The sequence below is a fragment of the Caballeronia arvi genome (assembly GCF_001544695.2).
GTDB classification, from domain to species: Bacteria; Pseudomonadota; Gammaproteobacteria; order Burkholderiales; family Burkholderiaceae; genus Caballeronia; species Caballeronia arvi.
Genome location: NZ_FCOM02000026.1, coordinates 1 through 55,162, shown reverse-complemented (window position 1 = coordinate 55,162; position 55,162 = coordinate 1). Strand labels below are relative to the sequence as shown.

The 55,162-nt window shown below is 62.7% G+C and carries 58 protein-coding genes and 2 pseudogenes (1 of these 60 cut by a window edge); 25 read left to right on the top strand and 35 right to left on the bottom strand.

Annotated features, from left to right (window positions below; genetic code table 11):
* Positions 1–636: the 3' end of an ATP-binding protein gene (locus tag AWB74_RS25025; protein ID WP_087039185.1), read on the top strand. It extends 678 nt beyond the left edge of the window; only the last 636 of its 1,314 coding nucleotides appear in the window; its start codon lies beyond the left edge, outside the window; it ends in the stop codon at positions 634–636.
* 139 nt (positions 637–775) lie between these two features.
* On the opposite strand, the gene AWB74_RS25020 is transcribed toward AWB74_RS25025, so the two are convergent.
* The 4 genes from AWB74_RS25020 to AWB74_RS25005 all read right to left on the bottom strand — a co-directional run bounded on the left by AWB74_RS25020 (position 776) and on the right by AWB74_RS25005 (position 3,376).
* Complete coding sequence (locus AWB74_RS25020; protein WP_061149394.1) at positions 776–1,306, bottom strand: hypothetical protein; 531 nt, start codon at positions 1,304–1,306, stop codon at positions 776–778.
* Positions 1,307–1,328: 22 nt separating this feature from the next.
* Entirely contained in the window at positions 1,329–1,784 is a 456-nt protein-coding gene (locus tag AWB74_RS25015) for a vWA domain-containing protein (protein WP_087039184.1), read from the bottom strand.
* A 150-nt stretch (positions 1,785–1,934) separates the two neighbouring features.
* On the bottom strand, positions 1,935–2,222 hold the full coding sequence (locus tag AWB74_RS25010) for a hypothetical protein (RefSeq protein ID WP_061149392.1): 288 nt from the start codon (positions 2,220–2,222) through the stop codon (positions 1,935–1,937).
* An 86-nt stretch (positions 2,223–2,308) separates the two neighbouring features.
* Positions 2,309–3,376, bottom strand: a complete 1,068-nt coding sequence (locus AWB74_RS25005; protein ID WP_061149391.1) for a lipopolysaccharide biosynthesis protein — start codon at positions 3,374–3,376, stop codon at positions 2,309–2,311.
* 114 nt (positions 3,377–3,490) lie between these two features.
* On the opposite strand from AWB74_RS25005, the gene AWB74_RS46485 reads away from it, so the two are divergent.
* On the top strand, positions 3,491–3,649 hold the full coding sequence (locus tag AWB74_RS46485) for a hypothetical protein (RefSeq protein ID WP_160110317.1): 159 nt from the start codon (positions 3,491–3,493) through the stop codon (positions 3,647–3,649).
* Positions 3,650–3,739: 90 nt separating this feature from the next.
* Here the strand turns inward: AWB74_RS46485 and AWB74_RS25000 are convergent, their stop codons facing one another.
* The 4 genes from AWB74_RS25000 to AWB74_RS24985 form a co-directional block, all read right to left on the bottom strand.
* Entirely contained in the window at positions 3,740–4,744 is a 1,005-nt protein-coding gene (locus tag AWB74_RS25000) for an alpha/beta fold hydrolase (protein WP_160110316.1), read from the bottom strand.
* A 116-nt stretch (positions 4,745–4,860) separates the two neighbouring features.
* A complete protein-coding gene (locus tag AWB74_RS24995; RefSeq protein ID WP_061149445.1) occupies positions 4,861–6,603 on the bottom strand; it encodes a tannase/feruloyl esterase family alpha/beta hydrolase in 1,743 nt (580 codons plus the stop codon).
* A 98-nt stretch (positions 6,604–6,701) separates the two neighbouring features.
* Positions 6,702–7,949 (bottom strand): porin, encoded by a 1,248-nt coding sequence (locus AWB74_RS24990; RefSeq protein WP_061149389.1) that lies wholly within the window; start codon positions 7,947–7,949, stop codon positions 6,702–6,704.
* Between the two features lie 322 nt (positions 7,950–8,271).
* Positions 8,272–9,207 (bottom strand): LysR family transcriptional regulator, encoded by a 936-nt coding sequence (locus AWB74_RS24985; RefSeq protein ID WP_061149388.1) that lies wholly within the window; start codon positions 9,205–9,207, stop codon positions 8,272–8,274.
* Between the two features lie 100 nt (positions 9,208–9,307).
* Between AWB74_RS24985 and AWB74_RS24980 the strand changes: the two genes are divergently transcribed.
* Complete coding sequence (locus tag AWB74_RS24980) at positions 9,308–10,729, top strand: aldehyde dehydrogenase family protein (protein WP_061149387.1); 1,422 nt, start codon at positions 9,308–9,310, stop codon at positions 10,727–10,729.
* 1 nt (position 10,730) lies between these two features.
* Here AWB74_RS24980 and AWB74_RS24975 read toward each other — a convergent pair whose 3' ends face one another.
* From AWB74_RS24975 to yghU, 6 genes are all read right to left on the bottom strand, one after another.
* Positions 10,731–10,961, bottom strand: coding sequence for a hypothetical protein (locus AWB74_RS24975; protein ID WP_061149386.1), 231 nt, complete (start codon positions 10,959–10,961; stop codon positions 10,731–10,733).
* A 92-nt stretch (positions 10,962–11,053) separates the two neighbouring features.
* Positions 11,054–11,914, bottom strand: coding sequence for an MBL fold metallo-hydrolase (locus AWB74_RS24970; RefSeq protein WP_061149385.1), 861 nt, complete (start codon positions 11,912–11,914; stop codon positions 11,054–11,056).
* Between the two features lie 2 nt (positions 11,915–11,916).
* Complete coding sequence (locus AWB74_RS24965; protein WP_061149384.1) at positions 11,917–13,239, bottom strand: MFS transporter; 1,323 nt, start codon at positions 13,237–13,239, stop codon at positions 11,917–11,919.
* 18 nt (positions 13,240–13,257) lie between these two features.
* Entirely contained in the window at positions 13,258–14,274 is a 1,017-nt protein-coding gene (locus AWB74_RS24960) for a succinylglutamate desuccinylase/aspartoacylase family protein (protein ID WP_061149383.1), read from the bottom strand.
* A gap of 97 nt (positions 14,275–14,371) precedes the next feature.
* Entirely contained in the window at positions 14,372–15,268 is an 897-nt protein-coding gene (locus tag AWB74_RS24955) for a LysR family transcriptional regulator (RefSeq protein ID WP_061149382.1), read from the bottom strand.
* Between the two features lie 6 nt (positions 15,269–15,274).
* Positions 15,275–16,150, bottom strand: a complete 876-nt coding sequence (gene yghU, locus AWB74_RS24950) for a glutathione-dependent disulfide-bond oxidoreductase (protein WP_061149381.1) — start codon at positions 16,148–16,150, stop codon at positions 15,275–15,277.
* Positions 16,151–16,752: 602 nt separating this feature from the next.
* On the opposite strand from yghU, the gene AWB74_RS24945 reads away from it, so the two are divergent.
* Both AWB74_RS24945 and AWB74_RS48665 read left to right on the top strand, forming a co-directional pair.
* Positions 16,753–19,161 carry a glycoside hydrolase family protein gene (locus AWB74_RS24945; protein ID WP_061149379.1) on the top strand — a complete coding sequence of 803 codons (2,409 nt, stop codon included), beginning with the start codon at positions 16,753–16,755 and terminating at the stop codon, positions 19,159–19,161.
* Positions 19,118–20,002, top strand: coding sequence for a lysozyme inhibitor LprI family protein (locus AWB74_RS48665; protein WP_143749307.1), 885 nt, complete (start codon positions 19,118–19,120; stop codon positions 20,000–20,002). Before AWB74_RS24945 ends, AWB74_RS48665 begins: the two co-directional genes overlap by 44 nt.
* 151 nt (positions 20,003–20,153) lie before the next feature.
* Here AWB74_RS48665 and AWB74_RS24935 read toward each other — a convergent pair whose 3' ends face one another.
* From AWB74_RS24935 to AWB74_RS24925, 3 genes are read right to left on the bottom strand one after another with little or no spacing between them, the layout of a single operon-like run.
* A complete protein-coding gene (locus AWB74_RS24935) occupies positions 20,154–20,534 on the bottom strand; it encodes a TraR/DksA family transcriptional regulator (RefSeq protein WP_061149377.1) in 381 nt (126 codons plus the stop codon).
* Between the two features lie 37 nt (positions 20,535–20,571).
* On the bottom strand, positions 20,572–21,375 hold the full coding sequence (locus AWB74_RS24930; RefSeq protein ID WP_061149376.1) for a family 1 encapsulin nanocompartment shell protein: 804 nt from the start codon (positions 21,373–21,375) through the stop codon (positions 20,572–20,574).
* Positions 21,368–22,411, bottom strand: coding sequence for a Dyp-type peroxidase (locus tag AWB74_RS24925; RefSeq protein WP_061149375.1), 1,044 nt, complete (start codon positions 22,409–22,411; stop codon positions 21,368–21,370). Before AWB74_RS24925 ends, AWB74_RS24930 begins: the two co-directional genes overlap by 8 nt.
* Before the next feature lie 150 nt (positions 22,412–22,561).
* Between AWB74_RS24925 and AWB74_RS24920 the strand changes: the two genes are divergently transcribed.
* On the top strand, positions 22,562–23,287 hold the full coding sequence (locus tag AWB74_RS24920; RefSeq protein WP_061149374.1) for a haloacid dehalogenase type II: 726 nt from the start codon (positions 22,562–22,564) through the stop codon (positions 23,285–23,287).
* 128 nt (positions 23,288–23,415) lie between these two features.
* On the opposite strand, the gene AWB74_RS24915 is transcribed toward AWB74_RS24920, so the two are convergent.
* Both AWB74_RS24915 and AWB74_RS24910 read right to left on the bottom strand, forming a co-directional pair.
* Positions 23,416–23,718 (bottom strand): DUF4148 domain-containing protein, encoded by a 303-nt coding sequence (locus tag AWB74_RS24915; protein WP_061149373.1) that lies wholly within the window; start codon positions 23,716–23,718, stop codon positions 23,416–23,418.
* Positions 23,719–23,764: 46 nt separating this feature from the next.
* Positions 23,765–26,260: a glycogen/starch/alpha-glucan phosphorylase gene (locus tag AWB74_RS24910; RefSeq protein ID WP_061149372.1), complete on the bottom strand. Its 2,496-nt coding sequence runs from the start codon at positions 26,258–26,260 to the stop codon at positions 23,765–23,767.
* Positions 26,261–26,599: 339 nt separating this feature from the next.
* Between AWB74_RS24910 and AWB74_RS24905 the strand changes: the two genes are divergently transcribed.
* Positions 26,600–27,004 (top strand): hypothetical protein, encoded by a 405-nt coding sequence (locus AWB74_RS24905; RefSeq protein WP_061149371.1) that lies wholly within the window; start codon positions 26,600–26,602, stop codon positions 27,002–27,004.
* A gap of 9 nt (positions 27,005–27,013) precedes the next feature.
* Here the strand turns inward: AWB74_RS24905 and AWB74_RS24900 are convergent, their stop codons facing one another.
* Positions 27,014–27,274 (bottom strand): DUF1272 domain-containing protein, encoded by a 261-nt coding sequence (locus AWB74_RS24900; protein WP_061149370.1) that lies wholly within the window; start codon positions 27,272–27,274, stop codon positions 27,014–27,016.
* 57 nt (positions 27,275–27,331) lie between these two features.
* Positions 27,332–28,513 (bottom strand): MFS transporter, encoded by a 1,182-nt coding sequence (locus AWB74_RS24895; RefSeq protein WP_061149369.1) that lies wholly within the window; start codon positions 28,511–28,513, stop codon positions 27,332–27,334.
* A gap of 193 nt (positions 28,514–28,706) precedes the next feature.
* Between AWB74_RS24895 and AWB74_RS24890 the strand changes: the two genes are divergently transcribed.
* Positions 28,707–29,213 (top strand): winged helix-turn-helix transcriptional regulator, encoded by a 507-nt coding sequence (locus tag AWB74_RS24890; RefSeq protein WP_061149368.1) that lies wholly within the window; start codon positions 28,707–28,709, stop codon positions 29,211–29,213.
* Between the two features lie 15 nt (positions 29,214–29,228).
* On the opposite strand, the gene AWB74_RS24885 is transcribed toward AWB74_RS24890, so the two are convergent.
* Positions 29,229–29,846, bottom strand: coding sequence for a dihydrofolate reductase family protein (locus AWB74_RS24885; RefSeq protein ID WP_061149367.1), 618 nt, complete (start codon positions 29,844–29,846; stop codon positions 29,229–29,231).
* 123 nt (positions 29,847–29,969) lie between these two features.
* On the opposite strand from AWB74_RS24885, the gene AWB74_RS24880 reads away from it, so the two are divergent.
* Positions 29,970–30,614 carry a DsbA family oxidoreductase gene (locus AWB74_RS24880; protein WP_061149366.1) on the top strand — a complete coding sequence of 215 codons (645 nt, stop codon included), beginning with the start codon at positions 29,970–29,972 and terminating at the stop codon, positions 30,612–30,614.
* 27 nt (positions 30,615–30,641) lie between these two features.
* Here the strand turns inward: AWB74_RS24880 and AWB74_RS24875 are convergent, their stop codons facing one another.
* Positions 30,642–31,382, bottom strand: a complete 741-nt coding sequence (locus AWB74_RS24875) for a bestrophin-like domain (RefSeq protein ID WP_235024676.1) — start codon at positions 31,380–31,382, stop codon at positions 30,642–30,644.
* A gap of 231 nt (positions 31,383–31,613) precedes the next feature.
* On the opposite strand from AWB74_RS24875, the gene AWB74_RS24870 reads away from it, so the two are divergent.
* The 3 genes from AWB74_RS24870 to AWB74_RS24860 all read left to right on the top strand — a co-directional run bounded on the left by AWB74_RS24870 (position 31,614) and on the right by AWB74_RS24860 (position 33,422).
* Complete coding sequence (locus AWB74_RS24870) at positions 31,614–32,183, top strand: hypothetical protein (RefSeq protein ID WP_061149444.1); 570 nt, start codon at positions 31,614–31,616, stop codon at positions 32,181–32,183.
* 106 nt (positions 32,184–32,289) lie between these two features.
* Positions 32,290–32,847 (top strand): hypothetical protein, encoded by a 558-nt coding sequence (locus AWB74_RS24865; RefSeq protein WP_061149364.1) that lies wholly within the window; start codon positions 32,290–32,292, stop codon positions 32,845–32,847.
* A gap of 38 nt (positions 32,848–32,885) precedes the next feature.
* Positions 32,886–33,422 carry a hypothetical protein gene (locus AWB74_RS24860; protein WP_061149363.1) on the top strand — a complete coding sequence of 179 codons (537 nt, stop codon included), beginning with the start codon at positions 32,886–32,888 and terminating at the stop codon, positions 33,420–33,422.
* A 7-nt stretch (positions 33,423–33,429) separates the two neighbouring features.
* Here AWB74_RS24860 and AWB74_RS24855 read toward each other — a convergent pair whose 3' ends face one another.
* The 9 genes from AWB74_RS24855 to AWB74_RS24815 form a co-directional block, all read right to left on the bottom strand.
* Entirely contained in the window at positions 33,430–34,470 is a 1,041-nt protein-coding gene (locus tag AWB74_RS24855; RefSeq protein WP_061149362.1) for a LacI family DNA-binding transcriptional regulator, read from the bottom strand.
* Positions 34,467–35,579 carry a glycerol dehydrogenase gene (locus tag AWB74_RS24850; RefSeq protein ID WP_061149361.1) on the bottom strand — a complete coding sequence of 371 codons (1,113 nt, stop codon included), beginning with the start codon at positions 35,577–35,579 and terminating at the stop codon, positions 34,467–34,469. The genes AWB74_RS24855 and AWB74_RS24850 overlap by 4 nt, the downstream gene beginning before the upstream one ends.
* Complete coding sequence (locus tag AWB74_RS24845) at positions 35,576–36,337, bottom strand: SDR family oxidoreductase (protein WP_061149360.1); 762 nt, start codon at positions 36,335–36,337, stop codon at positions 35,576–35,578. Before AWB74_RS24845 ends, AWB74_RS24850 begins: the two co-directional genes overlap by 4 nt.
* 1 nt (position 36,338) lies before the next feature.
* Complete coding sequence (locus tag AWB74_RS24840) at positions 36,339–37,349, bottom strand: NAD(P)H-quinone oxidoreductase (RefSeq protein ID WP_407642466.1); 1,011 nt, start codon at positions 37,347–37,349, stop codon at positions 36,339–36,341.
* Between the two features lie 5 nt (positions 37,350–37,354).
* Positions 37,355–37,891, bottom strand: a complete 537-nt coding sequence (locus tag AWB74_RS24835; RefSeq protein WP_061149358.1) for a 2,4'-dihydroxyacetophenone dioxygenase family protein — start codon at positions 37,889–37,891, stop codon at positions 37,355–37,357.
* Positions 37,892–37,945: 54 nt separating this feature from the next.
* Positions 37,946–38,650, bottom strand: coding sequence for an ABC transporter ATP-binding protein (locus AWB74_RS24830; RefSeq protein WP_061149357.1), 705 nt, complete (start codon positions 38,648–38,650; stop codon positions 37,946–37,948).
* Positions 38,634–40,418, bottom strand: coding sequence for a branched-chain amino acid ABC transporter ATP-binding protein/permease (locus AWB74_RS24825; protein ID WP_061149356.1), 1,785 nt, complete (start codon positions 40,416–40,418; stop codon positions 38,634–38,636). Before AWB74_RS24825 ends, AWB74_RS24830 begins: the two co-directional genes overlap by 17 nt.
* Before the next feature lie 18 nt (positions 40,419–40,436).
* Positions 40,437–41,309 (bottom strand): branched-chain amino acid ABC transporter permease, encoded by an 873-nt coding sequence (locus AWB74_RS24820; protein ID WP_061149443.1) that lies wholly within the window; start codon positions 41,307–41,309, stop codon positions 40,437–40,439.
* 79 nt (positions 41,310–41,388) lie between these two features.
* Entirely contained in the window at positions 41,389–42,612 is a 1,224-nt protein-coding gene (locus AWB74_RS24815; protein ID WP_061149355.1) for an ABC transporter substrate-binding protein, read from the bottom strand.
* A 299-nt stretch (positions 42,613–42,911) separates the two neighbouring features.
* On the opposite strand from AWB74_RS24815, the gene AWB74_RS24810 reads away from it, so the two are divergent.
* Together AWB74_RS24810 and AWB74_RS24805 are read left to right on the top strand one after the other, a co-directional pair.
* On the top strand, positions 42,912–43,379 hold the full coding sequence (locus AWB74_RS24810) for a YaiI/YqxD family protein (protein WP_061149354.1): 468 nt from the start codon (positions 42,912–42,914) through the stop codon (positions 43,377–43,379).
* A 76-nt stretch (positions 43,380–43,455) separates the two neighbouring features.
* Positions 43,456–44,370: a LysR family transcriptional regulator gene (locus tag AWB74_RS24805; RefSeq protein ID WP_061149353.1), complete on the top strand. Its 915-nt coding sequence runs from the start codon at positions 43,456–43,458 to the stop codon at positions 44,368–44,370.
* 9 nt (positions 44,371–44,379) lie between these two features.
* On the opposite strand, the gene madM is transcribed toward AWB74_RS24805, so the two are convergent.
* Together madM and madL are read right to left on the bottom strand one after the other, a co-directional pair.
* Positions 44,380–45,147: a malonate transporter subunit MadM gene (madM, locus tag AWB74_RS24800; RefSeq protein ID WP_061149352.1), complete on the bottom strand. Its 768-nt coding sequence runs from the start codon at positions 45,145–45,147 to the stop codon at positions 44,380–44,382.
* A gap of 17 nt (positions 45,148–45,164) precedes the next feature.
* On the bottom strand, positions 45,165–45,560 hold the full coding sequence (gene madL / locus AWB74_RS24795) for a malonate transporter subunit MadL (protein WP_061149351.1): 396 nt from the start codon (positions 45,558–45,560) through the stop codon (positions 45,165–45,167).
* A 422-nt stretch (positions 45,561–45,982) separates the two neighbouring features.
* Here madL and AWB74_RS24790 point away from each other — a divergent pair, with 422 nt between their 5' ends.
* The 4 genes from AWB74_RS24790 to AWB74_RS24775 all read left to right on the top strand — a co-directional run bounded on the left by AWB74_RS24790 (position 45,983) and on the right by AWB74_RS24775 (position 49,235).
* Positions 45,983–47,032 (top strand): proline racemase family protein, encoded by a 1,050-nt coding sequence (locus tag AWB74_RS24790; protein WP_061149350.1) that lies wholly within the window; start codon positions 45,983–45,985, stop codon positions 47,030–47,032.
* Positions 47,033–47,085: 53 nt separating this feature from the next.
* On the top strand, positions 47,086–48,102 hold the full coding sequence (locus tag AWB74_RS24785) for an aldo/keto reductase (protein WP_061149349.1): 1,017 nt from the start codon (positions 47,086–47,088) through the stop codon (positions 48,100–48,102).
* A 110-nt stretch (positions 48,103–48,212) separates the two neighbouring features.
* Positions 48,213–48,518, top strand: a complete 306-nt coding sequence (locus AWB74_RS24780; RefSeq protein ID WP_407642468.1) for a hypothetical protein — start codon at positions 48,213–48,215, stop codon at positions 48,516–48,518.
* 354 nt (positions 48,519–48,872) lie between these two features.
* Positions 48,873–49,235, top strand: coding sequence for an H-NS histone family protein (locus AWB74_RS24775; protein WP_061149442.1), 363 nt, complete (start codon positions 48,873–48,875; stop codon positions 49,233–49,235).
* A gap of 22 nt (positions 49,236–49,257) precedes the next feature.
* Here AWB74_RS24775 and AWB74_RS24770 read toward each other — a convergent pair.
* Positions 49,258–49,639: pseudogene (locus AWB74_RS24770) on the bottom strand (ABC transporter substrate-binding protein); the annotation flags it as partial.
* 274 nt (positions 49,640–49,913) lie between these two features.
* Here AWB74_RS24770 and AWB74_RS24765 point away from each other — a divergent pair.
* From AWB74_RS24765 to AWB74_RS24735, 7 genes and pseudogenes are all read left to right on the top strand, one after another.
* Complete coding sequence (locus AWB74_RS24765; protein WP_061149346.1) at positions 49,914–50,591, top strand: GntR family transcriptional regulator; 678 nt, start codon at positions 49,914–49,916, stop codon at positions 50,589–50,591.
* A 200-nt stretch (positions 50,592–50,791) separates the two neighbouring features.
* Complete coding sequence (locus AWB74_RS24760; RefSeq protein WP_061149345.1) at positions 50,792–51,664, top strand: alpha/beta fold hydrolase; 873 nt, start codon at positions 50,792–50,794, stop codon at positions 51,662–51,664.
* On the top strand, positions 51,657–52,613 hold the full coding sequence (locus AWB74_RS24755) for a flavin reductase (protein ID WP_061149344.1): 957 nt from the start codon (positions 51,657–51,659) through the stop codon (positions 52,611–52,613). The genes AWB74_RS24760 and AWB74_RS24755 overlap by 8 nt, the downstream gene beginning before the upstream one ends.
* 27 nt (positions 52,614–52,640) lie before the next feature.
* Positions 52,641–52,955, top strand: coding sequence for an NIPSNAP family protein (locus tag AWB74_RS24750; protein WP_061149343.1), 315 nt, complete (start codon positions 52,641–52,643; stop codon positions 52,953–52,955).
* A gap of 48 nt (positions 52,956–53,003) precedes the next feature.
* Positions 53,004–54,026, top strand: a complete 1,023-nt coding sequence (locus AWB74_RS24745; protein ID WP_061149342.1) for an ABC transporter substrate-binding protein — start codon at positions 53,004–53,006, stop codon at positions 54,024–54,026.
* Between the two features lie 38 nt (positions 54,027–54,064).
* Positions 54,065–54,946 (top strand): ABC transporter permease, encoded by an 882-nt coding sequence (locus AWB74_RS24740; RefSeq protein WP_061149441.1) that lies wholly within the window; start codon positions 54,065–54,067, stop codon positions 54,944–54,946.
* 1 nt (position 54,947) lies between these two features.
* A pseudogene (locus AWB74_RS24735) lies at positions 54,948–55,162 on the top strand (ABC transporter permease); the annotation flags it as partial.

Here is a 55,162-nt window from a genome sequence, read left to right as displayed (position 1 = left end):
CGCTCGCCGCTGGCGGCGCTGTCCTTGCAGGCGGAGCATTTGGGCGCCGCGGACAACGCGCTCGTCGCGCGCGAGCGGCTCGTCTCCTTTCTCGGCGCGATACGGCGAACGGCGCGGCTCGTCGAGCAATTGCTCGCGCTTGCACGTTCCCAGCATGGCTCGTCGATGAATCCATCCGCCGTGTCGCTTCGGGAGCTGGCGAGCGATGTCGTGATCCAGACCGTGAACATGGCCGAGGACAAGCGCGTCGATCTCGGGCTGCAACACGTCGATGATGTCCAGGTGATCGTCGATGCGCCCGCGCTCGCCGTTGTGTTGCGTAATCTCGTCGACAATGCGGTCCGCTACACGCCGCCGGGCGGCCGCGTGGATGTATCCGTCACGCTGAACGCGGAGGACTTGCTGCTCGAAGTGAAGGATTCCGGTCCGGGCATTCCCGAAGACCAGCTATCGCGCGTACTCGAGCCGTTCTACCGGATTCCGGGCACGGTGTCCTCGGGCAGCGGTCTGGGCCTTTCGATCGTGGCCGAGACGGCGCGGCGCAGCGGCGGCCACTTTCAGCTCGAGAACGTCGAAGGAGGGCTGCTTGCCTGCTACCGTCAGCCGTTGCACGAGCGGCCCGGCGAAATGCGCTGATCCGAACAAAAAAAACGGCTCGCCCGAAGAACGATGGCGAGCCGCAAGAGGGATCGGTCAACAACAACAGCGTGGGCAGATTAGCATCGCTTACATGCGCGTCATGGCATCGGAAAGATGCCGTAAGGGAAAGCGCATCTCACTGTGTGCGCGAGACCACCATCCGGTCCACCAGTGCATCGAGCTTCTGCCGCGCGCTCGCGAATCGGTCGATGCTCAGGCCATTCGTGTCGTAGCGCGCGGTCACGAGAATCTGCCCCTGCCGCACGAGCGTCAGATCGATCGCGGACAGATACGACATCGGTTCGCTGCTGAACGCGTGCTTGTCCCAGCGAGTCGTCGCGCTGTAGACGAGCAGCGCCTCGCAGCCGGGCGGCGACGTGCCGGGGTTATAGACCGTCGAGATCACGCCGCGCCGCTGCAATGCGACTTGCAGCACGGGCACGAAGTCGCCGGTTGCGACGTTGCGGTTCAGTTCGATGCAAACGGACCGCAGCGCGGCGGGCGCGCCCGTCACCGAAGTGGGCGACGAATAACCCGACGCCACGCTGAAACCCGCCTGCACCAGCGAGCCCGCGGCATCGGCGGCCGTGATCAGCGTCCACGTGCAGCCGGACAGCGCGCACGAGACGACGGTCACGAGCGCGCGAGCGATGTGCGATCGGATCATGTCGCCGCCGTCGCCGATGCACTCAGCGCACGATGAGCAGGCGCACGGTGTTCGGCGCTTCGATCGTCGCAGTCATCGTCGTCGCGCGCTTGCCGGCCGCGTTGCGCAGCGCGAAGTGCTGACGTGTCGACGTATTCACGTCGTGGCGCATATCGGGAAAGCATGCGGCGATGTCCGCGCCGAGTTCCTGCAGCGGATCGGCGAGCACGCCGTCCGGGCCCCAATGCGCGCGCCAGCGGCAGTCATAGACATGCGCACCGCCGCGGCACGTGCCCTGGCCCGGCGAACCTGCGGGCATGAGCGCGCGGTCCTTCGCGAGCGTATCGAAAGAGGGCGCGGCGACGATCGTCTTCAGCGCGGCGCAGACGTCGGGGAGATCCTCGGCGGATGCGGACAGCATCGGCATGAACAGCGCGATGCCGGCGAGCGTGCGGCGCAAGGAGCGGGAACGGATATTTCGCGAGAGTTGAGCTTGCATGACCTGGCGTTGTGTCGAGGGAAGAAGCGCGGCCTGTCATTCGAGGACAGACTGCATCGAGATCTTCCCGCGATGCGCCGCGACTCGATATGCGGAGCAAAGCGCCAATCCGGCAAGTTGTTTCCAGCTATTAATTCTCGACGGATTGCATCACACGAACAAGGACACGATGCCGCCGATGGTCGCGGCAGCCGCAACCCATTTGCCTGCGGTGTAGAAGCCGTTCGCATTGGTCGCCTGCAGTTCGGGACGCTCGAGACCGAGCGCGCCATACGCGAAGGATTTCACGGACGACGGTTCATCGGCGGGCAGTGCGACGTCGTCGTCGGCCGATGTGTCTTGCGTAGTGTCGGTGTCTGTGTCGGCAGCGGCGGGGCGACGCGGAAGAGGCGCGTCGGCGCTCGTATAAGCGGTCGTGGCCGCAGGGTTGATCTGCATCGCTTAGCCTCGTCGTTATGCGGTTCTGCAAGCCGCGATAACGGCGATTTCGCGCGCGTGCTTGAACGCGCGCGCCTTTCCGTTTCTTACATCGGGTGGTTCTGCACGAAGTCCTTGTACGCCCAGTAAGCAGGCTTCTTCGTGACGCCGTCGCCTTCGACGAGCCCGTAATTGCCTTCACTGTCGTCGTAGAGCTGGAAGCCCTGAATCGACTGAATGTTGTACTTCGACGCGACGCTCGCGAATTGCGCCATCATCGTGTTGCCCGTCATGTAGCTTGCGATCTGGTTATACGAGCCGTAATCCGGACGCACGCCGAACTCGTTGATCCAGATCGGCTTGCCCATGTCGTGCAGCGTCTGGAGCACGTCATGACAGCCTGTGCCGCCGCATGCGTTCGTGATGTCGCCCTGGCTCGAATACCAGTGCCACGAGGTGATGTCCCAGCTCACCGTGGGATGACCCCAGGTGCCGTCGGGCTGCGAGCCATCGGCGAGCATCTGGAAGAACGCCGTATGGAGCCACGTGCCGCCCAGCACGATTTTCGCGGAACTATCGACCGACTTCACGCCCGCGATCATGCCGCGCATCACGCCGCGCGCGAGCATATAGGTCCAGTTGTTGTACTGATGCCAGACCGTGCCGTCGACATTGCCGTTGAGCGCCTTCGCTTCCAGTTCGTTGCCGACCTCGTAGTACTTGTAGTGATAGCTGTTCGCCGTCAGCTGGCCGAGTTTGAAGCCCGCGTTGTAGGCCTCGTCCTCGCTGTTGTAGTTGAGGGTCAGGAGCATGACGGGATACATCGTTACGCCGCCGTCTTCTATCGTTTTCGCGATGCCCGCGAGCATGTTCGCCGATGCCTGGCTATACACGTCGTTCCGATAGATCGTCGCACCAAGTTCCTGCAACTGCGCGAGCTGTGTCTGCGGACTCGTGGAGTCGTACGCGCCGCCGTTGGTGTTATGGCCGTTCATGCCATAGAAGACGGAGCCGCTGCTCGCGGCCTTCGCGGTCGACTTCGGCGCTGCGGCATCCTTGCCGGTGGCGGCGGTGTCGACGGCGCTGTTGTCGCCGCCGCATGCGGCGAGCATGACGCCCGCGACGATCGCAGCGGTGACGGAACGATAAAGAGAAGAAGTGATTCTAATGTTCATATCAATTAGTATGACTAACGGCGAAGCGCGCTCGGATAACTTTCAATACGGACGCGTGTCCGCTCGTATCCGTCGGGGATCGCAATTTCGTTAGTGATCCAAACGAACTGCTCGATGAAGACCGAAGGACTTTATGCTTCGATCATCGGTAAGATGTGCGGCGAAATGCACGGGGATGTCAAAACTTCTGACTGTCGAGCGATTGCCATCCGCTTCCGACAATGGCTTGCCGGGAACGACTCAGCGGGGAAAGATTACTTTGTTCTGATGTAGAAGTAAACCGGACGGCAGAAAAAACATCTTGTATGTGGCAACATTTCGACTGGTCCCTTCTTCTTTTTCATCATCCGGACGCAATGGATTCTATCTGCGCGTATACGAAACATCGCCGTGTAGGGGCGGCGCTACTTTCCACGTCTTCGGGTCGCGCACCGCATCGACCACCTGACGGATCGCTGCGATCACCACGTCCGGCTGATCCTGATGAATATCGTGCCCGCTCTTCTTCGCGATGACGACTTTCGCATCGGGCGTCATCGTTGCGATGTCATCGCGCAGGTCGCTCATGATCGCTTCCATCTTTTTACTGGGCCATCCGGGAAACGGCGCGGCAAACGGAATGCCGTGATAGAGAATGAAAAGCGGTATGGGGCGCATAGGCGTGCGCGCTCTCGCTTCGCGGACCTGCACGGTGGATGGATCGTCGACGAGCGGCGCGGTCCACCATTGTTCCGCTTCAGGGTACGCGTCGAGCAATTCCTGATTCTTCACCGTGAGCGCTTCGAATGTTTTCCATTGCGCCGGCGGCAGCGCTTCGTGAAAGCGCAGCCATACGTTTTCGGGCGTGCTGTCGATCAATACGATGCCCGCGATATCGTCGGGATAGGTGCTCGCGTACAGGCGTGCGATCAGACCGCCTGCGGAATGCGCGACCAGAACGTACGGAGCGGGAATCTTCGCGGCTTCGAGCAGCGCGTGCAGATCGGCGACTTTGTCGCGTGCGGTTCGCGGTTGAGGAACCGGTGTGCTGCGGCTCGGCAGAAACGGCGGGCCATTCGGATCGAGCCTGGGATCGACCTCGCCGATCGTACCGGGCCGGTCATAGGCGCAGACGCGCGTGAAGGCGGCGACGCCGGGCAACACCATCGTCCGCGCGCCGGCCGGATGCCGGATATCCCGGCTCCAGACGTCGCCACGGCCGAGCGCGCCCGCTTCGAGAATCACGGTGGGACTTCCGTGGCCGCGGCACTCGAGATGGAGCGACCTGCCGCCGATGTCGACGGCCCCTGCAAAGTCTCCTGCAGCAGCGGGGGAGGGCTGCGTGACGACGCTGAACATGAACGCCGCAACCATGTGATGGCGATACATCATGCCTCCTTGCGCTCGAACCGCAGTCAAGACCCCTATCATGACCAGATCGAAACAGGCAGGCAAGCATGCGCCGTCGCTATACATCACGACGGCGCGTTCTTACGGCAACAGACTCAGGGCGCTGCGACCCCTTGCGTCTTCGGGCTATACGACGTATAGAAACTCGCCCCCGCCCAAGCAGGCGCCGCATCGTTATAAAGCGGTGCGCCCTGAGCCCAGTTCGCGCCATCGTGCCAGTCGCCAGAGCCGTTGAACTTCGCGACGGCCGGATACGGATAGACCGGGCGCGACGCCGTCACCTTGTCCGTCGTATCGGTCTGATAGGCCATGACCGCGTTCGGCGCCGAACCTTGTTCGACCCAACCCGTGATCTGCGAAACGAGGTCGATGTTCGGGAAGCCCTCACCGCCGCCGCAGTGGCCCACGCCCGGCACCACGTAGAGACGCGAGAACGCGTTCGCATTCGTTTCGCCCATCGTGTCCTTCACGGCCTGGTAATAGCGGATCGTGAAAAGCGGCGAGATATGCTGATCCGCCCAGCCATGCCACAGGATCAGCTTGCCGCCCGCGTTCTTGAATGCCGACAGATCCGGGCTCGTCGCATCGTTGAGCGTGTGGTTCGTCTGCAGATAGCTCGCGTAGAAGCTCGCGTCGCGATAACCGAAGGTATCGACGTTCGGCATCGTCGGCGATCCCGTGAAGATCAGGTTATACGCGCCGCTCACGATCGTGTAGCTGAAGAGGCTCGTCACGGGCACGGCTGCGTCCGTGGAGTTCGACGTCGGCACTTCCACGCCGATCCAGTTCGCTTCCGATCCATACTGCGGCGAGCCGCCGAGCATGAGCATGCCGCTGTTCGCATCGGTCGGACCGCTGTAGAGCTTCTTGGCCGTCGCGACTTCCGCGGCGGTCAGGCAGTTGCTCGTGCTCGATGCGCTCGCCGCGCACTGGATCGTCGCGGGATCGAAATGACACGTGCGCGGATCGGCGATGAGGCCATCGTCCACGCCCGCTTGCCCGCCGCATGCAGCGACGACCGCCTTGTGCAGCACCTGAGCCTTGTCGGCATAGAGCACGGCCTTGCCGGCGCTCGTGCCCGTCGTGCTGTTCGATTCGACGTTCCAGCCGTGATACAGCGAGTTCTGGATCTGGAAATGCGCGGCCGGTGCACCCGCGACGATGCCGTTGTAATCTGACGGATAACGCTGCGCGGCCATCAACGCTTCACGTCCGCCATCGGAGCAGCCGACGAAGTACGAATACTTCTGCTCCTGACCGTAGTAAGCCTTGATCAGCTTTTTCGCCGCCAGGGTCGTGATGTGCTGGCCGCGATAAGCGAAGTCGGCCTGCTTTTGCGGATCGGTGGTCCATGCGGTGCTTTGCCCCGAATGACCCATGTCGGTGGCCGCCGTCACGAAGCCGCCTTGCTGCACGAGCGGGCACGTATAGCTGAAGCTGAACGAGCTTTGCTTGGTCGGATCGCTCAGATTGCCGCACAGGCCGCCGCAGCCGAGTTCCGCGAAGCGCTGCGTCCACGAATCGACCGGCAATGCGACTTCGAATGTATTCGACGGCGCGAGCGTGCCCTTCACTGCGCAATAGTTGACGGTCGCGCCGTTGACCGTCGCTGCCGTCACCGTGGCGGAAGTGATCGTGCTGCCCGCGCCGCCGATATCGGTGATATCGAGCGATGCGAGCTTCGAGCAATCGACGACCGGCTTCACGACAGCCAAAGGTGTCTTGGCGGCGCTGTCGCTGTCGGTCGTGCTGCTGTTGCCGCCACACGCGCCGATGACGACCGTCACGACGCAGGTGGCGAATACGGCAAGTATTCGCTTGGGGTCCAGAGCTCTCATGGTTATCTCCTTGACTTCATTTTCGATGGCGAACGATTGGGCGTCGCCTGCACGGCACCGCGTGCAGGCGAGAAGAAACATCTAATCAGGATGCCGTATCAAAAGCGGTGAATGATACCCACGCCCGCCGCGAACATGCTGCGCGATGCCGACGGCGCGCTCTGGAAGCCATCACCGATGGTCGCGTTCGCCGCGGTCTGACGATTGCTCGTCGTGCCCGACGGAACGGCCAGCGTGTTGCCGTTCGCGCGCTGGAACGCTTCCAGTGCGTACAGGCCCGTGCGCTTCGAGAGCGAGTAGTACTGGGACAGGTTGAACTGGTGATACGAAGCCGCGTCGTTGATGCCGTTCGCCTTGCTTGCCCACGTGTAGCTGTAGCCCGCTGCGAAGTCCCATGCCGACGTCGCCTTCCAGTGCAGCACCGTGCCGGCCGTGTTGAATACGGCTTCGTCGGTGAACAGCGAGTTCACGCCCGGGATGTACTGAACGTTCGTGTACGTGACCGAGATGTCCCACGCGCTGTTGAATTGATAGCCGCCCGCGACTGCGAAGCGTTGCTGAGCCTGTGCGCGCTGATAACCCGCGGTCACCGCCGATACGCCCGGCTGGCCCGAGCCATCGGTCGCCGACGTGCTGTTGATCGTCGTCGAGCTGCTGCTGTAGATGCCGCCGCCGTTGGCCGCGTTGTTGATGCGCGAGAACGCCACCGCACCGCCGATCGGACCTTGCTGGTACTGCAACGCAGCCGACCACGTCGAGCCTTGGTACACGCTGTCCGGCACGCCTGCGAACGAGTATGAGCCGCTCACCGTAAAGCCGTAGAGCTTCGGCGACGTGTAGACCACCGAGTTGTTCGCGCGATAGATCGTGTCCAGGCCGTCCACATCGCCCGGGTGCGCGCCGAAGTAGCCGGTCAGCCAGTTGGTCGGGCTATACGGCGAGAGCAGCGTGTAGTACGAGGTGTACTGGCGGCCCAACGTCAAGGTACCGTAGCCGGGGTTCGTCAGACCGACCCACGCCTGACGGCCGAACATCGCGTTGGTGAACTGCTGGCTGCCGCTGTTGATGTCGAAGCCCGATTCCAGCTGGAAGATCGCCTTGTTGCCGCCGCCGAGATCCTCAGCGCCCTTCAGGCCGAAGCGGCTGCCCGCCCAGATGCCCGAGGCCATCTTGACGTTCGAGCGGCCCGGATTCGTCTTGGCCAGGTTCGTCTGGCTGCTCTGATAGACGATCGAATCGTCGACGATACCGTACAGCGTCACACTACTTTGCGCGAAGGCCGGCGTCGCGATCGTCGCCGCGTACGCAAGCACCGCCACAGTCAATGGCTTCAGTTGACGTTTCACCCTTGAAAACCCCTCATCGATGGTCGTTGGTTGTTGACGCGATGGCAGGGCGCATAGCGCGCCCATTGCCCGCGCTGCAAACGTACGCCGTGCATGCGAAGGGGAAACAGAAAGGGTTAACCAGTGGGTTAGTCTCGATGGCCCGTGCAAGGGCGCGGGCAGGGCGCTCATGCAGGTCTTGTCGCATCAGGCTTTCGGAGGCGCGCGCATATCGTTTTCAACGCGTTCGTGCGCGTCGACGCGATAAACAAAACTGATGGCTGCGTTAAGCGTTTGAATCAGGCGTTCCAACCGGAGCGTAGCGCGAGCGCCGAATGCAGCGTTACACGTCGCGAGCCTTCTTTTTCCTTGCCACGGGCTTACGCTTCGCATCGGCATAGTCGCGGATCAACTCCGTCAACGCACGCAGCCCCGCGGGCGCATGGCGGCGGCCCGAATAGTAGAGGCAGAGTCCGTCGAGCGGCGGCGTCCAGTCTTCGAGCACGCGCACGAGCGTGCCCGACGCGAGATCGGCGGCAACGTTCCATTCGGTCAGATAGGCGAGGCCGAGCCCCGCGCGCGCCGCCGCGAGCATCAGTCCGGGCTCATCGAGCATCAGCGCGCCGTCGCCGTCGATGCGCACCGCCTCGCCATGTCTTGCGAATTCCCATTGGTAGATCGACCCGCCCGGCATGCGGCTGCGGATACAGCGATGCCTCGCGAGATCCGCAGGCGTGCGCGGCGGCTTGTGACGCGCGAAATACGCGGGGCTGCCGACAACGGCGAATCGCTGCCGGTCGCCGAACGGCACCGCGATCATGTCCTGCGGCACGGTTTCCAGCAGACGAATGCCGGCATCGAAACCCTCGACGACGATATCGATCAGCCGTCCTTCGGTGACGATATCGAGCTTCATGTCGGGATAGCGCTGCAGGAAAGCGATGAACACCGGCATCACCTGATGCGCCGCGCCCACCGACGTGTTGATGCGCAGCGTGCCCGATGGCGTGTCGCGAAAGCTGCCCGCCTGCGTCAGCGCATCGCGGATCGTCGTGAGCGCGGGCGCGACGTTCTGCACGAACTGTGCGCCGGCTTCGGACAGGGACACGCTGCGCGTCGTGCGGTTGAAAAGCCGTACGCCGATGCGCGCTTCGAGCGCGGCGATCGCGTGACTGAGGGCCGACGTCGATACGCTCAACTCGCTCGCCGCCGCGCGAAAGCTGCGATGACGCGCGACGGCGAGAACGGCTTCGAGCTCGGCGAGTCCGGACGTTTTCATTATGCTAAATCACTCAAGAGGCCATGCCGGATTGTACGGCTAGTCGAATCAATGCAAACGCCTTATCGTCGAGTCAGGACATCGGCTCAGCGAATCAAACATGCAAATCATCGACAAAATCTATATCGACGGCGCTTTCGTCACACCGCACGGCAGCGAGCTTTTCGATCTCTTCGATCCGGCCACAGAAGAGGTGATCGGCCGCGTGCGCCTCGCCGATGCCGACGATGCGCGCAATGCCATCGCCGCGGCGAAGCGAGCATTTCCGGCGTTTTCGCGCACGCACAAGCGTGAACGTATCGATATGCTGAGGCGTATGCATGAGGCCGTCGTCGCGAAGGAAGATGCGTTGTTCGAAGCCATCGTCGAGGAATACGGCGCACCGGTCTCGCGCGGCCGCTGGATGGCGCAGCACGCGAGCAACGTCCTGCTTCAGGCGGCGAAGGTGCTCGAAGACTATGCGTTCGTGCGTGAAGCGGGAACGGCGAAAGTGGTGATGCAGCCGCTCGGCGTCGCGGGTCTGATCACGCCGTGGAACAGCAATGCGGGCTTCATCTGCGGCAAGTTCGCGGCGGCGCTCGCGGCTGGTTGCACGGCTGTCATCAAGCCGAGCGAGATGAGCGCGATGCAGACGCGCATCGTCACCGAAGCGCTGCATGAAGCGGGCTTGCCCGCGGGCGTGTTCAACATCGTCACGGGACGCGGTGAAACGGTTGGCGCGGAAATCAGCGCGCATCCGGACGTGGCGAAGCTGTCGTTCACCGGATCGACGGTCGTCGGCAAGACGATCCTGCGCACCGCCGCCGAGACGCTCAAGCGCGTGACGCTGGAGCTCGGCGGCAAGTCGCCGATGATCGTGCTCGACGATGCCCGTTTCGACGAAGCCGTGCCCCTCGCGCTGGACGCGGGCTTCATGAACAGCGGGCAGGCGTGCATCGCCGGCACGCGCATTCTCGTGCCGCGCGCGCGCCTCGCCGAGTTCGAAGAAAAGATCGTGAGCGCGGTCGCGAAGATTCGATCGGGCGATCCGCGCGATCCGCGCACGAGCATCGGCCCGATGGTGAGCCGCAAGCAATGGGAGCGCGTGCAGCGCTACATTCGTACCGGGATCGATGAAGGCGCGCGTCTGATCGCAGGCGGCGAGGGTCGCCCGGATGATCTCCGCGCGGGATGGTTCGTGCGTCCCACCGTATTCAGCGACGTGACGAACGACATGACCATCGCGCGCGAGGAGATTTTCGGGCCAGTGCTGTCGATCATCGCGTATCGCGATGTCGAAGAGGCCATCGCGATCGCCAACGATACGCCCTATGGCTTGCAAGCCTACGTCGCATCGTCGGATGCCGTGCGCGCGAGCGCGGTGGCGTCGCGCATCGAAGCGGGGCGCGTGCTCGTCAACACGCTCGCGCACGAGCCGGCCGCGCCGTTCGGCGGGTTCAAGCAATCAGGCATCGGGCGCGAATATGGCACGTTCGGGCTCGAAGCGTTTCTCGAACCGAAAGCGATGCTCGGTGTGGTTTAGTCTATTGCCCGGACCCGAGACGATCGAGCAATTCCGCGATCTGCTGGGTCTGTCTCGCAAGGAGATTTTCATCGCGCAGCAGCTTCGTCAATCGACGGCGCCAGTAGGCCGGCGGAAGTGCCGGATGATCATCGCGCATGGACGATTCGATCGCCACTCGCAGATGCGCGATGTCGGCGTCTGTGAGCGCGAGTCGTCGAGCGTCGGTCAGTCGGGCTTTTCTGCGGTTCATGCCGCTTTCTTAGGAAATTTATTAAGCCCTTATGGTCACGGAACTCGCAGTCGTCGAATACCCCCCTTTTGGGGGTTGAGCAAGGTGGGGAGTCAATCGCCGGCGGGTAGCCAGGTCCATACGAAGCCATGCGCGGTCTTTTCGATTCTGCCCGCTGATGTATGCGGAAAATGCGCGGTGAAGACGGCGGCCTTTCGATCTGCCGCGTGGTTCAGTAGCCAGTCGCGCGACGCGCGCGCGTCGTCGGGCCGTCGGCAGAACACGGAACTCCACTGCGGCCTGCGGACTTGTATCGCGCTATGCATCACGTCGCCGGAAAAGATTGCCGTCTCGCCATTCGATTCCATCGCGATCGCCATGTGTCCCGCGCTATGCCCGAAGGTCGGCAGGAAGCGAACGCCTTCGACGAGCATCGCGCCTTCATCGGGGACGGTGCGCGTGAGGCCCGCATCGATCAGCGGGACAACACTGTCTTCGTAGACCATGCGCCGCGGCTCGCCTTCGGGTGTATCGAAGAATCCGCGCTCGCGCTCGCCGAACACATGCAGCGCGTTCGGGAACACCGGCGTCCAGCGTCCGTTCTCCCAATGCGTGTTCCAGCCGACATGATCGACATGAAGATGCGTGAGCAGCACATAGTCGATCGCGCGACGATCGAATCCCGCGGCCGCGAAGCGTTCGAGCACGGGATTATCGAGCTTGTCGAAGAGCGCGCTGAACGGCCGCGCCTTGTGATTGCCAATGGCCGTATCGACGACGAATGTAAGCCCGTCGCGTTCGATTACCCAGAAATGCGTGCGCAGTTCGACGAGCCCGGCGTGATTCAAAAAATCGCTCGCATCGGTAGCGTCCCAATCGGGATAAAGCTTTTCCGGCGCGAGCGCGAAACCCGTTTCGTCGATGCGCGTGATCTTCATGTCGCCGATACGGCAACTGAACGCATGATGAGTCATCGTCAAGCCTCCTTGCGCGGTAACGCGATGCGCCGCGTCGCCAGCGCATAGAGCAGTGCGCTGGCGAGTGCCGCGCTTCCGCCGACGATCGCAAGCGCGTGCGCGCCGCCGACGCGCTCATTCAGATAGCCTACCGCGAGCGGTCCGACGCCGCCGCTGATCGCGTTGGTCATGAAGACGAGCAGCGCGATCGAGCGTCCGCGCATGCGGTTCGGCACGGCGATTTGCAGCGGCACGGGCGCGAGCGCCATCGCGATGCTGGCGGCAAGCGCGCATGTGCCGTACAGCACGATCGCGAGCGTGCTGCCGGAGACGAGCGGCATCGCGACCGCGGCGGGCACGAGCGCGGCCACCGCGCATGCGGAGAGCGCCAGCACCTTTTGCAGCGCGCGCTCATCGGTGACACGCGCCGCGAGCAGACCCGCCGCCGCCACGCCGAGCATGCCGCCGATCATGTATGCGGGTGCGGCCATCGTGCCGACCTGCGATGGCGCGAGATGGAAATGCCGCATCAACAGCGTCGGAAACCACGCGGCATGCGAATAGAACAATGTGATCAACGCGACATACGCGGCGAAGTACGGTGCGCAGAAGCGATTGCGCACGAAGAGTTCGACGAGCACTTCACGCAGCGTCGGCAGCGCGTCGTCGACATGCCTCGCTTCATCGACTTCATGTCGCGCCGGTTCGCGCACCGTGAACGCGACGAGCGCCGCAAGCACGAGACCCGGCAGGCCGACGAGCACGAACACCGCCTGCCACGGCGCAAATCCATGAGCCGTGAGCCACGCGCCCGAATCTCCGCCCGTCGCGGAAAGCAGCATGCCGCCGCCGAAGAGCGCGAGCCCGCCGCCGATATATGGTCCGAGCATAAAGACACTGCTCGCGCGCGTGACTTTGCGCGGCGGAAAGATATCGCTGAAGATGGAAAGCGCCGCCGGACTCAAGGCGGCTTCCGCGATCGCGGTGCCCGCGCGCGCGGCGAGCAGTTCGGCGAAGCTCGTTGCGAAGCCGCACATTGCCGTCGATATCGCCCAGATCGCGACGCATGCCGCGATCAGTCTGACGCGGTTCGCACGATCGACGAGACGCGCGACGAATACGCCCGCGGTCGCATAGCACATCGTGAACGAGAAGCCTTGGAGCAGGCCGATTTGCGTATCGGTGAGGCCGAGCGTGAGCTTGATCGGCTGCACGAGAATGCTGACGATTTGCCGGTCGAGATACGAGAACGCGAAGCAGACGAAGAACAGCAGCACGATATACGTCGGATGCCGCGCGTCGATGGACCTGCGCGCGTGCGCGGGCAGAGGATGAGCGCTCATGCGTGTGCTCCTTGAATGTCAGTCGAGGGAAGTTTCGGCGGCGACGAGCGCGATGCAGTCGCCCGCTTCGACGCGAGCGAACGTGCGCGCGCACATCACGCGGCCATCGCCACGGAATGCGATCTCGCGCGGCGCGCGCCACGGCTCGTGCGGATCGAAGAGGCGGCCGGCGAGCTGGCCCGCGCGCACGTCGTCATCGAGCGCGAAGGCGGGTTCGAACACGCCGTCGTGCGGCGCATAGACATAGTGCTGCGCGCCTTCCACACGGAAATAACGCGTCGCCGGTTGCGCGATGACGGCTTCATCGCGCAGCATGCCGAGACGTTGCAGCACGCGTTGCAGGCCACGCTCGACGATCGCGAGGTTGGCTGCATCGCAGCCCGCGTGGCCGCCGAATTCGCCGCAGAGAAACAGCTTGCCGCGACGTTCCGCCGCCGCCGCGAACGTGCGGTCTTCGCCGAGCAGATCCATGACCATCGTGTTCGGTGCGCCGAACGCGCGCACGAGTTCGAGGTAGCGCGCGCGTCGCGCGGCATCGCTCGGGGGCGGCGGCGATGCGAGCAAGGTCGGCGCATGATCGAACGATGCGCCGCCCGCGTGCAGATCGATCACGACATCCGCGCGCGGCAGCAATGCGGTTTCGATGTAATGCGCGATCATCTCCGTCGGCTTGCCGTGGCGCGCGCCAGGAAAGAGCCGGTTGAGATTGCCGCCGTCGATGGGCGATGTGCGCGAGCCGTTGAGAAACGCGGGAAAGTTGAGCGCGGGAATCACGATCAGACGGCCGTGGATCGCGAGCTCCGGCATGCGCTGCATCAGCTTCATCAACGCGACGGGGCCTTCGTATTCGTCGCCGTGATTACCGCCGGAGAGGAGAACGGTGGGACCATCGCCCGCATTCAGGACGGCGAGTGGAATCGGAATGTGACCGTAAGCGGAGCGGTCGTGCGACCACGGCAAACGCAGCGTGCCGGTCTGGAAGCCCGTGCGTTCGTAGTCGATATCGGTGGCGATGAGCGAGGCGATCGTAGACATGGTCGGAGTTCGAATCGAGTGAGTTCGACTCCACTATCGACCGTGAAAAAGCGCATGGCCAATGCCGTTTTCTACGGCGGGCGATGCCTTGCAGGCATCACGGCTTTACATTGCCGTGCGCTGTGAGCAGATCGATGAAGCGTTGCAGCGTCGCATTGCCGTGCTGCGCGAGATAGCAGAATTCCAGCGGCAGGCGCACGGAAAGATCATCGATATCCACGAAGCGCACGCGCGCGGGCGGTCGTTCGCGATTGGCCGCATTGATGAGCGCCGCGCCGACGCCCGCCGCGACGAGCGAAAGAATTGCCGTCTCGGTGGACGCTTCCTGACGGATATCGAGCGTGAGGCCGCGTTCGGCGCAGGCGGAAATGAGGCGGTCGTAATACGCGGCATACACGTGCCGCGGAAACGCGATGAAGGGCAGGCCGGACAACTCGCTCGCGCTGACCGCACCGTTTTTCCCGAGCGCGCATTGCTCGGGCACGGCGAGCACGACGGTCTGCTCGAGAAGAGGCACGCTTGCGAAGCCATCGGGCAACGCGCCGAAGCGATAACAAAAGCCGCCATCGAGACGCTCGGCGGCGATGGCATCGAGTTGCTCGGGCGTGTTCATTGGCTGCAATTCGAGCGCGACATCGCTCGCGGAATGTTGAAACGCGCTCAACGCCGACGATACGAGTCCGCTCCACGATGCGTTCTCGACGAACCCGACACGCAAGCGCCCTTGCACGCCCGACGCGATCCGATGCGCGAGCCGGTTTGCCGCATCGACGCGCGCGAGGATATCGCGCGCTTCGCTCAGATACGCGATGCCCGCAGGCGTCAGCTTCAGGCCGCGCGGCGTGCGTTCGAACAGCGTAGCGCCGATAGCCTCTTCGAGATCCTGAATCTGCCGCGAAATGGCCGGCTGCGTGACGTGCAGATGTTCAGATGCGGCGCGCACGCTGCGCAACTCCGCAACCGCGATGAAGTAGCGAAGATGACGCAGTTCCATGAAGCGCTACTTGTCGGCGGACAGCTTGTCCTGCGTGCGCGTATCGAAGTCGGACGCGTCATGACGCTCGTGCAACTGGTTCGACGGCTCGCCGAAAGTACGATTGACCATGCGGCCGCGCTGCACGGCGGGACGTGCGCCGATGGTCTCGGCCCAGCGCCGCACGTGACGATATTCATGCACGGAGAGAAAGCCGGCCGCGTCGTACAGCCAGCCGTTCACGAGACCGCCGTACCACGGAAAGATCGCCATGTCGGCGATGGTGTATTCGTAGCCGGCGATATAGGCGCTGTCCGCGAGGCGCTTGTCGAGCACGTCGAGCTGACGCTTCACTTCCATCGCGAAGCGGTCGATCGGATATTCCATCTTGCTCGGCGCATACGCGTAGAAGTGGCCGAAGCCGCCACCGAGATAAGGCGCGCTGCCCATTTGCCAGAAGAGCCATGACAGGCATTCCGCGCGTTTCGCGGGGTCCTTCGGGACGAACGCGTCGAACTTCTCCGCGAGATAAAGCAGGATCGCGCCCGATTCGAAAACACGCACGGGTGTCGCGCCACTGCGATCCACCAGCGCGGGAATCTTCGAATTTGGATTGGCCTCGACGAAGCCGCTGCCGAACTGCTCGCCATCGCCGATGCGAATGAGCCACGCATCGTACTCAGCCCCGCGATGGCCGAGCGCGAGGAGTTCTTCGAGCATCACGGTGACTTTCACGCCGTTCGGCGTCGCGAGCGAATAGAGTTGCAGCGGATGACGACCGACCGGCAGCGCTTTCTCGTGCGTCGGTCCGGAGACCGGTCGATTGATGTTGGCGAAGCGCCCGCCGCTTTCCTTGCTCCAGGTCCAGACGGTGGGCGGCACGTATTCGGGTGATGCGCTCATGCGTCACGCTCCTCGTTGCTTGATCGATTCGAGCGAGGGTAGCAGGTCGAGGGGAAACGTGCTTGAAGGGGCTTTGTCCATATCGATGATGTTGACAACGCAGTCAGCGATGTCGGCAGACATGGCTTGGGAACCTAGTGGTCCGAGGACGCTCCCTCGGCAACCTCGCACGCGCACATCATCCCCCAAGCAGCGCTGATGCACCACCCCGAGCGTTCTGCAAGCTGCGTATCAACAATGGCTGGACTCCTCCTGATGAACTTTCAGAGCGCCGCTGCACAGAAAGTTTCCCTGGCCAGTGAGAAAGCCCAGGTCTTAGGACGAATCCCAATTATTCGGACTGCGATTAAGTTGCAATGCCTGGTGGGAAACATTTGGGTCAAAATCAACGCACTTAAGCCGCGAATCGCGGGAGTGGACGCCGTATCAGACAGCGAGTTTGAATGTTTGGGTACGGGGTCAATGGGCATGATCTTTCCGAATAAAAGCAAACAGACATGGCAACATCTCCGACACCTGTACAGCCTGCAGCAGCGCCACAAGGCGCGTCAGGCGCCCGATCTACGTCAAACGCACCGCGATCCACGCCAGCGGACGCGAAGGTGAAGCAGTTGTCGTTCGCTTTTCCGTTTCTCAAGAAAGGACAAGGTAAGTCCAACGCTCCGATCAGATTCACCGACGAGCACCAGATCTATAAGCTTCTCGCGGGACATGAACCCTCAGGCAACTATCTGGTCAGCAACCACGGGATGTGGCATGGCGGAATTCATATCACCGAAGCAGGAATAGGGACTAGGCTCGATCTTGAACAGGGCGTGAGATGCATTGCAGATGGTCATATCATCGCTTATCGCATCAACAGGGCCTATCCGGTCAGCGAACTTCCCGCTACGAATGGCGGCGCCCCAGTGCAACTATCCTACAGTACGGGCTTCGCGCTAGTGCGTCACACGATGGAATTTTCGAAGGGCTCGACACTCACGTTCTATAGCCTGTACATGCATTTGCAGGCTTACGAGGACTACGAACGCGATACGTCCAGACTCAAACCGGCTTATTGGCCGGTGACGCGTAAAGTGACCGAACATGCGCAGGACAAACCCAGGGCTGGGCGCAATGGGCAGGCGCCGGAGGCCGGTCAACGAGGCCTCAATGTCCGTGCCAGCGCACCGAAGGGGCGTAGAGGTCACGTGCTCGCGATATTGCCTCAAGGGACGCAAGTCAGCATCGGTGAGAAGAGAGGCAACTGGGGCAAGGTCAAGGATACACATGGAGCGCGACTATACGCACCACAGGTGGGTGATGTCACGCCGAGCACCGCAGTGGGTGGCTGGATCTTTTTGGGCAACGAACACGGTGGCCCGGTCGTCCAAGAAGTCATGTCGGATGATGTATTCGATCACGTAGCGGTTATCGCGTCTGTGTCGGGGAATGCTGGTGATGCGAACATACAGGGCCTTCCCGTTAAAGCAGGTGAACTCATCGGGCATCTCGGGCGCTATGATCCGTTGAATTCAGGTGCATCACCGACGCGTATGGCACACATCGAGGTGTTTTGCGACGACAGCATCAAGACATTCATTGATAAGGGTCGCGAATGGATTGCCGCCCATGGCAAAGACGATTGGGCGCCACTCGGACTGTCGGCCGAACCAACACTGCTGCGCGTCGACAAGGGCGTGAAACTGTATCAAGCCGCGGAGAGAGAAGGAGCCGACGCGCCTAAGACGGGAGTCGTACGGTGCTGGCCACTTGCCGAGTTGGCGCGGGACAGAAACAATCAGCACGCGGAGACCACCGCCGATCGCAGTGGGCGAAAGGTGAACTGGTGGAAGGTAGCTAGCGCAGATGCGAGGCATCAGCCGATTGGCGGTTGGGTGCGCGAGGAGAATTTCGCGGGCGGGCGGGTGACGCGGGAATTTGCGCAAAAGTGGGTGGATTTTTCGTGCATCGCTGACGAGCATGATCCTACGCACACGATTTTCCCGACGACGAGGGAATGGGTGGACTACTCGCGCCACGCAGACGTTCCCGATATGAAATCGGAAACGAAGTTGAGTCCGCTGATGAAGAAGGTCTATCGCGCATTGTTCCCCGAGGGAGACGGTCACTCGGCGGCGGACCAGATGTGTCGAGGGTCCGAGGCAACCACGGATGGCTATCCGTGGTTGATGCAAACCGGATCGCGCTTGATTGTGAAGCATGAGAGCGAATGGGCGAATCCTCAGAAGTGGAAGAAACTCCTTACCGAGATTGAACAGTTCGAGGGTCCGAAGCCGCAATATGCAGAGGAGCACAAGCGCATTGAGAAACTGGTCTGGTGGGAACAGGTGAGGGAAGCGATAGCGGGGTTTCCATCGGCGGATGTTTTTCATATTCATCCGATCGGGCTGGTAGGGAATTTTGCAGTTCAGGCTGCTAATGCAATTTCGATGGCTGGCCTTTGGTTCATTTTCTCACACGAGGCCATGGCCGGAGTTACGAATCGTCTTCACTGGCCTGGAGGTGCAAGTGGAGTAACACTTGGGGCTGGATATGACATGAAGGCGCGGTCGGCCACCGAAGTCGCGTCAGACATGATGTTCCTTGGGATCGATCAAAACACGGCTAATGAGATATCCAAGGCAGCGGGCTTATCAAGTAGTCAGGCGAGTCGCTTCGCTTCGGACAATCATGATCTGCTGAACTTGACCGACGACCAGCAAGTACAGCTGCTTACGAACACGGTTGGAAGGTATGAGGCCACGGTACGTAATTCGATCAATGTCCCGCTCAGACAGAATGAGTTCGATGCGCTCGTCAGCTTTGCTTATAATCCGGCCGGTCGCTGGGGAAGCGTCTCTAAATTCGTGAACGATGGAAGGATTGATGACGCTATGAACAAGGTCAGGGAAGGAAATACATCCGGCGGTGTAGTAATGAGAGGATTGACAAATCGTCGCACGGACGAAGTCAATTTGTTTCTACATGATAGATATGAGTTCAACGGGCGAACTCTTCCGGCTCGCTAATCATAAGTACAAGAATATGAGAACACGATCTCTTCTGCTTCGGTGGCCACAGAGCATCGCTCTGTCAATGCTCTTCGTCCTTTCGCATACGACCAGTGCATCGGATGACGTCGGTATGGTCAAAGGTGTATGGCAAGTCAGCGAAGCTCATACGAATTCTGCTGCGACATCTATCGGACACTATATCTGGAATGATCCTCGTCTTGTAGGACGAATCTTTTCATTCGATGATGCAGTTATTCGAAATAACACACCCGAGTTCGACGTTTGCGCTGTTCCAACCTTCCATCCAATTAACTTCGACTTGGGCGGGACGATTCAAACAAGTATGGGTGGTTATGGTTATCCTCCCGTACAACCGACAGCAAGTGACTATCGGATTGCCCCAGGCGACGGGAAGTCACGTTCAATTTTCGAAGTTCGTTGTGGCACAACTCCTTGGCACAATGAATTGGGAGTCGATCCAATCCGCGGCGTTTGGATTGCGAAGCTCGGAACCGATCAAATAGCGCTTCGATGGTTCGGGGAAACCGTGCTCACGTTGCACAGAGTGGTAGAGGGAGCTAAGCCAAATCCATCGTTCTCGTGTGTAAAGGCGTCGAGTGCTGCGGAGCGAACGATATGTTCGTCATATGAACTTTCTGCATTCGATCAAAGCGTTTCAACAGCCTATGTACAGCTACTGAAGCAAGCTAAGGTCACGGATCATGAGACTGCCGGGGTAGTCGCTGATCAAGGAGCATGGCTCAAACTAAGGAATAGATGTCTGACCAGTCGAGAATGCTTGATCAAATCTATGAGAAATCGTCTGGAAGTCATTGTCAGCAAAATCCAGACATAACGCCCGCGGCGATCTCCCTTGGATGGCCGCGGGCGTTGCACCTAGGGTTCGAACTGCTGACTCTTAACGATTCCAGGGGCGTGACGGTGGAGATGGACACGTCGATTCGACCGGGTGTCGAAGTGTCACGGAGCGGACAACCGACGCCACATCACCCCCGCGCTTCACGCCTGCTCTGCTCTTCCACCGTAAAAACCGCTTCCGGCATGGCTTCGAGACGCGCTTTCGGTATGAGTGCACCGCTTTCATCGGAGAGCCCATACGTGCCTTCCGCGATCTTCTGCAACGCCCGGTCGATATCGCCGATGCGATGATCGTTCACGTCGCGCAACGCCTGATTCGCGATGTCCTGCTCCATGCGCTGCGCGTCGTCCTCATACTCGTGCGCTTCGGACCCGCGCTCTTCCTGCAAGCCGCGCTCGCGCGCAATCGTGCCTTCCTCGATGCCGAGCAGTTCGCGCTTCAACGTGAGAAGGCGTTCGCGCTGCTTCGCGATGAACTCGTCGCTCAACCCGCTTTCTGAACTAGCCATGATCGTGCTCCGTGAAAAGTAATGTTCGCCGACTCGTCTATTCCCCCGCTGCGATGGAAACGGAAGCCTCGCTCGTCAGCATCAGGAACGTGAGCGTTTCGCGCAGGTAGAGCTGCACGGCCGTATCGGTATGACTCGTATAACCGATCGATAAATCCTGTCCGATATGCAACTCGTAATCGCCGCCGCGCGTCGAGAGCACGCAGCCGCCTGCGAGCGCGGGCGCCCATACGAGATCGCCGCTCACGATGCGCTTGATGTGCTGAATGACCGGATAACCCTGATCGCTTGCTTCGGCGAGCGCGGTGTAGGCATCCGCCCCGAGCAGCACGGAGTAGGGGCCCTCCACGCCGGCGAGCCTCAGCTTCTCGAGCGCCTGGCTGATGGCGGTGGGATAGTCCGCGACGTCCGCGGGCAGATACGTCGCGTCGTTCGAACTGCCCTCCCTGATACCGACGATGCCGGCCGCCGCGAAGCCATCGAAGATCGCGCTGTCTTCGGCGAGAGCGAGCTCGTTCGCGGCGGCCTTGGCGGGCTGCCAGTCGCCGTCGTTCGAACCGCGCTCCACGCTGTCGATAGCCTCGCGTTGCAGCGTGAACGGCACCGTCAGTTGCACGAGCTGCTTCACGTCATACAGCTTCGCCGATACACCTTTCTTCGGCGATGCGATGTTCGTCTGATGGCCCGTGCCGATACCGGACAGCGCGACGCCGCCGGGATTCTTCACGTCGACGACGCGGCGCCCCGCGACAGCACGCTTGAAGGTGCGCGCGACTTCCGCTTCGATCTGCGCCCACGCGGCGCCCGATATCGGTGCGAGCTCTCGATGCAGGTTATTCATCTTGTGACGTTCCTTTGAGTGAGCCAATGTTCAATGTTCCTTCGCGGCTATCGTCTTTGCTGCTTTGATCGACGGATGATGACGCGGTTTGCGGCTTTCGATCGGGGAGCGCGTCGAGCAGGTCACTGGATGGCACGAAGAAGAGGCCGCCCGTCACCGCGCGGCTGTAATCGAGCAGGCGGTCGTAATTGCCAGGCGGTCTTCCGACGAACATGTTCTCGAGCATCTGCTCGATCGGCTTCGGCGTGCGCGCATAGCCGATGAAATACGTGCCGAACTCCTTCGCGCCCGGACGGCCGAATGCCATGTTGTGCCGCAGGATCTTCACTTCTTCGCCGTTCTCTTCGATCGTCGTGAGCGAGCTATGCGAACACGAAGGCTTGATCGAATCGTCGAGCTCGACATCGGATAGCTTTTCGCGGCCGATGATGAGTTCCTGCTGCTCGACCGTCAGGCCGTTCCATGCAGCGAGGTTATGCAAATACTTCTGCACGATCACATAGCTGCCGCCACTGAACTCCGCATCTTCGTCGCCGATGATCGTGTAAGTCGCGGCGCGCTTGCCCGTCGGGTTTTCGGTGCCGTCGACGAAACCGACCATGTCGCGCAGATCGAAATAGCGAAAGCCGTGTACTTCGTCGACGACCGTGACCGCATCGCCGAGCTTGTCGAGCATGTGCGACGCGAGCTCGAAGCACAGATCCATGTGATCCGCGCGGATATGCATGAGGATATCGCCCGGCGTCGCGATCGCGTGCCGATCGCCCGAGCCGAATTCGCGAAACGGATGCAAGGAAGACGGACGCGGCGCGCCGAACAGCAGGTCCCACGCGTCCGAGCCGAAGCCGCATACGCAGGAGAGGTTCGCCGTCGGCGCGCGCGTGCCGACCGCGCGGACCAGCGCCGCGATATCGCCGCACCATGAACGCACGATATCGGCTTTATCTTCGCCGCGCGCGACGGTGGCGACTAGAAAGATCGCGCTGCGGGAGATCGGGTTACAGACGGCTTGTGGTTCGGGTAAGGTGTCGGGCATCTGAAGAGAGTTCGATGACGTGATACGGTTGATCGAATCGATAACCTGAAGCGGTGAAGCGACGATACACCAACTCAATGTATCAATACTCGAAAACGCACGGTTATCGCCGTGATTCTTTTTCATCGATATGGACTGACGGGAGCGACTGTGAAACTGACGGACTTCGACACGCTGACATTCGACTGCTACGGCACGTTGATCGACTGGGAAACGGGGATTTTCGATGGGCTGCGCGCGTTGCTGCATCGCGTGAAGCCCGCGTTGACGCGCGATCAGGTTCTGGAAGCTCATGCGCGTCACGAGTCGTCGCAGCAAAGATACACGCCGGGCAAGCGCTATCAGGCGTTGCTGGCTATCGTGTACAAGCGTCTGGCCGAAGAGTGGGGCGTTTCATATACGCACGACGAGTGCATCGCATATGGACGTTCCATTCGCGACTGGCCGGCGTTTGCAGATTCGGCCGACGCGCTGCGCTATCTGAAGCAGCACTACAAGCTCGTGATTCTGTCGAACGTCGACAACGAGAGCTTTACCTATAGCAACGCGAAGCTACGGGTCGAATTCGACGCGATCATGACGGCGGAAGACATCGGATCGTACAAGCCTTCGCCGCGCAACTTCGAATACATGCTGGAAAAGCTGGGCGAACGCGGCATCCGCAAAGAGGCGATTCTGCATACGGCCGAAAGCCTCTTCCACGATCACAAGCCCGCCAATGAATTCGGTCTTGCGTCGTGCTGGATTTATCGTCGTCATTCGCAGACCGGCTTCGGCGCGACGATGGACCCGGGCTCGCAACCGAAGATCGATTTTCGCTTCGACAGCATGGCGGACTTCGCGAAGGCGCATCAGGAGGCGCTGAGCGGAAAGTAACGCTTCGGATCATCGCGGCGCGATAGGGTGCATGTTGTCCTGGTTTGCTATGCAACTAACTGTCTATGGCGCGTCGCGCCACCGAATGGCGAGCTCGAAATACTTCGATATCCGAACAATAAATCGATTCATCCCGGCTGGCAGTCGGTCCGATACCACTGATCGACAAGACGCTGTGCCGCGTGCAGATCCTCCGGATAGTAAGGATCGTAGAACCTCGACGGGTCGTATCCCGCCTTCTCCAGCGCCGCCAGTTCGCTCAGATTGCGCTCGCGTGTCATCGGCGCTTGGTTTCTGAGCGCGGTGAGATCGCGGCATTGCGCGGCGCTCAGATGTGTCGCGTTTTGCTGCATGCCACCCGCCGCGCAGCCGGCCAGCAGCGAGATTGCCAGCGCGGAGATCATCGGCAAAGGCTTGAGTGTATTCTTCATGTTCAGCCTCCTTTCGGCGAATCAGAAGCCCGGCGCGCACCCGACCTCATCGTTCCAGTGTGATCTTCACCGGACGAATCTTCCAGATGTGCTCGCAATACTCGGCGATGGCCCGATCCGACGAGAACTTGCCCGCATACGCGGTGTTCGCGATCGACATCCGCGTCCAGCGGCGCGTGTCCTGCCACGCATCGCTGACGTCCTGCTGGCGCGCGACGTACGACGCGTAATCGGCGAGCACGAGAAACGGGTCGTGATACAGCAGGCTGTCGACGAGCGGACGGAACATCGTCGCATCGCCGCGCGAGAAGTGGCCGCTCGCGATCAGCTCCAGCGCTTCACGCAGCTCGTCGTTGCCACTCACATACTCGCCCGGCCGATAACCCGCGCGCCGCACGCTTTCCACTTCGCTCTCGGTCAGCCCGAACAGAAAGAAATTCTCGTCGCCGACTTCCTCGCGGATTTCGACGTTCGCGCCATCCAGCGTGCCGATGGTCAGCGCGCCGTTCATCATGAACTTCATGTTGCCGGTGCCCGACGCTTCCTTGCCGGCCGTCGAAATCTGCTCCGAAAGATCGGCGGCCGGATAGATGAACTGCGCGTTCTTCACGTTGAAGTCCGGATAGAACACGACCTTCAGCCGCCCGTTCACCGCAGGGTCGTCGTTGACGACTTCGGCGATGCCGTTGATGAGTCGAATGATGAGCTTCGCCATCGCATAGCCTGGCGCGGCCTTGCCGCCGAACACGAAGCAGCGCGGTGTCATCGCGAGTTGCGGATCGCGTCGCAGGCGCAGATAGAGCGTCACGATGTAGAGCGCATTCAGATGCTGGCGCTTGTACTCGTGGATGCGCTTGACCTGGATATCGAACAACGCATTCGGATCGACGACGATGCCGGTCGCGCTCTGGATGCGCGCCGCAAGCGTCTGCTTGTTCTGCTGCTTGACGGCGCGCCAGCGGTCCTGAAACGCGGCGTCGTCGGCATGTGCGCCGAGTTCGCGCAGCTTCGTCAGATCGGTCCGCCAGCTTTGACCGATGGTGTCGTCGAGCAGCGTGGCAAGCGCCGGATTGCTGAGCATCAGAAAGCGGCGCGGCGTGACGCCGTTGGTCACGTTACGGAAGCGTGTAGGCCAGAGTTCGGCGAAATCGTGCAGCACCGTCTCTTCAAGGAGCTTCGAATGCAGCGCGGCCACGCCGTTGACCGCGTGCGCGCCGACCGTCGCGAGATGCGCCATACGCACGCGCTTCGCACCGTTCTCGTCGATGAGCGACATGCGCGCGATGCGCGCGTCATCGCCGGGAAAGCGCTGGCGCACTTCATCGAGGAAGCGGCGATTGATCTCGTAGATGATTTCCAGGAGGCGCGGCAGCAACTCACGGAACAGCGGCAGTCCCCATGTTTCGAGCGCTTCGGGCAACAGCGTGTGATTCGTGTAGGCGAGCGTGCGCTGCGTGATGTCCCATGCTTCGTCCCACTCCATTTGCCGCTCGTCGACGAGCAGGCGCATCAGCTCGGCGACCGCGATCGACGGATGCGTGTCGTTGAGCTGCGCGGAGAACATGTCCGCGAGGCGCGCGACCGGTTCGCCCTTGAGCTTGAGCAGCCGCAGCATGTCCTGCAGCGAGCACGAGACGAAGAAATATTGCTGTGCAAGCCTCAGGCGCTTGCCGGCTTCCGGCTCGTCGTTCGGATACAGCACCTTCGACAGCGTTTCGGATCGCACCTTTTCGTGCACCGCTTCGTAGTAGTCGCCGGCGTTGAAGTCCTGCAGATCGAACGATTCGACGGCTTCGCTCTTCCACAACCGCAAGGTGTTGCACATGTTGACGCGAAACCCGGGCATCGGCGTATCGCAGGCCACGCCCTTGACCGTGTACCCCGGAATCCATCGCACGCGATAGTGGCCCTGCGCGTCGGTCGAGCTTTCCGTGCGCCCGCCGAAATTCACGTAGAACGCGACGTCCGGGCGCAGGATTTCCCACGGATTGCCCTTTTGCAGCCATTTATCGGTGATTTCGACCTGCCAGCCGTCGCGGATTTCCTGATCGAAGATACCGAACTCGTAGCGGATACCGTAGCCGATCGCCGGAATCTCCAGCGTGGACAGCGAGTCGAGATAGCAGGCCGCGAGCCGTCCGAGGCCGCCGTTGCCGAGGCCGGGCTCCTCTTCGATCGCGAGCAGCGTGTCGAGCTCGATGCCGAGCGCCTGCAACGCGTCGCGCGCATTGCTTTCGATGCCGAGATTGATGAGGTTGTTGCCGAGCTGCGGGCCGATCAGGAATTCGGCCGACAGATAACAGGCGACCTTCGCGCCGCGCGCGACGTACGCATACGTCGTGGCGACGCGGCGCGTCATCATGCGGTCGCGGACCGCGTAGGCGAGCGCCATGAACCAGTCGTGCGGGGTTGCGATTTCCGGATACCGGCCTTGCAGGCAGATCAGGTTATCGACGATGTCGCGTTGCAGCGCCGCGACGCCAAGTCCGCTGCGCGCGGGTTCCGCGCCGGCCGGTGCCCGCAGGGTATGCATGTCGTCCATGAGTTCTCCCTCGTCGTCGTAAGTGTGCCGATGATGTCGAACCGCGCTTTCTCGCCTGCGGCGGCGCGGCTCACAACGATGGTCCCGTTGTGTGTCGGGCAGTTGACAGAACGGTGGTCTGACCAGGTTTCCGGTACGTCTTGGGAATGTTGTAGTGCGGGCGGCGGGGAATTGGCAAGGAAACGCCGAATTCCCGCCTGAGACGCTGGAGCAGACGGACGGGCTGGCGCGCGTATTGATCCATGTCAGAAAGCGAACCACGTCCGCGTCGGACGCTCACTCGATCCTAAGAATGTCCGTGCAAGCTGACGTCATTCACGATGCGTCGGGAGCAGGGCCATGAAATGTTCAGACCGCCAATATGAAGCACAAGACCTTGCGACGTGCGCGCCGGAAGAACTCGGTTCGATCCTGGCCGCGGTGCTCGGCGCGCAGCGATGCACCGTGCACGCTCCCGTCGACGATGAGAATCTGCCTTGCGCGCCCGTCGCGGCCTTCGGAGAGATTCATCCGTCATCGGATGGCGCGATCGTCGAATACACCGTGGCTCGCGACAGGATGTTTTCGGTCCTTTCGCTGAACGGCGAGGCGGTCGCCTTCGTGCAGGTTTCCGGACCGCGCCGAAGGCCGCACTTCACCGATCTCGATCTGCAATTGCTGCGGATCATGAGCGGCTTCATCGCGACGACGGTCACGACGAATCGCCGGCTGACGCAAGGAGCCGCAAGCATTCAACCGTCTTGAATCCGATAGTCAATCGGCCTGCGTCGCCGCCCCTTGCTGGCACGCAGCGTTGAACACGCGTTCGGTCGATGCCGGAAACTTCGCGAGCTTCGCTGCGGGGCGTCGCGGACGCGCCACCAGTTCGCCGCCGCAGTTCGGGCAGATTCCCTTCAGCACCCGGTCCGCGCAATCGCGGCAGAACGTGCATTCGAACGAGCAGATGAGCGCATCGGTGGAATCGGGCGGCAGGTCTTTGTCGCAGCATTCGCATCCGGGACGAAGTTGCAGCATGGCCTTCTCCTTGAAGTCGAGGTCGATGATTGCGCAGGGATATGCTGCGCCAGAATATCAAACCGTCGCGGCAGCTTTCGCCGGCTTGCCGTTTTCCACCGCATCGACCCGCCATTGCGCGATTTCGGAAACCACGAGCGCGAGCGCGACGATCCCGCTCGCCAGATAGCCGAGGCTATGGCTGCCGATGACGGGAATCGCAGCCGCGCCGACCGCGCCCGCAATCGATACGCCGACATAAGTCGCCGACGTGTTGAGGCCGACGAGCACGGCGGCCATCGACGGATTCAGGCTCACCAGCCGGTATTGCTGCGGCACGAGCACGCCCCATGCACAGGCGCCCCAGATGAAGATGGCGATGGCGGCGGTCCACAGATGCATCGTGGTCCACGGCATCGTGACGATGACGCTCGCCACGGCGATCAGCATGACGAACACGACCTTGCGCGAGCCGATCCGGTCGAGCACGCGTCCGGCGAGCAGGTTCGAGAACGTTCCGGCGAGGCCCCACAGCACGAGCAGCACGCCGAGCACGGCCGGGCTGCCGCCAGTGGCGCGATCGAAGACGACCGCGACGTAGTTGTAGATGATGAAGGTGCCGATCTGCGCGAGCACGGTCGTCGTCAGTATCAGGCCGACGCGCGAATCGCCGAGCGGCGCGAAACGCTTGATGAGCGAGATGGCCGGCGGCAGCGGCACATCGGGAAGCAGCGCCCACACGCCCGCGAATCCGGCCACGCCGAGCGCGGCGACGAAGGCCAGCGTCCAGCGCCAGTCCGCGATGCCGCCGATGACCGCGCCGAGCGGCGTGCCGAGCGCGGTCGCCGTGGTCAGTCCCGCGACGATCACCGACAAGGCGAAGCCGCGGCGTTCCGGCGGCACCAGCATCGTGCCGGTGCCGCTCGCGGTGGGCGAGAACATCGCCGCGCCGACGCCGGCCAGCGCGCGGGTCGCGAGCGCGATACCGAGATTCGGCGAAAGAATCGTGCCGATATTCGCAACGATGAACAGCCCCATGCCGCCGAGCAGCAGGCGCTTGCGTGCGACGCCGGCAGCGAGCGCCGCGATGGTCGGCGCGAGCAGCGCGAAAGTGAGCGCATAAACGGTGATCAGTTGCCCCGCCGCGCCGATGCTGACATGAAAGTGCGCGGCGATCGAAGGCAGAATGCCACCGAAGACGAAACTGTCGGTTCCCAGCGCAAACATGCCGAGAGCGAGTGTCACTAGACGGCGATCCATAGTGATTTCCCTTGAAAGAATGAAGCTTTTATAAGTAGCGTGACGAAACTATAGATATCGGAGTTGCGTGACGCTACTATCAAGATCGAGTAGCACTTCGCCGGAAAATGAGAAAGTTGCGTGACGAAACCTGTGGTATAGAAGTACGGTAGGCCTGGAATCGCTTCAGGAAACTTTGCGCCGGAATATCGCCATGTATAGAAAACGCTTCGATGGAATGAACTGCTCGATCGCCCGCGCGCTCGATGAAGTCGGCGAGTGGTGGACGCTATTGATCGTGCGCGAGTGCACGCAAGGCACGACGCGCTTCGACGAATTCCAGAGTCAGTTGGGCATCGCCCGGAACGTGCTGACGGCGCGGCTGGAGCGGCTCATCGAGCTCGATATTCTGGAGCGTTATCCGCTCGAGGAAAGGGCGAATACCTGCGGCTACCGGCTCACCGAAAAGGGCGATGAGCTTTATCCGGTGCTGGTCGCGCTCATGCAATGGGGCGATCGCTGGCTGGCGACGAAGGGAAAGCCGCCGGTCACGCTCGTCGATGACGCCAGCGGACAGCCTGTCAAAGCCATGTCGGTTCGAGGCAAGACGGGCAAGGCGCTGTCATTTCGTGACGTGCGGTTTGCGCCGGGCCCCGGCGCTACATCGACGACGCGCGCCGTCATCGAAAACCGTAACCGGCGCGTGCTGGGCGAGGACTGAACGTGCCGACCGGGCTCATTCGAATTTTCCCGTGCGTACATCGCCGTCGCGCACGTAGCGCGTGATCAGCACGCCGCCGGGCGTATCGATCGAGCGTTCGAGCGTAAAGGCGGACGCGAGGGCGTCGTCGCCGAACAAGCGCTTGCCGCGTCCGAGCAGGACCGGGTAAATCAGGAGGCGAAGGTCATCCACGAGGCCCGCCGCGAGCAGTTGGCGCACCAGCTCGCCGCTTCCGAACGTCACCAGATTCGCGCCGTCCCGCTGTTTCAGCGCGCGTATCGCGTCGGCAAGATTACCCTCGAGCGCATGACTGTTGTGCCAGCCGAGGTCATCGGGCCGATGCGTCGCGACGTGCTTGGCTACGCGGTTGAACGGTTCGGCGATCGCGCTGCTGCCGGAATCGGCCGGCACGTGCGGCCAGTACGACGCGAAGATGTCGTAGGTGCGACGTCCGAGCAGCAATTCGAACGGCTGCGCGAGCAAATCCTGTACGTGCTGCGCGATGGCTTCGTCCGCATAGGGAACGATCCACCCGCCGAGACCGAAGTCGCCGCTGCGATCTTCGTCGGGTCCGCCGGGAGCCTGAATGACGCCATCCAGACTGATGAAAGCTGAAACGATGAGCTTGCGCATGGTGTTCTCCGGGTCGGTTCAACTACGACGATCGACTGGCACGAAAATCGACACGGCCGAATACTGCAGGCCGGAAGGAATGGCGCTACGCTGTCGGCTTCGTTTCGACTCTTCGGCAATCTCATGTCTCGCGCTCTTCAAATCGACTTCGTTTCCGACATCGCCTGCCCGTGGTGCGCCGTGGGCCTCGCTTCCCTGCAACGCGCCCTGGAGCGCCTCGGCGATGCCGTCGACGCACAAATCACGCTGCATCCGTTCGAACTGAATCCGGACATGCAGCCGGAAGGCGAGCGCATCGTCGATTATCTCGGGCGCAAATACGGCCGCACGCCCGAGCAGATCAGCGAAGCGCAGGCCACCATTCGCGAGCGCGGCGCGCGTGAAGGCTTCACGTTCGGCGAACGCAACCGGGTCTATAACACGTTTGACGCGCATCGGCTGCTGCACTGGGCGCGCATCGAAGGCAGGCAGTTGCCGCTCAAGCTCGCGCTTTTGCGCGCCTATCACGGCGAAGGCAAGGACGTGAGCCATGCCGATGTCCTGATCGAAGCGGCAAAAAGCGCCGGACTCGACGGCGACCGCGCGCGCGACGTGCTGCAAAGCGGCCTGTACGCCGACGAAGTCCGCTCGGAAGAGCGCGAGGTTCAGCAGCTCGGCATCCAGTCCGTGCCCGCGATCATCTTCGACCAGAAGTATCTGGTGAGCGGCGGCCAGCCTCACGAAGCATTCGAAGAGGCGATACGGAAGATCATCGAAGAGACGGCCTGAGAGGGCGTTGACGGGCTATTCGTAGCCTCAGCGGTCGTCGGGCATGACTTGCCTGAGCGGTTCGGGCTTTACCGCGATGGCGCCGGTGAAGGGGCGATCGTGCGAAAGGATCAGCAGCATCGCCGTGGCGAGGCTTGCCGAAAAGAGGCCGATTGCGAGCGCGGACGTCAGCCGGTTTTCGCAATGAACCAGCGCGATCGCGAACACGAGACAGGCGGCGAGAAAGCTGAGGCATGCCCATTTGACGCCGCTGACTTCGGACCGGCTCACCAGAATGCGCTGGCGGCGCGCTTCCAGCGCCTGCTCCAGCGACACCGCGATCTGACGCTGCGCGATCTGTTGCCCGGCTGCACTCACCGGCAGCGACAGCGCGAACTGAAGCGCCCTGTTCAGCGTAGGCGGGCTGATTTTCAGCGTGACCGCGCCTTGCGCCATCATCGGCCATTCGGTCGTGATCGTATATTCGATGTAGTCCCGCACCAGCTTTCGCAACTGCGCCTGTGCCTCGTCCGGAAAAATCGCTGCAAGGACGACGACGGATCGTAGCGCGCCGGCTTCGGCATCGACGGCGGCATTGGCGCGCTCGGTGTCGTTCCATACTTGCGCTGCGGTGAACGCGATCAGCAAGCCGAAGATGACGCCGATCGGCGACAGCAGGCCCGGTGAAATCGCCAGTGACCGCCGATGCGCGCCGGCAGCAAGCCAGCCGGTGACGACGTGAATCGCCGCACCGACGAGACATGCCGCGACGAACATGACGACTGTCATTTGCCAGATCGGAAGGTTGTGTATCCACGTGCTCATGTCGCGATCAGGTTGGAATCCGCAATCGGCGCAGCGCATGCAGGCGCGGTGGTTCACTATAAAAAATTTTTGCGGGCGATGCAGGGCGCGTGCGCGCGAAGCGCTTGAAATGCAGGCATCGCGAATCTATCCTCATTGAGCAGACAGATTCGAGCCGCAAGCCTGCGCGGACGCTGTCGGTCGATGGAGACGCTCATGCGTCGCTTGCTCTTCCTCACGGTCTCCTTGTTCCTGAGCTTGATGTCGCTTCATGCGGATGCCGACGACGGGCAGGGCCGGCGGCGACACGATGATCAGCGCGTCCTCAAGGTGTTCGATGCAGAAGGCAAGCTCGTCGGACGCCTGGCGTCATATAACGGCGCTGACGGCGTTTATCTCACCATAAACGGCGCGATCGTCTTCGCGGCCGTCACTTGGCTGTGGATCAATCCCAACGACGCCGATTCCTCGAAATTCCAATGGTCTACGTTCGGGCCGTTCAGTTACTCGACCGCCGACTGCAGCGGCTCGCCGATCATCCCGCCGGGGAACGGCCCGCGGCCGTCCATCGCGATGAGAAACGGCGCCGATGTCACGCTATTGATCGCGGGCGATACGGTTTCGTCGGGGGGCCGGATCGTCGCCGTGTCCGACGGCACGAACTGCACGCCGCCTCCGTTCATCGGTCACGTGCCGCCTTCGACCGCGCCCGTGCCGGCATTCACGGCCGAGACGAACTATGCGTTGACGGCGCATTATCCCGAGCCGCTGACCATCGGCTATTGATCGAACGCAAACGACCGCAAACGACCGCAAACGACCGCAAGCGACCGCAAACGACCGCAAACGACCGCAAACGACCGCAATCGACCGCAATCGACGGAGAAGCGTCATGTGCCGATTCCTCGCTGTCCTGCTCGTCATATGCGCGAGCCTGAGTTTCGCGGGCGGGCGTGATGATCGAGGGCGCGATGCCCGCGACGACGCGCGTCTGCCGATGGTGTACGACGCGCAAGGAAAAGCGGTTGGCCCGCTCGAGTATTTCGGGGGCGTCAACGGCGTGTATCTCGCGATAGACGGCGAGCCCGTGTTCGTCATCGTCGATCACAAGCGCGTCGGACCTTTGCAATACTCGGCTTCGGAGTACGAATGGAGCGCCACGCAGTCCGCGGGCTACGCGTCGACCGATTGCAGCGGAAGCGTGCTCGTTCCGTTATCGGCCAGTCCCACTCCGGCCATAGCGGTCAGAGACGGCGTCGACGTGACGGTTTATACCGCCGTCGGCGGATCTACCGGGAATGTGCACGTGTGGTCGCTGAGGCAGACGGATAGTTCCGGCGTGACGTCGTGCAGCCCGACGCAGTTCGACGAAGGCTCGCTGTATTGGGCGGTCCGAAGCACGTATCCGCTGACGCAGCGACATCCGGAACCGCTGCGCATCGCCTTTTGATGTGATTCAGTTCGCACGCGGTCCCGACGGAGGCCGATATGAAAACCTGCCTGGCCGGAGCATTGTGTCTGCTTTACGCAATCGCATCGCTCGCCGATGATTCCGCGCATCACGCGAAATATCGCCCTGTCAGAGTGTTCGATGCGAACGGACACGCGATCGGCGATCTGACGACTTTCCGCGCGCAAAACGGCGTCGCGTTTACGGCCGGGGATGCGACCACGGTCGTGCCCATAGAGCGGGTCGAGGACGCGAGCTTTCACTTCTCCGCGACCGATTTTCAATGGCTCGCCACGTCGTTCGGGCAATTCACGTCGGAGGATTGCAGCGGCGATCCGATCGTCCAGTCCGCCTCGGGTCCGCGGTTCGCGATGCCATTCAGGCGGGGCAGCGAGGTCACGGTGTACTTCGCCCCCGCGGGTACGGAGCAGGCCTTGACCGCTCGCTCGGGCCTCGGCACCAATCCGCCCGTGTGCAATCGATACGCCGAGCCGTTGCCGGTAAGGGGCTATCCGGCCGCAGCGAAACTCGTGATTACCCGCGATCATCCCGAGCCGCTCAGGATCGGATATTGACGATTCGCTATTGTTCCCGCGCCGATCTGCGCAGGTCCGCCGGCTTTGCGAGCGTGCCGCGCTCCACGACAGGCGCGTCGAGAACGATTTCATCGTCGCCGTCTTTGCCGTCGATCAGCGCCATCAGATGCCGCGCCGCGCGGGTGCCGATCTCCAGCGACGGAACGCGCACCGTCGTCAGCGGCGGCTGCGTGAGCCGGGCCTGTTCGATGTCGTCGAACCCCGTCACGGAAAGATCTTCCGGCACGCGAATGCGCTTCGCGCGGCACTCGTCCAGGAGACCGATGGCCTGCAGGTCCGTGCCGCAGATCACGACGCTGGGGCGCGCTTCGCCATCCCAGAGTTCGCGCAGCGCCTGCCGCCCGCCTTCGAACGTGAACGGCGCTTCCACGATCCATTCGGGTCTCAGGTCGAGGCCCGCTTCCCTGAGCGCGGCGCGGGTGCCCGCCTGCCGTGCGCGCACGCGTTCGTTGCCGAAGGTCGAGCCGCCGCACATGGCCACGCGCCGATGTCCGAAACCGACGATGCGCCGTGCCAGCGCATAGGCGGCCTCGAAGTTCGAGAAGCCGACGCAATGGGGATACTGCGTTTCGTCGACCGACCAGGTCAGAACGTAGGGCAAGTCATATTGGCGCGTGAGCTCGAAGACTTCGGGCGGATGATCGGTGCCGACGAGCACGAGCCCGTCCACGCCGCGTTCGAGAATCGCGCGCAGCACTTCGAGTTCGCGCGCCGGCTTGTATTCGTGACTCGCGATCAGCAGTTGATACCCATAGCCCCATAGCGTTTGCTGAAGCGCCTGAATGGAGTCGGCGTAAATGGGGTTGTTGAGCGTCGGATAGATGGCCGCGACCGTGTGTGTCTTGCGCGACGCGAGCGCCTGCGCCGCGCCGTTTCGCACGTAGCCGAGCTGCTCGACCGCGCGCTGCACGTTCGCGAGCGTTTGCGGCTTCACCTGGTCCGGCACGGACAAGGCCCGCGACGCGCTGCCGAGCGATACGCCCGCCAGCCGCGCAACATCGGCGAGCGTCGCGCGGGTCGGCTTCATGGCGTGCTGCGCGTGCGTCCGTAGGCATCGGCGCGCGCGATGCCGTCGATGAGCCGTTGCGCGGTCAATGGCGGCGTCATGTGCCGGCTGTAGCGCGTGGCGAGCGTGGCCTCGGCGATGAGCGATTGCTCGGCCGTAGTGAGCGGGGCGTGCTGCCCCAGTTGTGCGAGCGTGAGCGGCAATCCGACTGCGGTCATGAGCGTGGCCAACGGTTCGATGTCTTCGGGCGATGAATCTTCGACGAACAATTGTACAAGCGTGCCGAAGGCGACCAGCTCGCCGTGCATCATCGACGCCATCGCGGGGATCGCCGTGAGACCGCGAATCAGCGCATGCGCGAGCGACAGGCCGCCGCTTTCGAAGCCCACGCCGCTCAGCAGCACGGTCGCCTCGATCACGCGTTCGACCGCATCGGTGAGTGCGCCGCGCCGGACATCGTCATAGGCGCGCGCGCCGTCTTCGAGCAAGGTCGCGAGCGTCGCGTGCGTGAGCAGCAGCGCGCTCGACAGCGGCGGCGTGCCGTATGAATTCAGGCCGGCGACGCGCTGACATTGCGCGGCCTCGTACTTCTTGCTGAGCGCATCGCCGATGCCGGCCGCGAACAGACGCGCGGGCGCGGCGGCGATCAGCGCGGTATCGACGATCACGGCATCCGGATTGCGCGGCAACATGTCGACGCCCGCGACGCGATGCGCTTCGTCATACAGGATGATGAGGCGGCTCGTCGGCGCATCGCTGGAAGCGGCCGACGGCGCGATGACAATCGGCACGCTCAGCGCCCGCGCGACGCCCTTCGCCGTATCGATTGTCTTGCCTCCGCCGATCGCGACGACGGCATCGGCGCCCAGTTTGCGCGCATCGCCGCCGAGCTTCGCAATGACCGCCGCCGTGCATTCGCCCGGAAACGCGGCGATGTGCGGTGCGACGCGCGCGGCTTCGAGCGATCGCGTGACGTCCGCGGACACGCGAGCGGCGACCGCGCCATCGACGAGCACGAACGCGCGGCGCGCGCCGAACTCCGCGAGCGTCGGTCCAAGCGAGGTCAATGCGCCCGGACCTTGCGTGTATCGTCCCGGAAAGCCGATGGTTCGCAATGGCGCGTTCGTCATGTCATCAGCCATCCGCCGGCTACGTCGATCACCTGTCCGGTGACGAACGCGGCTTCGTCGGAGGTGAGGAACAGACACGTCGAGGCGACTTCATCGGGCGCGCCCAGGCGTCGCAACGGCGTTTCCCGCGCGACTTTTTCGTTGGCTTCGCGCGCGACGCCGCGCACGAGCGGCGTATCGATGCGCCCCGGCGCGATCGCGTTCACGGTGATGCCGTGGGGTCCGAGTTCGCCCGCGAGATGCCGCGTCATGCCGATCAGCGCGGACTTGGTCGTGCTGTAGTGCGCGGCGACGATGTCGAGGTACGCCTTGCCCGCCACCGACGACATCGACACGATGCGCCCGAAGCGCCGCTCCACCATGCCCGGTGCGAGAATGCGGCAGAAGTTGAAGACGCTGTTGACGTTCACGTCCATCACGCGGCGCCATTCGTCGGGCGCCATCTGCCAGATCGGCATTGGCTTGCCCGCGTGCTTCGGCGAGATGCCCGCGTTGTTGACGAGCGTATCGACCGGACCGAGCGCCGCTTCGATCGCGCGGCACGCGGCCTCGCACGCGGAGAAATCGCCGACGTCGGCTTGGGCGAAATGCACGCGCAGGCCCGCATCGGCGAGGCGTTTTGCGAGCGCCGCGCCCGTTTCCCCGTTGACATCGACGATGCCGACCGCCGCGCCATCGCGCGCATAGCGCTCGACGAGCGCCTCGCCGATGCCGCCGCTGCCACCCGTCACCAGAACCACACGCTTGTCGTGCCACACGTTATTCGTCTCCCGCTTTCAGCATGATCTTGCCGATATGTGCGCTCGATTCCATCAGCGCGTGCGCGGCCTGCGCGTCCGCGAGAGGCAGCACGCGATGAATCACCGGCAGCGCGCGGCCTGCTTCGAGCAGCGGCCAGACGTGCGCATGCAGTGCTTTTGCGATCGCCGCTTTCTGTTCGATGCTGCGCGCGCGCAACGTCGAACCGGTGAAGGTCAGACGCCGCAGCATGATCGGCATCGCGTCCAGTTCGATGCGGCTGCCTTCGAGAAAGGCGATCTGCACGAGCCGGCCTTCGAGCGCGAGCGCGCGGATATTGCGCGGGATATAGTCGCCGCCGACCATGTCGAGGATGATGTTGACGCCTTTGCCATCGGTGAGCTTCGCGACGGCATCGACGAAATCTTCATCGCGATAGTTGATCGCGTGATCCGCGCCCGCTTCGCGACATGCCTGCGCTTTTTCCGCATTGCCGACGGTGGTGAGCACGCGCGCGCCGAACGCGTGCGCGAGCTGGATCGCCGTCAGCCCGATGCCGCTCGATCCGCCGTGCACGAGAAACGTCTCGCCTGCCTGCAGGCGGCCGCGTTCGAACACGTTGGTCCACACGGTGAAGTACGTCTCGGGCAGCGCGGCGGCCTGCAACAGCGTGAGGCCTTTGGGCACCGGCAGGCAATGCGATGCATCCGTGATGCAGTATTGCGCGTAACCGCCGCCTGGAACGAGCGCGCAGACTTCGTCGCCCGCGCGCCATTGCGTGACGTTCGCGCCCGTCGCGACGACGCGCCCCGACACCTCGAGTCCCAGATGCGGCGACGCGCCCGGCGGCGGCGGATAGGACCCCGAGCGTTGAAGTACGTCCGGACGGTTGACGCCCGCGTAGGCGACTTCGATCAGCACGTCGGCGGGGCCGGGCGAGGGCAGCGGTCCTTGCGCGAGCCGCATGCAATCGGGCGCGCCGCCCGCGCCGTGGTCGACGTATTGCATCGATGCAGGAAGAGTGGATGTCATGGTATTCAACGGATGATCGATTCGATGTAATCGGCCGGCAGACCGATCGACGCATAGTGCCTGCGGGTCGCCTCGATCTTGGTGAAGACGTCCTCGTAACCCTGCGCGACGCCTTGCGGATCGACATACGTATAGCCGCCCGTCACGTGAAACCAGGTGATCATCTCGGGCACGTCCTCGGGCACGAAAAGCGTGTGCGTTTCGCCCGCGGGCTCGAACGCATAGCCGCCCTGTTCCGCAACCCAGTCGTGTTCGAGGTAATACCAGCGGCCCTTGAGCACCATCGCATGAACGGCGCCGCTATGACGATGCCGCGAGATCACGCCGCTGCGGCGCACGCGCAGCAGATTCACGTAGTAGCCCTGGCTCGCGTTGAGAATCAGCGGCTTGAACGACACGGTTTCGGTCGCAGGCACCCACAGGTTGTCGTCTTCGAGCCAGTCGGTCATGACGCCGCCGTGAACGAGATCCTTCGACATGTACGGGACTTGCGGCAACTGATAGGCGATGACCTGTTCGTCGGGCTTCACTTCGGTTTGCATGAGTTTTTCTCCGTGGTTTCTGGATGCGGCGCGCCGGATCGGCGAACGAGTGAATCAGTGACCGAGGTAGGCGCGCCGCACATGGGGACTGTCGAGCAATTCTGCGCCGGTTCCGGAAAGCGCGATGGCGCCGTTTTCCAGCACGTATCCGCGATTCGCGAGCTTGAGCGTGTGGAACACGTTCTGTTCGACGAGCAGCACCGTCACGCCGCGCGCCGCGACCGTGCCGACCACTTCGAACATCTGCTCGACGAGCAACGGCGAAAGGCCGAGCGACGGTTCGTCGAAGATCAGCAGGCTGGGTGCGGACATCATGCCGCGCGCGATGGCGACCATCTGCTGCTCGCCGCCCGACAGCGACCCGGCCAGTTGCGTGAGACGCTCGCGCACGCGCGGAAAGAGTTCGAGCACTTCGTCCATGCGCTCGCGCCGTGCGCCGCGCGCGGCCCGACGAAACGCGCCCATCAGCAGGTTCTCTTCGACGCTCAGAAAAGGGAAGAGCTGGCGGCCTTCGGGAACCATCGTGACGCCCATCGCGACGATCTCGTGCGACGTCTTGCCGATCAGCTCCTGTCCCTGAAACGTGATGCTGCCGCCGCGCGCCGCGACGATGCCGCACAGCGTCTTCAGTGTCGTGGTCTTGCCTGCGCCGTTCGCGCCGACGAGCGTGACGATCTCGCCTTTCTGCACGTCGAGCGAGACGCCGCGCAGAACTTCGCTCTTGCCGTAGCCGGCCGAGACGTTATGCAGCTTGAGCATCGAGATACCCCTTGCCGAGATAGGCCTGAATCACCTGCGGATCGTTGACGACATCGGACGGCTTGCCTTCCTTCAGCATGCGCCCGGCATTGATGACGATGATGCGGTCCGACAGCGCCATCGTCGCCTGCATCATGTGCTCGATCATCAGCACGGCGACGCCCGAATCGCGGATGCGCCGCACCATGTCGATCGCACGCGCGATGTCGGCGGGATTGAGGCCGGCCATCACTTCGTCGAGCAGGAGCGCGCGTGGACGCGTGGCGAGCGCGCGCGCCACTTCGAGACGCTTCATGCCGCCGACGGTCAGGCTGCGCGCTTCGGCATCGAGCAACGAAGTGAGATCCGTGATCTGCGCGACTTCGCGTGCGATCGATTCCGCCTCCACGCGCACCCGGGTATGCATGAACGCGCCGAGCATGACGTTCTCCAGCACCGTGAGGCCCGCGAACGGCTGCGCGATCTGGAACGTGCGGCCGATGCCGTCCTTCGCGAAGGCATCGGGCGTGCGCGGTTCGGCCCAGGTGCCATCGGCGAGACGGATCTTGACGATGCCCTCGTTCGGCCGGATGAAACCCGAGAGCTGATTGAAGACCGTGGTCTTGCCCGCGCCGTTCGGGCCGATCACGCCGAGAATCTCGCCGGCATGCAGCGTGAGCGAAACGTCGTCGGTGGCAACCAGACCGCCGAAACGCTTCTTCAGATGCTCTGCCACCAGCAAGGGCGTGCCGAGCGGCAAGGCATCGGCGGGCGCGATCGACTTCGCCGGTTCGGGCGGCGGCGTGCGGGCGCCCGGCAGGCGGTCGATGAAACGCAGCACATGAGCGCCCAGATGCCCGACGAGCCCGCGCGGAATGAACAGCACGACGAGCACCAGCACGACGCCGTAGACGAAGCCGTGCGTGCCGCTGCCGAACGAGCTGAGCCAGCCGCGCGCGAGTTCGGCGATCGGCAGCACGAGCACGGTGCCCGCGAGCGGCCCGGCCACGCTACCGAGGCCGCCAATCAGCGCGAACATCGCGATCTGAACCGACAGTTCCAGCGAAAATGCGGCGGACGGATCGATGAAGGTGAGATACATCGCGTGAAAGGAGCCGATCAGGCTCGTCAGCATCGCCGAGATCACGGCCGCGCCGATCTTCACCTTGACCGCATTCACGCCGACGGCGCGCGCCGCATCTTCACGCTCGCGCACGGCGATCAGATAGAAGCCGAAGCGCGAGCGGCGGATGAGCCACGCGGCCCACAAGGTCGCGAGCAGGAAGCCGAACGCGATCAGCAGATACGCCCACTTTTCGCGCAAGACCATCCATTTCAGGCCGATATTGAGCGGCACGTTGAGGCCCGCCGAGCCGCCCGTCCAGCTTTCCTCGTGCACGGTGAGCAGGCGGCACACTTCCAGAAACGCGATGGTGGCGAGCGCGAAGAACGGCCCGCGCAGACGCAGCGTCGGATACGCGATGACGACCGCCGCCGCGGCCGAAATGACGGCGCCCACGAACATGCCGAGCCACGGCGTGATGCCGAAGTCGATGACGAGAAGCGTTGCCGCGTACGAGCCGATGCCGTAGAACACTGCGTGTCCGAGCGACAGTTGCCCGGCGAAGCCGCCGACGATATTCCACGCCGTCGCGAGCGCGCCGAAGATGCACACGAGCACGGCCAGGTGAAACGCGAACGGCGATTGCAGCGCGAACGGCACCGCGAGCAGCGCGAGGAGCGCCAGCGCGCCCGTGTAGCCGCGCGGATGCAGGAGATTAGGGAACATCGTATGCCTCGCTGAACGTTATTCGGAGCCGCGTCCGAGACCGAAGAGGCCGGTCGGGCGCACCACGAGAATGACGAGGAAGATCGCGAAGTAGACGACCTCCTTCATGTCGGGCGAGATGTAGTAGCCCGCGAGACTGTCGATGAGCCCGATCACGATCGACCCGACGAGCGCGCCCGGCAGGCTGCCGAGACCGCCCAGCACGACGATGACGAACGCGGTCAGCACGAAGTACTGGCCGACGGTCGGGAACACCGGATACTGCGCGACCAGGAGGCCCGACGCGAGCCCGACCAGCGCCGCCCCGATGCCGAACGCGAGCACATACGTGGTCTTCACGTCGACGCCCATCAGCGAGGCCGCGTAGCGATGCTGCGCGACCGCGCGAAACGCGCGTCCCGTGTAGGTGCGCTGCAGGAAGAGATGCAGGCCGCCGGCGACCGCGAGCGCCGCGGCGAAGGTGATCAACTGCCCGCTCACGATGTTGATGTCGCCGAACTGCAGATGCTCGGTGCCGAAGCTCACGTCGACGGGATGCACGTCCGCGCCGAAGATCATCAGCGCGAGATTGACGAGCGCGGTCGATACGCCGACCGTCGCGAAGATCTGAATGTGCGCATCGGCGGAGAGCAGCGGCTGGATGATGAGGCGCTGGATCAGCACGCCGAATGCGAACAGCAGCAGCGCCACCGGCACCGCCGACACATACGGATGCCAGCCGAGCTTCGCGGCGAGCAGCCAGACGGCGTACATGCCGACCATCAGCAGCTCGCCGTGCGCGAAATTGACCACGCGCACGACGCCGAAGATCAGCGTCAGGCCGATGCTGATGATCGCGTACGCGCCGCCCAGCAACAGGCCATTGACGAGAAGTTGCAGAAGAATGGACATGCTCGTTTCCTGGAGACCGCGCAGCGCGTTCACGCCGCGCGGTTCGAGTGAAAGAGAAACGGGGATTGACAGCGGCGGATTACTGCGCCGTGACCGTGACCGGCCTGGCGATCGCGACCGCTTCCGGATACACCGTCACGAGCTTCCCGCTTTGCCACTGCATCACGTTGGTGGTCGCGAGCTGGTTCTGGCCGTTGTCGGCGAACTGGAAGCCCCAGCCGGCCGCGGTCGTGCCGGTCGCCTTCTTGTAGGCGAGCACGGCGGCGCGGATCTTGTCCTTGTCGGTGGATTTCGCGTTGGCGAGGACATCTAGAAAGGCCTTCGCGCCGACATAGTTCACGAGACTGTGACCCGAGCGCGGCGCCATGCCGAAGCGCTTCTGATATTCGGCGTTGAACGTGTCGAGGCCGGGTGCGCCTTTTTCGTTCATCGCGACTTGCGGGAAGTCGATGTCGTACACGCCGTTCATCTGCGCGCCGACGGCCTTGGCGGTATCCGCGAGCGAGTAGCCGCCGCCCGCGCCGATCACGGCCTTCGGCTTGAAGCCGGCTTGCGCGGCCTGACGGAAGAACAGGATCGAGTCGTTCTGATACGAGGTTTGCAGCACGACATCGACATCCGCGCCTTTCAGACGCAGGATCAGCGACGACAGATCGACGCTCTTCGCCGAATACGGCAGCACTTGCACCACGTTCAGCCCGAGCTTCTTCGCGCCTTCTTTCTGGAAACCGGAGACCAGCGTGCCGTACGGTCCGTCTTCCGCGATGATCGCGATCTTGAGCGTCTTCGGATCCACCTTGAGCTGCGGCGCGACGACCCTGGTGAGCGCTTCGAGCGTGCCGTCCGCGAAGGTCTTCGTGGTCGAGTTGCTGCGATACAAATACTTGAAGCCGCGGCTCGTGATGGTGTCCGCGGTCGCGCCGAGCTCGAAGAACGGCACGCCGGCCAGTTCGGTCACCTGCGTCGCCGCCGACGACACCGCCGACGAATAACTTCCGAACACCGCCGACACGTTCTCCACCGAACTCAGGCGCCGCGCTTCGCCGACGGCCTGGTTGGCATCGACGGCATCGGCTTTCACGAGCACCACCTTGTCGCCGTTGACGCCGCCCGCCGCATTGCGTTCATCGACGGCGAGCTGCACGCCGCGATAGCTCTCGTCGCCGAGCAGCGCGAGCCCGCCGCTGAAGGGGAAAAGCGCACCGATCCTGATGTCGGCGGCGTGCGCGGCCGTGAGGCTCGATGCGGCGAGGCATGCCGCGGCGAGCGCGCGAAAGGCGGTGCGGGGAAAGGGCGAGGACATGCGTTGTCTCCTTGTGTTGTTCGTAATTGCTAAAGGCGGCGCGAAATGAAGCGCTTCAAAAATGATGCGAGCGATAGGTTGGTCTGTCTGATGTTGCTTGTTGCGACGGCATATTCCGGCAAAAAGAAGGCGAAAGTCAGGGCAACGTACCGCGACTCCTTCCGTTCAAGATAAATTTGAAGCGCTTCAAGTTTGCGGTCGAGACCGCCGCGTCGTCAACCGAGGGTTTGCACGTAATGTCCTGTCGGCGGCACTCAGGCAGTAACATCGACACTTCCTCTCACTCGGAAGCAACGTCGATGCAAGTGCTGGTTGATGCGGACGCCTGTCCGGTCGTGGTCAAGGAGATGCTGTTTCGCGCCGCGCGGCGCGTCGAGGTATGCGTCACGCTGGTGGCGAATCAGTATTTGCGCACGCCGCCTTCTCCCTTCATCAGGTCGATCCAGGTGCCTGCCGGTTTCGATGCCGCCGATGACCGCATCATCGAACTGGTCAGCGGCGGGGATCTCGTGATCACCGCGGACATACCGCTTGCCGCGGCCGCCATCGATAAGGGGGCTCACGTGCTCGATCCGCGCGGCAGCTGGTTCACCCGCGAGAACATTCAGGAGCGTGTGACCATGCGCGAGGTCATGGATCAGCTTCGCGCGTCAGGCGTCGATACGGGCGGTCCCGCGGCCTATGCTCCAGGCGACAGCAAGACGTTCGCCGGACAACTGGACCGATTCCTCGCGCGACATCGCGCAGGCGGGCGTCCCGCCGGTTGACGATGCGGGCTAGTCGCTATATATCAAAGGGTTCCGCGCGCAGATAATCGGCGCTCTAAATTTTTCTTCTGACGAGATGGCCGATCGAATCGACGAAGAAATCACGTTCCGCAAGCTGGAAGTCCTGCTCGCATTCATGGAGACGGGCAACCTGTCGAAAGCGGCCGAAGTGCTGGGGGTCAGCACGGTCAGCGTTCATCGCGCGCTGCGTTCTCTCGAACAAGGCGTGCGCTGTGCGCTGTTCCGCCACGAGGGCCGCAATCTGAAGTCGACCGAAGCCGCGCAGATGCTCGCGGACGTTGCGCAGGAAGTGCTCACGCTGATGTCCGAAGGCGTCCGGGCGACGCGCGAGGCGGCCGGGTATTCATCGGACCGTCTGAAGATCGGCTCTTTGTATTCGCTGACCATCCGGACCGTGCCGGGCATTCTCATCGACATCAAGGTGCGGCGTCCGATGCTTCAGGTCGAACTGGCGCTCGGTTCGAACGCGGAACTGCTCGGCAAGCTCAAGCAAGGCGAGATCGATGCCGCGTTGATGGCGTTGCCGGAAGCCGAGTCCGAAATCGAATCCCTGCCGCTTTTCGAAGACGATATCTTTTTTGCGGCGCCCGCGGCTTCGCCGTATGCGCGTCTCGAAGCAGTCGATTTGCGGGACTGCCGCGATGAGACATTCGTATCGCTGGGCGAAGGATTCGCAACGTATAGCGGCTTCATGGAAGCGTTTCGCGTCGCCGATTTCACGCCTAACGTAACCATGAAAGTCGGCGACATCTTCTCATTGATGAACCTGGTCAGCGGCGGCGTCGGCTACACGCTGCTGCCTGGACGCGTGCGCGGCGTGTTCGGCGACAAGGTGCAATTCATTCCGCTCAAGCCGCAATATCTGATGCGCCAGACGATAGGCGTCAGCTTCCTGCGCGCGCGCGAACGAGACCCGAATCTGCTGGCGCTCATGGCGGTCTGCCGTCTTCGCACGCGCAGCGCAAGCTAGCCGAAGCGATCACGCGCCCATCAACGACCGCGTCGCGAAGAACAGCACGGAAGGTCCGAGCAGGCAGCCCACGCCCGTGTGAAACGTGGCGATCAACGCGCCGTAGGGAACGAGCCGGCGGTCCGTCGCGGCGAGCCCCGCGCTCACGCCGCTGACCGTGCCGGCGAGTCCGCCGAAGATCATCGCCGAGCGCGGCGTCTTGAGGCCCATGAAGCCCGCGGCGAGCGGCGTGCCGATCATGACGATGATAGCCTTGATGAGCCCCGTCGCGATGCTGAGCGCGATGACGTCCGAGCTCGCGCCGATCGCCGCGCCCGTCACCGGCCCGACGATGTAGGTGACAGCGCCCGCGCCGATGGTCGTCATGCTGACGGCATCGGTGTAGCCGAATGCATGCGCCATGCTCGCGCCGACGATGAACGGCAGCAGCGTGCCGAGCAGCAGCGACACGACGCCGATGAGCCCCGCCTTGCGCGCTTCCGTCGCCTGCACTTCGAACGCGGTCGCGACGATGGCGAAGTCGCGCAGCATCGCGCCGCCCATCAGGCCGACGCCCGCGAAGAGCGGAATGTCAGCGAGGCCTTTCTGGCCGGCTGTGAACGCGCCGCCGAAATACGCGAGCACGAGACCGATCACGATGGCGATAGCCGAACCGTGCACGCGTCCGAACGTCAGCTTGCGCGAGATGAGGGCGGACACCCACATGATGAGCCCCACGAGCGCGAACGCCGTGACGAGTCCGTTGTGAACCAGCACTTTGTCGATCATTTCAAACATGGCGCGTTACTCCTCGTTCAGATTTCTTCGAGATGCGGGGCCATCTCGAGCGTCGTGCTGTCGCGGCCGGTGCGGGAAAGGACGGCGATGCAGAGGGCGCACGCAGCGGCCGCGCCCAATGCCGAAAGCAGCGCCACGGGGCCGCCCTTGAGCGCTGCAACCACGTTCTGATTGGCAGCCATCGCGACGACGACGGGGATATACATCGCGCCCCAGAAGGCCACGCCTCCCTCGGTTTCCTTCGGCAGCAGCCCTTTCTTGTGCAAGTAGAGGCGAAGGAAAATCAGCATCAGCATGGCGATGCCGACACCGCCCACGTTGGTCTTCACACCGATGGCTGCGCCGAGCAGGTCACCGAGAAAGAGTCCCGCCAGATGGCAGAACGCGAGCAGCGCCGTTCCGTAGATGATCATTCAAGTGTCTCCGTTGATTGCTGTATTGGATTTTTGCGGGCCATGCATCGGCTAAGCCCGATTGCTATGAAGCGAGTCTAAGAAGCAGACAAAGGCGCTTCAATCACCTCGGGAGCGATTCCGTTATCCAGAAGTTAATGAACCGCTCACGCTTTGTGGCAGCGCCTTGGCAGGACGGGCGTGAGCGGCGTCATCGGCCTTCGTAGGGGTATGCCCGAGGTCATCCGCACGCGGCAGTGAAATGCAGCGAACGATCGTCTGAAGAGTCTTCGTGTCGATGAAGGAATCGGGATAAACCCCTAGCGAAGCGCGCTCGCTATGTATAACCAAATGTATCCGAAAGTGCCCATAAAACGTTTCTTGCAGGGGCATTTCGGCTTGGTACGCTTGCTGGCAGGACGGTCTTTCGGAGGAAGAGACGAATGTCATTCAGGCGAATGTTCAATGCAGTCGAAACGCATTCGGGCGAACCCATGCGGGTCGTCACCGGCGGCGTCCCGCAGATTCCCGGCGATACCGTCTACGAGCAGATGAAATGGCTCGAGAAGAACGACGACCAGATCCGCAAGCTCATGTTGCGCGAACCGCGCGGTTATCCGCCCGTGTGCTGCAATCTCATCGTTCCTTCGAAGAATCCCGAGGCGAAGGCAGGTTACATCATCATGGAGCAGTCCGAGTATCCGGTGATGAGCGGTGGAAACACCATTTCGGTGGCCACCGTTCTTCTGGAAACCGGCATGATTCCGATGCATGAGCCCGTGACGGAGTTCATGCTCGAAGCGCCCGCGGGCCTAATCGGCATAAGAGCGGAATGCAGCGGCGGCAAGGTCACGCAGGTCACGTTCAAGAATGTGCCGGCGTTCGCCGCGCACCTGGACGCCGTCATCGATGTGCCCGGCCTCGGCAAAGTGACCGTCGACGTCGCGTGGGGCGGCATGTTCTATGTCATCGCCGATGTCCGTCAGTTCGAGGGCTTGCGGCTCGTTCCCGAGCAGGGCAGGGAGATCACGCGCATCTCGGCGCTCGTGCTGCGTGCTGCGCAGGATCAGCTTCCTGTCGCGCATCCCGACTACCCCGGAATCGGCATCACCGTGTCGCAACTGTCGGGGCCGCCGCACAGCGAGGCGGCCGATTGGCGCAACACCGTCACGGTGGCCAACGGCCCGATCGATTTCGACGATCCTTCGACGTGGACCGGCGCGCTCGACCGCTGCCCGTGCGGCACAGGGACATGCGCGAAGATGGCGGTCCTTCACGCCAAGGGACAACTGAAGATCGGCGAACCGTTTCGTCACGAGAACCTGCTCGGCATCGCCTACACGGGGCGGCTGGTGGAAGAAGTCCGCATCGGCGACCGCGTGGCCGTCGTGCCGACCGTATCGGGAACCTCGTGGATCTACGGCTTCAACACCTATGTGCTCGATCCGACGGACCCGTTTCCCGAAGGCTTCACGGTCGGCGACATCTGGTAGCCACGAGACCGCCACGAAAGCACCGACCACTCTTCTTTCTGCCGAGTTACCCGATGAATCCCGCAAGCAAGCGCACCTGGCCGCGTTCCGCCCTCGACACCACCGTGATGGGATTCGGCGCTGCCCAGATCGGCAACTTCGGCAAAGCGATGAGCGACGAAGAAGCCGCGATGGTCATCGACGCGGCATGGGACGCAGGCATCCGATACTTCGACACGGCGCCCAGCTACGGTCATGGACTGAGCGAAGCGCGCTGCGGGCAGGGATTGCGCTGGCGTCCGCGGGATCAGTTCGTTCTTTCGACGAAGGTGGGGCGCCTGCTCAAGCCACGCAAGCGCAGCGAGATTCGCTTCGGGGCGTGGGTGGATGGCTTGCCGTTCGAATGGCATTTCGACTACGGCTACGACGGCACGCTGCGCTCGATCGAGGACAGCCTGCAGCGCATGGGGCTGGAGCGCATCGACATCGCGTTGATTCACGAGATCGATGAGTACACGCACGGCGAGCGTCAGCCCGAAGTCTTCGAAGAGGCGATGAAGGGCTCCGCCCGGGCGCTGCTTCGCCTGCGCGACGAAGGCGTCGTCAGTGCGATCGGCGTGGGAGTGAACGAATGTTCGGTGGCGCAGGCGGCCATCGAACGTGCGGATTTCGACTGCGTGCTGCTCGCGGGCCGATATACGCTGCTCGAACAGGATGCGCTCGACAGCTTCCTGCCGCTTTGCGTGCAACGCGATGTTTCAGTGATCGTGGGCGGCGGCTATAACAGCGGCATTCTGGCGACGGGCGCGATACCGGGCGCGCGATACAACTACGCCGCAGCCGACGATCGAATCATGGAGCGTGTGCGGCGCATCGAACGCGTATGCGAGACATACGGCGTGCCGCTGAAGTCCGCCGCCTTGCAATTCATTCTCGCGCATCCCGCCATTCCATCGATCATTCCTGGTGTGCGCAGCGTCGGACAACTCGAAGCCAACGTGCAGACCTTCAAGGCGGATATACCGCCTGATTTCTGGGACGAACTGCGCAGGCAGGAACTCATTCGCACGGACGCGCCGACGCCCCGGTAACGAAGCAGAGTCGAAGGACTGCTATCGGATGATGAATCCGGTTCTGGCGGCCGTGCTCTTTCGCCTATACTGGTCGTGTCACCACTTGTCCTCCGACCGACTGGGGAGTCATCGTGAAAACAAGGATTCCGACCATCGCGCTGTCATTGATCGTGACCGTTGCCGCCGCTTACGTGTCCCCGCTTTCGTATGCGCAGGATACCGGTTCGGCCGCGACCGGCACGACGCAGGCCGCGCCGCCCACCAAAGCGCAAAAGAAGGCGGCGCGAAAAGAGGCACGTGCGAAGAAGAATGCGGAACTGAAAAAGCTCGAAGATGCGGGCTATAACCCGGGACGGGCAAACGATCCGAACTATCCGCAGGATATCCAGAACGCGCAGAAGAAGGCGGGAATCGGGGCCGCTGCGAGCCAGTAGGCGTATCGGGCGAATGTCTTTCGACGGCGCTCTTCACCGCATGCCGTGACTGAAATGAGCCCGCTGGCGTCGTACAATGTCACTCTGTCTTTAAAGGCATGCCCGACGCTGCTATTCTGCGGGTATAGCTTCGACGCTCGACCTCGCTGTTTTATTCAAAAAGCTATCCGGCACCGGTTTTCGGCTATTCATTTCGCAGATCGCCTCTTCGAATAAGCGCTGCAAATTGATCGGCAGGCATTTGATTTGCTATCGGGCGCTTTCGAATAGCGCTCCCGTTTTCCGCGCCATTATGTCTACAATCCAAAACCCGTTCGCGGCAATGGATACGCAATACGAGTGAATGAACCAAGCATGGCTTATACGAATCCAGAAATCACGGCACTCCTGGCCAGGCAAGACGCATTGAACAAGCAACTCGCCGAAGCCAAAGAACGCGAGACCCGGCAAGTGTTGCTGGAAATCGTGCAGAAGATGCGCGACTACAACATTGGCCTTGATGAATTGCTCGGCCGGAAGTCGCAAGTACGGGAGCCGCAAGTACAGGAACCGGTCAAGGAAGCAAGGTACCGCGACCCGGCCAGCGGGGCGGTGTGGAGTGGCCGGGGCCGCGCGCCGCACTGGATCGCCGGCAAGAATCGCGACGATTTCCTCGTCGACAAACCGGGACCGGCCATGACGAAGGCCGCCGTCCAGGCCGTACTGTTCGGCGACTAGCCAGCGGCGCGGCCGTGTCCGGTCAGTCGGCCGGATGCTGCGAGCCTGAATGCGCTGCCGGCGCGACGGATGCGCCGTCGATCCGATGCCGCGACAGCGCATCGGCAACGAACCCCGACGCCTTCATCGACTCGACGAATTTCGAGTTCCTCATCGATGAAAGTCCGCACCACGGCCGGCGATGTCGGCGCGCGCACGATTTGCGCCGCCTTCACCTCGCGCATGAAAAAGAGGTCATGGGCGCAGCCCTTGCCGACGGTGACGCGGTTGTTCGCTCGATCCACATCGGCATTGGTCCTGACCGGCGATTCATCGCGCACGAGACAGAAGCCTTCGATCAGCGGGTACGGCGCGCTGAACGCGATGGTCTCGCCGCGCAACGGATCGATCGCGAAGAAGCCGAAGCGGAGGAGAATCCAGCGCGTACACAAGAGGTCGCTACATCGGTGTAGTAGTACTGATGTCATTACCCTTCCTGTCGCATGCGCAAGACAACGTGACGCTTTATCCCTTCCACGACCGACAAGCAGGTGTCGCTGCGCATCGGCATGCGGCACAAGTTCTGACGCACGCGGACGATCAGCGTTTTTCAAAACCGACAGACACATCGAAAGCAATCGGCAATAATATGGGATTCCAGCGGCATGACGCCGCGATCCTATTCAAGCGAAGGCCTCGATGTCCGATCTCAAAGTCGATAGAAACGCGAAAACGTTAAGGGAGCTGACGCTCGAGAAGCTCCGTGAAGCGATCGTGCAAGGTTATTTCCGGCCGGGCGCGCGGCTGGTGGAGCGCACGCTCTGCGACGAGCTGGGCGTAAGCCGCACCGTGGTGCGCGAAGTGCTGCGCCATCTGGAGACGGAAGGTCTGGTCGAGAGCGTGGCGCGCCAGGGGCCGATCGTCGCGCGGCTCGATCCTACGCAAGTCGCCGAGATTTACGAGTTGCGTGGCTTGCTCGAAGCCAACGCCGCGCGCGCATGCGCCGAAAAGGTGACGCCGGCGATCATCGAAAATCTGCGCGGCATCCGGCGCAAGATCGAAAAGGCTTTTGCGAAGGACGACTTCGCCGAAGTGCTGGCCCAGACGGAAGCCTTCTACGATGCGCTGTTCGAAGGCGCCGAGAAATCGGTTTCGCTGTCTGTCGTGCGCACGCTGAACACGCGCATCAACCGGCTTCGGGCTTTGACGATCGCGTCGTCCGGGCGCGGCGCGGAGTCCAACGAGGAGATGAACACGCTGATGGCCGCGATCGAGCGCGGCGACGGCGCTGCCGCGTTCGATGCATCGGCGGCGCACATCCGGCGCGTATCGGAACTCGCGCAGCAGGCGCTGAGCAAACTTTCCGAGCCCGACTGAGTTTTTCGACTGCACTTTTCCTGAAACCGCCCGCTGGGCGGTTTTTTTTTGCGCACGCGGCCGTGATCGCGAGCCGGTGCCCTGCCGCACGGAATCATGGCATTCCATAATACCGAGTCCGGTTCTCGTCACCGTAATATGGCATACCATAATCTGGTGATTCAGGAGGAAAGCATGAAGTTGGTCACGGAGCCAGGCGCATGAAGCCGCAAACGAGCCGTCTCTTTTCCGCCGGCATGGCGGGCGGCACGCGCTACAGCCTGTATGCGTCGCGCGCCGGCGAGTCCGGAGAAACGGTCGTGCTGATCCACGGCGTCGGCATGAATCACAGCGTCTGGGCGCCGCAGGTCGATGCGCTCACCGCGCAATTCCCGGTGCTCGCGTACGACATGCCCGGCCATGGCGAGAGCGCGTTGCCGAGTGCCGCGCCGACGCTCGCCGAATACGCGATGCAGCTCGCCACGCTGCTCGACACGTTGAAGATCGGGCGCGTGCATGTCGTCGGGCATTCGATGGGCGCGCTCGTCGCACTGGAATTCGCGCTGACTCATCCCGCGCGCGCGTCGAGCGTAGCGGCGCTGAATGCCGTTTACGACCGCACGCCCGAGCAGCGCACGGCGGTCATGAGCCGCGCGTCGACGCTCGATGCCAGCGCGTCGGATGCCGGCGTCGACTCGACCATCGAGCGATGGTTCGGCGTGCCGGTGCCGCAGCATCTCGCGGCGGCCGCGCAGGACTTGCGGACCTTGCTGCTGACGGTGAATCCGGCCGGCTACGCGCGGACTTATCGACTGTTCGCGAGCTCGGACGACGCGCATGTCGGCCGTCTCGCATCGCTCGACATGCCCGCGCTCTTTCTGACCGGTGAGCTCGATCCGAACTCCAGCCCCGCGATGTCCGAAGCGATGGCCGCGGCCACGCCTCATGGCCGCGCCGAAATCATCGACGGCGCTCGCCACATGATGAATGTCACCGATCCGGAGCGCGTCAACGAGCGGCTCGTCGCGTTCCTGACGAAAGCTTCGAATGCCCAACCGATCAACGCAACATCCACAGGAGGACGTCATGACTGACGCGATCAAAGAACCGGCGCTGGACGTCGCGGAATTCCGCCGCGCACTCGGTGCATTCGTGACCGGCGTGACGGTCGTCACGACCATTCAGCCCGACGGCTCGCCGCGCGGCTTCACCGCGAATTCGTTCACGTCGGTGTCGCTCGATCCGCCGTTGATCCTCGTTTGCATCGCGAAGACGGCGGCGAGCCACGCGGTTTTCTCGGAGACCGATCACTTCGCCGTGAGCGTGCTGGCGGAAGACCAGAAGGCGGTGTCCGGCGTGTTCGCATCGAAGATGGCCGACAAGTTCGCGCAGGTCGACTGGCATGCGCGCATCACCGGCGCGCCGCTGATGAAAGGCGCCGCCGCGAGCTTCGATTGCAGGACGCACGATGTCGTCGATGCAGGCGATCACATCATCCTGATCGGCCGCGTGGTCGATTTCAGTCACACGACGTCGTCGCCGCTGGGCTATTGCCGCGGCGCTTACGTGAACTTCAGCCTGTCGCAGGAAGCGCTGTCGGCTGCCGGTTCGCGCGCGAAAGTCGGCGCGATTCTCGAAATCGACGACGGCATCGTTCTGCTCGACACACCGAACGGCCTCGAACTGCCTGCGGGCGTTCGCCTGGAGCCGTCGAGCGATGTCAACAGCCTGCGCGGCGTGCTCGCCACGCTCGGTCTCGACGCCCATCTGGACTTCCTGTTCGCCGTCTTCGAGGAAGGCAGCGGCCACGCGCCGGGCGTGCACGTGTATTACCGCGGCCGCGTCAGCAGCGATGGCCTCGCGCCGCGCTCGGCGCGCGTGCGCGTCGTCCCGCTCGGCGAGATTCCGTGGGACCGCATCCGCGACGACGCCGTGCGTTCGATGCTGCAACGCTATGTGCGCGAGCGCAGCGAGGATGCGTTCGGCATCTATGTCGGCGATACCGCGGCGGGCAAGGTTCAGTCGCTCGCGACTTCCCACTGAAATCAACCGACCTCTAAACAGACACGCATGTTCTACGAAATCCGCACGTATCGAATCAGGACGGGCGCGGTGCCGGCCTATCTGAAGCTCGTCGAGGAAGAGGGCATCGAGCTGCAAAAGAAGTATCTGGAGAACCTCGTCGGCTACTTCCAATCGGAGATCGGGCCGCTGAATCAGATCGTTCATATCTGGGCTTATCCGTCGCTCGATGAACGCGAGCGCCGGCGCGCCGCGCTCGCGAACGATCCTGCATGGCAGGCGTTCGCGCCGAAGATCCAGGCGCTGATGGAAGAGATGGAGAACAAGATCATGCGGCCGACGAGCTTCTCGCCGCTTCGCTGAACACCGGAACAGACCGCATAGCCAAGCGGCTTCACACAGGAGACAGACATGAACACCCGATACAGCGTTCTGGCGGCATCGATGATCGCGGCATGCGTGTGCGCCACGCTCGCGCAGGCAGCAGAACCGATCGTCTTCACGAGCTGGGGCGGCACGACGCAATCGTCCCAGCAGAAGGGTTGGGCGCAGCCCTTCGCGCAGGCCAACGGCATCAACGTGCTGATGGACGGCCCGACCGACTACGGCAAGCTCAAGGCGATGGTCGAAAGCGGCAACGTGACGTGGGATGTCGTCGATGTCGAAGGCGATTTCGCTTATGCGGCGCAGGCCGCGGGACTCGTCGAACCGATCGATTACAACGTCGTGAAGAAGGACGAACTCGATCCGCGCTTCGCCACGCCGGGCGCGGTGGGCAGCTTCTATTACTCGTTCGTGCTCGGCTATAGCAAGGCGAAGTACGCAAGCGTGCAACCGCAGAACTGGACCGATCTCTTCGATACGAAGAAGTATCCCGGCAAGCGCACGTTCTATAAATGGTCCGCGCCCGGCGTGCTCGAAGTCGCCTTGCTCGCAGACGGCGTGCCGGCCAACAAGCTGTATCCGCTCGACCTCGACCGCGCGTTCAAAAAGCTCGACACCATCAAGGGCGACATTGTCTGGTGGAGCGGCGGCGCGCAATCGCAGCAACTGCTCGCATCGGGCGAAGCGCCGATGGGCGTGTTCTGGAATGGCCGCCTGCACGCGCTGGCGCAGACCGGCGTGCCCGTCGGCGTCTCGTGGAATCAGAACCTGACCGCGGCGGACATGCTGGTGGTGCCCAAAGGCTCGAAGCACAAAGCCGAAGCGATGAAGTTCCTCGCCTACGCGACGAGCGCTCAGGCGCAAGCCAAGTTCGCCACCGACACGAACTACGCGCCGATCAACGTGAAGTCGCCAGGCCTGATGCCCGCCGATGTCGCGAAGCAACTGCCCGATCAATACAAGACTTCGCAGATCAATCTCGACATGAAGTACTGGGCCGAGAACCGCGACGCGATCGCGAAGCGCTGGTACGCGTGGCAATCGAAGTAAGCCGCTGCCTTTATCGCTCAGATTGAATGGGAGCCGTCATGCCGAATGTCCTCAGTACCGTTGCACCGCCCGCCGCGAAAACGCGGCGCAAACCGGACTGGCGCAGCATGCGCCTGCTCGCCCCCGCGCTGCTGTTGCTCGCGATCTTCTTCGTTCTGCCGGTGCTGTCGCTTTTGCTTCGCAGCATCATGGAGCCGGTGCCCGGCCTGCAGAACTATGCCGAGCTGCTCGGCTCGACGACGTATCTGAAGGTCTTCGGCAACACGTTTCTGGTCGCCACCGTAGTGACGGTTGCGACCGTCGTCATCGGTTTTCCGACCGCGTGGCTGCTCGCCATCGCGCCGCGCAAGATCAGCTCGCTGCTGTTCTCCATCCTGCTGCTATCGATGTGGACCAACCTGCTCGCACGCACTTTCGCATGGATGGTGCTGCTGCAATCGACCGGGCCGATCAACCGTCTGCTGATGACGCTGCACATCATCAACGAGCCGCTGGCGCTGGTGAACAACCTCGTCGGCGTGATGGTCGGCATGACGTACATCATGCTGCCGTTTCTCGTGATGCCGCTGCACGCGACCTTGCGCAGCATCGATGCCTCCACGCTGCGCGCAGCGGCCGTGTGCGGCGCGAGCCGCTGGCAGGCGTTCTGGCGCGTACTCGTGCCGCTCGCCGCGCCCGGCATCGCGTCCGGCGCGCTGATGGTCTTCGTGATGGCGCTCGGCTATTTCGTGACGCCCGCGTTGCTCGGCGGACCGTCGTACATGATGCTCGCCGAACTCATTGCGCAACTCGTGCAGGGCCTCCTGAACTGGGGTCTCGCCGGCGCCGCCGCTTTCGTGCTGCTCGCGGTGACGCTCGGGTTGTTCACGCTGCAACTGCGCTTCACCGGCGGTGCGCGCGCAAGCATGGGAGGACGCTGACATGTTGCTCGATTTCGATCGTCTCGGTTCCCTGAAGTGGGTGTTGATCGCGATTGGCAGCGCGGTCGGTCTCTTCCTGCTGCTGCCGATCCTCTTCATCGTCGCGCTGTCTTTCGGCGACTCGCAATGGCTGATTTTCCCGCCGCCGGGCTGGACGCTGGAGTGGTATCGCCAGTTGTTCACCGACTCCGGCTGGGTCGATGCGCTGCTCACGAG

What these genes read in the sequence shown, in the direction of transcription:
- AWB74_RS25020 (WP_061149394.1), bottom strand. Translation starts at nt 1,306, where the DNA reads ATGATCCGATCGCACATCGCTCGCGCGCTCGTGACCGTCGTCTCGTGC.
- AWB74_RS25015 (WP_087039184.1), bottom strand. Translation starts at nt 1,784, where the DNA reads ATGCAAGCTCAACTCTCGCGAAATATCCGTTCCCGCTCCTTGCGCCGC.
- AWB74_RS25010 (WP_061149392.1), bottom strand. Translation starts at nt 2,222, where the DNA reads ATGCAGATCAACCCTGCGGCCACGACCGCTTATACGAGCGCCGACGCG.
- AWB74_RS25005 (WP_061149391.1), bottom strand. Translation starts at nt 3,376, where the DNA reads ATGAACATTAGAATCACTTCTTCTCTTTATCGTTCCGTCACCGCTGCG.
- AWB74_RS46485 (WP_160110317.1), top strand. Translation starts at nt 3,491, where the DNA reads ATGAAGACCGAAGGACTTTATGCTTCGATCATCGGTAAGATGTGCGGC.
- AWB74_RS25000 (WP_160110316.1), bottom strand. Translation starts at nt 4,744, where the DNA reads ATGTATCGCCATCACATGGTTGCGGCGTTCATGTTCAGCGTCGTCACG.
- AWB74_RS24995 (WP_061149445.1), bottom strand. Translation starts at nt 6,603, where the DNA reads ATGAGAGCTCTGGACCCCAAGCGAATACTTGCCGTATTCGCCACCTGC.
- AWB74_RS24985 (WP_061149388.1), bottom strand. Translation starts at nt 9,207, where the DNA reads ATGAAAACGTCCGGACTCGCCGAGCTCGAAGCCGTTCTCGCCGTCGCG.
- AWB74_RS24980 (WP_061149387.1), top strand. Translation starts at nt 9,308, where the DNA reads ATGCAAATCATCGACAAAATCTATATCGACGGCGCTTTCGTCACACCG.
- AWB74_RS24975 (WP_061149386.1), bottom strand. Translation starts at nt 10,961, where the DNA reads ATGAACCGCAGAAAAGCCCGACTGACCGACGCTCGACGACTCGCGCTC.
- AWB74_RS24970 (WP_061149385.1), bottom strand. Translation starts at nt 11,914, where the DNA reads ATGACTCATCATGCGTTCAGTTGCCGTATCGGCGACATGAAGATCACG.
- AWB74_RS24965 (WP_061149384.1), bottom strand. Translation starts at nt 13,239, where the DNA reads ATGAGCGCTCATCCTCTGCCCGCGCACGCGCGCAGGTCCATCGACGCG.
- AWB74_RS24960 (WP_061149383.1), bottom strand. Translation starts at nt 14,274, where the DNA reads ATGTCTACGATCGCCTCGCTCATCGCCACCGATATCGACTACGAACGC.
- AWB74_RS24955 (WP_061149382.1), bottom strand. Translation starts at nt 15,268, where the DNA reads ATGGAACTGCGTCATCTTCGCTACTTCATCGCGGTTGCGGAGTTGCGC.
- yghU (WP_061149381.1), bottom strand. Translation starts at nt 16,150, where the DNA reads ATGAGCGCATCACCCGAATACGTGCCGCCCACCGTCTGGACCTGGAGC.
- AWB74_RS48665 (WP_143749307.1), top strand. Translation starts at nt 19,118, where the DNA reads ATGATAGATATGAGTTCAACGGGCGAACTCTTCCGGCTCGCTAATCAT.
- AWB74_RS24935 (WP_061149377.1), bottom strand. Translation starts at nt 20,534, where the DNA reads ATGGCTAGTTCAGAAAGCGGGTTGAGCGACGAGTTCATCGCGAAGCAG.
- AWB74_RS24930 (WP_061149376.1), bottom strand. Translation starts at nt 21,375, where the DNA reads ATGAATAACCTGCATCGAGAGCTCGCACCGATATCGGGCGCCGCGTGG.
- AWB74_RS24925 (WP_061149375.1), bottom strand. Translation starts at nt 22,411, where the DNA reads ATGCCCGACACCTTACCCGAACCACAAGCCGTCTGTAACCCGATCTCC.
- AWB74_RS24915 (WP_061149373.1), bottom strand. Translation starts at nt 23,718, where the DNA reads ATGAAGAATACACTCAAGCCTTTGCCGATGATCTCCGCGCTGGCAATC.
- AWB74_RS24910 (WP_061149372.1), bottom strand. Translation starts at nt 26,260, where the DNA reads ATGGACGACATGCATACCCTGCGGGCACCGGCCGGCGCGGAACCCGCG.
- AWB74_RS24905 (WP_061149371.1), top strand. Translation starts at nt 26,600, where the DNA reads ATGAAATGTTCAGACCGCCAATATGAAGCACAAGACCTTGCGACGTGC.
- AWB74_RS24900 (WP_061149370.1), bottom strand. Translation starts at nt 27,274, where the DNA reads ATGCTGCAACTTCGTCCCGGATGCGAATGCTGCGACAAAGACCTGCCG.
- AWB74_RS24895 (WP_061149369.1), bottom strand. Translation starts at nt 28,513, where the DNA reads ATGGATCGCCGTCTAGTGACACTCGCTCTCGGCATGTTTGCGCTGGGA.
- AWB74_RS24890 (WP_061149368.1), top strand. Translation starts at nt 28,707, where the DNA reads ATGTATAGAAAACGCTTCGATGGAATGAACTGCTCGATCGCCCGCGCG.
- AWB74_RS24885 (WP_061149367.1), bottom strand. Translation starts at nt 29,846, where the DNA reads ATGCGCAAGCTCATCGTTTCAGCTTTCATCAGTCTGGATGGCGTCATT.
- AWB74_RS24880 (WP_061149366.1), top strand. Translation starts at nt 29,970, where the DNA reads ATGTCTCGCGCTCTTCAAATCGACTTCGTTTCCGACATCGCCTGCCCG.
- AWB74_RS24875 (WP_235024676.1), bottom strand. Translation starts at nt 31,382, where the DNA reads ATGACAGTCGTCATGTTCGTCGCGGCATGTCTCGTCGGTGCGGCGATT.
- AWB74_RS24870 (WP_061149444.1), top strand. Translation starts at nt 31,614, where the DNA reads ATGCGTCGCTTGCTCTTCCTCACGGTCTCCTTGTTCCTGAGCTTGATG.
- AWB74_RS24865 (WP_061149364.1), top strand. Translation starts at nt 32,290, where the DNA reads ATGTGCCGATTCCTCGCTGTCCTGCTCGTCATATGCGCGAGCCTGAGT.
- AWB74_RS24860 (WP_061149363.1), top strand. Translation starts at nt 32,886, where the DNA reads ATGAAAACCTGCCTGGCCGGAGCATTGTGTCTGCTTTACGCAATCGCA.
- AWB74_RS24855 (WP_061149362.1), bottom strand. Translation starts at nt 34,470, where the DNA reads ATGAAGCCGACCCGCGCGACGCTCGCCGATGTTGCGCGGCTGGCGGGC.
- AWB74_RS24850 (WP_061149361.1), bottom strand. Translation starts at nt 35,579, where the DNA reads ATGACGAACGCGCCATTGCGAACCATCGGCTTTCCGGGACGATACACG.
- AWB74_RS24840 (WP_407642466.1), bottom strand. Translation starts at nt 37,349, where the DNA reads ATGACATCCACTCTTCCTGCATCGATGCAATACGTCGACCACGGCGCG.
- AWB74_RS24835 (WP_061149358.1), bottom strand. Translation starts at nt 37,891, where the DNA reads ATGCAAACCGAAGTGAAGCCCGACGAACAGGTCATCGCCTATCAGTTG.
- AWB74_RS24830 (WP_061149357.1), bottom strand. Translation starts at nt 38,650, where the DNA reads ATGCTCAAGCTGCATAACGTCTCGGCCGGCTACGGCAAGAGCGAAGTT.
- AWB74_RS24825 (WP_061149356.1), bottom strand. Translation starts at nt 40,418, where the DNA reads ATGTTCCCTAATCTCCTGCATCCGCGCGGCTACACGGGCGCGCTGGCG.
- AWB74_RS24820 (WP_061149443.1), bottom strand. Translation starts at nt 41,309, where the DNA reads ATGTCCATTCTTCTGCAACTTCTCGTCAATGGCCTGTTGCTGGGCGGC.
- AWB74_RS24815 (WP_061149355.1), bottom strand. Translation starts at nt 42,612, where the DNA reads ATGTCCTCGCCCTTTCCCCGCACCGCCTTTCGCGCGCTCGCCGCGGCA.
- AWB74_RS24810 (WP_061149354.1), top strand. Translation starts at nt 42,912, where the DNA reads ATGCAAGTGCTGGTTGATGCGGACGCCTGTCCGGTCGTGGTCAAGGAG.
- AWB74_RS24805 (WP_061149353.1), top strand. Translation starts at nt 43,456, where the DNA reads ATGGCCGATCGAATCGACGAAGAAATCACGTTCCGCAAGCTGGAAGTC.
- madM (WP_061149352.1), bottom strand. Translation starts at nt 45,147, where the DNA reads ATGTTTGAAATGATCGACAAAGTGCTGGTTCACAACGGACTCGTCACG.
- madL (WP_061149351.1), bottom strand. Translation starts at nt 45,560, where the DNA reads ATGATCATCTACGGAACGGCGCTGCTCGCGTTCTGCCATCTGGCGGGA.
- AWB74_RS24790 (WP_061149350.1), top strand. Translation starts at nt 45,983, where the DNA reads ATGTCATTCAGGCGAATGTTCAATGCAGTCGAAACGCATTCGGGCGAA.
- AWB74_RS24785 (WP_061149349.1), top strand. Translation starts at nt 47,086, where the DNA reads ATGAATCCCGCAAGCAAGCGCACCTGGCCGCGTTCCGCCCTCGACACC.
- AWB74_RS24775 (WP_061149442.1), top strand. Translation starts at nt 48,873, where the DNA reads ATGGCTTATACGAATCCAGAAATCACGGCACTCCTGGCCAGGCAAGAC.
- AWB74_RS24765 (WP_061149346.1), top strand. Translation starts at nt 49,914, where the DNA reads ATGTCCGATCTCAAAGTCGATAGAAACGCGAAAACGTTAAGGGAGCTG.
- AWB74_RS24760 (WP_061149345.1), top strand. Translation starts at nt 50,792, where the DNA reads ATGAAGCCGCAAACGAGCCGTCTCTTTTCCGCCGGCATGGCGGGCGGC.
- AWB74_RS24755 (WP_061149344.1), top strand. Translation starts at nt 51,657, where the DNA reads ATGACTGACGCGATCAAAGAACCGGCGCTGGACGTCGCGGAATTCCGC.
- AWB74_RS24750 (WP_061149343.1), top strand. Translation starts at nt 52,641, where the DNA reads ATGTTCTACGAAATCCGCACGTATCGAATCAGGACGGGCGCGGTGCCG.
- AWB74_RS24745 (WP_061149342.1), top strand. Translation starts at nt 53,004, where the DNA reads ATGAACACCCGATACAGCGTTCTGGCGGCATCGATGATCGCGGCATGC.
- AWB74_RS24740 (WP_061149441.1), top strand. Translation starts at nt 54,065, where the DNA reads ATGCCGAATGTCCTCAGTACCGTTGCACCGCCCGCCGCGAAAACGCGG.